Annotated in this window: 50 protein-coding genes (1 of these 50 cut by a window edge); 32 read left to right on the top strand and 18 right to left on the bottom strand. The window is 65.0% G+C overall.

The window, feature by feature from the left end; translation table 11 throughout:
• Positions 1-153: 153 nt before the first annotated feature.
• The 3 genes from A3M7_RS0100535 (at position 154) to A3M7_RS0100545 (ending at position 3,919) form a co-directional block, all read left to right on the top strand.
• Positions 154-951 (top strand): hypothetical protein, encoded by a 798-nt coding sequence (locus tag A3M7_RS0100535; RefSeq protein WP_027542150.1) that lies wholly within the window; start codon positions 154-156, stop codon positions 949-951.
• 121 nt (positions 952-1,072) lie between these two features.
• Entirely contained in the window at positions 1,073-1,786 is a 714-nt protein-coding gene (locus A3M7_RS0100540) for a GrlR family regulatory protein (protein ID WP_305728051.1), read from the top strand.
• Between the two features lie 456 nt (positions 1,787-2,242).
• A complete protein-coding gene (locus tag A3M7_RS0100545; RefSeq protein ID WP_027542152.1) occupies positions 2,243-3,919 on the top strand; it encodes a PAS domain-containing methyl-accepting chemotaxis protein in 1,677 nt (558 codons plus the stop codon).
• Between the two features lie 198 nt (positions 3,920-4,117).
• Here A3M7_RS0100545 and mutS read toward each other — a convergent pair whose 3' ends face one another.
• Positions 4,118-6,856 (bottom strand): DNA mismatch repair protein MutS, encoded by a 2,739-nt coding sequence (gene mutS, locus A3M7_RS0100550; RefSeq protein WP_027542153.1) that lies wholly within the window; start codon positions 6,854-6,856, stop codon positions 4,118-4,120.
• Positions 6,857-7,181: 325 nt separating this feature from the next.
• Here mutS and pcaF point away from each other — a divergent pair, with 325 nt between their 5' ends.
• From pcaF to A3M7_RS0100580, 6 genes are all read left to right on the top strand, one after another.
• The gene (gene pcaF, locus A3M7_RS0100555; RefSeq protein WP_027542154.1) at positions 7,182-8,390 is read left to right on the top strand and encodes a 3-oxoadipyl-CoA thiolase; all 1,209 of its coding nucleotides are present in this window, start codon (positions 7,182-7,184) and stop codon (positions 8,388-8,390) included.
• A gap of 117 nt (positions 8,391-8,507) precedes the next feature.
• Positions 8,508-9,401, top strand: a complete 894-nt coding sequence (locus tag A3M7_RS0100560; protein ID WP_027542155.1) for a dioxygenase — start codon at positions 8,508-8,510, stop codon at positions 9,399-9,401.
• A 127-nt stretch (positions 9,402-9,528) separates the two neighbouring features.
• Positions 9,529-10,230, top strand: coding sequence for a protocatechuate 3,4-dioxygenase subunit beta (pcaH, locus tag A3M7_RS0100565; RefSeq protein WP_027542156.1), 702 nt, complete (start codon positions 9,529-9,531; stop codon positions 10,228-10,230).
• Positions 10,231-10,833 (top strand): protocatechuate 3,4-dioxygenase subunit alpha, encoded by a 603-nt coding sequence (gene pcaG, locus A3M7_RS0100570; RefSeq protein ID WP_084301446.1) that lies wholly within the window; start codon positions 10,231-10,233, stop codon positions 10,831-10,833.
• A gap of 271 nt (positions 10,834-11,104) precedes the next feature.
• Positions 11,105-12,796 (top strand): methyl-accepting chemotaxis protein, encoded by a 1,692-nt coding sequence (locus A3M7_RS0100575; protein WP_027542158.1) that lies wholly within the window; start codon positions 11,105-11,107, stop codon positions 12,794-12,796.
• Between the two features lie 48 nt (positions 12,797-12,844).
• Positions 12,845-13,936: a phosphotransferase gene (locus A3M7_RS0100580; RefSeq protein ID WP_027542159.1), complete on the top strand. Its 1,092-nt coding sequence runs from the start codon at positions 12,845-12,847 to the stop codon at positions 13,934-13,936.
• Between the two features lie 227 nt (positions 13,937-14,163).
• Here A3M7_RS0100580 and A3M7_RS0100585 read toward each other — a convergent pair whose 3' ends face one another.
• From A3M7_RS0100585 to A3M7_RS0100595, 3 genes are read right to left on the bottom strand one after another with little or no spacing between them, the layout of a single operon-like run.
• Positions 14,164-15,720, bottom strand: a complete 1,557-nt coding sequence (locus A3M7_RS0100585) for an MDR family MFS transporter (RefSeq protein ID WP_027542160.1) — start codon at positions 15,718-15,720, stop codon at positions 14,164-14,166.
• Positions 15,721-15,749: 29 nt separating this feature from the next.
• Positions 15,750-16,913, bottom strand: coding sequence for an HlyD family secretion protein (locus tag A3M7_RS0100590; RefSeq protein ID WP_027542161.1), 1,164 nt, complete (start codon positions 16,911-16,913; stop codon positions 15,750-15,752).
• A complete protein-coding gene (locus A3M7_RS0100595) occupies positions 16,906-17,388 on the bottom strand; it encodes a MarR family winged helix-turn-helix transcriptional regulator (protein ID WP_027542162.1) in 483 nt (160 codons plus the stop codon). The genes A3M7_RS0100590 and A3M7_RS0100595 overlap by 8 nt, the downstream gene beginning before the upstream one ends.
• A gap of 156 nt (positions 17,389-17,544) precedes the next feature.
• Between A3M7_RS0100595 and A3M7_RS0100600 the strand changes: the two genes are divergently transcribed.
• The 6 genes from A3M7_RS0100600 to A3M7_RS0100625 all read left to right on the top strand — a co-directional run bounded on the left by A3M7_RS0100600 (position 17,545) and on the right by A3M7_RS0100625 (position 23,705).
• A complete protein-coding gene (locus A3M7_RS0100600; protein WP_027542163.1) occupies positions 17,545-18,039 on the top strand; it encodes a Fur family transcriptional regulator in 495 nt (164 codons plus the stop codon).
• A gap of 35 nt (positions 18,040-18,074) precedes the next feature.
• The gene (locus A3M7_RS0100605; RefSeq protein ID WP_027542164.1) at positions 18,075-19,028 is read left to right on the top strand and encodes a DMT family transporter; all 954 of its coding nucleotides are present in this window, start codon (positions 18,075-18,077) and stop codon (positions 19,026-19,028) included.
• A gap of 12 nt (positions 19,029-19,040) precedes the next feature.
• The gene (gene ispG, locus A3M7_RS0100610) at positions 19,041-20,324 is read left to right on the top strand and encodes a flavodoxin-dependent (E)-4-hydroxy-3-methylbut-2-enyl-diphosphate synthase (protein WP_027542165.1); all 1,284 of its coding nucleotides are present in this window, start codon (positions 19,041-19,043) and stop codon (positions 20,322-20,324) included.
• 242 nt (positions 20,325-20,566) lie between these two features.
• The gene (locus tag A3M7_RS0100615) at positions 20,567-21,463 is read left to right on the top strand and encodes a TauD/TfdA family dioxygenase (RefSeq protein WP_027542166.1); all 897 of its coding nucleotides are present in this window, start codon (positions 20,567-20,569) and stop codon (positions 21,461-21,463) included.
• Between the two features lie 73 nt (positions 21,464-21,536).
• Entirely contained in the window at positions 21,537-22,874 is a 1,338-nt protein-coding gene (locus A3M7_RS0100620; protein WP_027542167.1) for a Rieske 2Fe-2S domain-containing protein, read from the top strand.
• A gap of 3 nt (positions 22,875-22,877) precedes the next feature.
• The gene (locus A3M7_RS0100625) at positions 22,878-23,705 is read left to right on the top strand and encodes an N-acetylmuramoyl-L-alanine amidase (RefSeq protein WP_027542168.1); all 828 of its coding nucleotides are present in this window, start codon (positions 22,878-22,880) and stop codon (positions 23,703-23,705) included.
• Between the two features lie 12 nt (positions 23,706-23,717).
• Here the strand turns inward: A3M7_RS0100625 and A3M7_RS0100630 are convergent, their stop codons facing one another.
• From A3M7_RS0100630 to A3M7_RS0100640, 3 genes are all read right to left on the bottom strand, one after another.
• A complete protein-coding gene (locus A3M7_RS0100630; RefSeq protein WP_084301448.1) occupies positions 23,718-25,328 on the bottom strand; it encodes a Na+/H+ antiporter in 1,611 nt (536 codons plus the stop codon).
• Between the two features lie 45 nt (positions 25,329-25,373).
• Positions 25,374-26,231, bottom strand: a complete 858-nt coding sequence (bla, locus tag A3M7_RS0100635; RefSeq protein ID WP_027542170.1) for a class A beta-lactamase — start codon at positions 26,229-26,231, stop codon at positions 25,374-25,376.
• Between the two features lie 216 nt (positions 26,232-26,447).
• Positions 26,448-26,822, bottom strand: coding sequence for a nuclear transport factor 2 family protein (locus A3M7_RS0100640; RefSeq protein WP_027542171.1), 375 nt, complete (start codon positions 26,820-26,822; stop codon positions 26,448-26,450).
• Positions 26,823-26,915: 93 nt separating this feature from the next.
• Here A3M7_RS0100640 and A3M7_RS0100645 point away from each other — a divergent pair, with 93 nt between their 5' ends.
• Both A3M7_RS0100645 and A3M7_RS0100650 read left to right on the top strand, forming a co-directional pair.
• The gene (locus tag A3M7_RS0100645; protein WP_027542172.1) at positions 26,916-27,344 is read left to right on the top strand and encodes a GFA family protein; all 429 of its coding nucleotides are present in this window, start codon (positions 26,916-26,918) and stop codon (positions 27,342-27,344) included.
• A gap of 175 nt (positions 27,345-27,519) precedes the next feature.
• Positions 27,520-29,343: a caspase family protein gene (locus A3M7_RS0100650; protein WP_027542173.1), complete on the top strand. Its 1,824-nt coding sequence runs from the start codon at positions 27,520-27,522 to the stop codon at positions 29,341-29,343.
• A 54-nt stretch (positions 29,344-29,397) separates the two neighbouring features.
• Here A3M7_RS0100650 and A3M7_RS0100655 read toward each other — a convergent pair whose 3' ends face one another.
• Together A3M7_RS0100655 and A3M7_RS0100660 are read right to left on the bottom strand one after the other, a co-directional pair.
• The gene (locus A3M7_RS0100655) at positions 29,398-30,084 is read right to left on the bottom strand and encodes a DUF1345 domain-containing protein (RefSeq protein ID WP_027542174.1); all 687 of its coding nucleotides are present in this window, start codon (positions 30,082-30,084) and stop codon (positions 29,398-29,400) included.
• A gap of 7 nt (positions 30,085-30,091) precedes the next feature.
• A complete protein-coding gene (locus tag A3M7_RS0100660) occupies positions 30,092-31,015 on the bottom strand; it encodes a polyprenyl synthetase family protein (protein WP_027542175.1) in 924 nt (307 codons plus the stop codon).
• A gap of 161 nt (positions 31,016-31,176) precedes the next feature.
• On the opposite strand from A3M7_RS0100660, the gene mtgA reads away from it, so the two are divergent.
• The 3 genes from mtgA (at position 31,177) to A3M7_RS0100675 (ending at position 33,000) form a co-directional block, all read left to right on the top strand.
• Positions 31,177-31,851, top strand: coding sequence for a monofunctional biosynthetic peptidoglycan transglycosylase (gene mtgA / locus A3M7_RS0100665; RefSeq protein ID WP_027542176.1), 675 nt, complete (start codon positions 31,177-31,179; stop codon positions 31,849-31,851).
• Between the two features lie 168 nt (positions 31,852-32,019).
• A complete protein-coding gene (rpmF, locus tag A3M7_RS0100670; protein WP_007598106.1) occupies positions 32,020-32,202 on the top strand; it encodes a 50S ribosomal protein L32 in 183 nt (60 codons plus the stop codon).
• A gap of 144 nt (positions 32,203-32,346) precedes the next feature.
• The gene (locus A3M7_RS0100675; protein WP_027542177.1) at positions 32,347-33,000 is read left to right on the top strand and encodes a hypothetical protein; all 654 of its coding nucleotides are present in this window, start codon (positions 32,347-32,349) and stop codon (positions 32,998-33,000) included.
• A gap of 6 nt (positions 33,001-33,006) precedes the next feature.
• On the opposite strand, the gene A3M7_RS0100680 is transcribed toward A3M7_RS0100675, so the two are convergent.
• On the bottom strand, positions 33,007-33,267 hold the full coding sequence (locus A3M7_RS0100680; protein WP_027542178.1) for a hypothetical protein: 261 nt from the start codon (positions 33,265-33,267) through the stop codon (positions 33,007-33,009).
• A 221-nt stretch (positions 33,268-33,488) separates the two neighbouring features.
• Here A3M7_RS0100680 and A3M7_RS0100685 point away from each other — a divergent pair, with 221 nt between their 5' ends.
• Positions 33,489-35,180, top strand: coding sequence for a bifunctional diguanylate cyclase/phosphodiesterase (locus tag A3M7_RS0100685; protein ID WP_027542179.1), 1,692 nt, complete (start codon positions 33,489-33,491; stop codon positions 35,178-35,180).
• Between the two features lie 130 nt (positions 35,181-35,310).
• Positions 35,311-35,466, top strand: a complete 156-nt coding sequence (locus A3M7_RS43645) for a hypothetical protein (protein WP_156936799.1) — start codon at positions 35,311-35,313, stop codon at positions 35,464-35,466.
• A gap of 74 nt (positions 35,467-35,540) precedes the next feature.
• On the opposite strand, the gene A3M7_RS0100695 is transcribed toward A3M7_RS43645, so the two are convergent.
• Positions 35,541-35,909 (bottom strand): antibiotic biosynthesis monooxygenase, encoded by a 369-nt coding sequence (locus A3M7_RS0100695; protein ID WP_027542180.1) that lies wholly within the window; start codon positions 35,907-35,909, stop codon positions 35,541-35,543.
• Positions 35,910-36,006: 97 nt separating this feature from the next.
• Here A3M7_RS0100695 and A3M7_RS0100700 point away from each other — a divergent pair, with 97 nt between their 5' ends.
• The gene (locus A3M7_RS0100700; RefSeq protein WP_027542181.1) at positions 36,007-36,471 is read left to right on the top strand and encodes a MarR family winged helix-turn-helix transcriptional regulator; all 465 of its coding nucleotides are present in this window, start codon (positions 36,007-36,009) and stop codon (positions 36,469-36,471) included.
• A 13-nt stretch (positions 36,472-36,484) separates the two neighbouring features.
• Here A3M7_RS0100700 and A3M7_RS0100705 read toward each other — a convergent pair whose 3' ends face one another.
• The 4 genes from A3M7_RS0100705 to A3M7_RS0100720 form a co-directional block, all read right to left on the bottom strand.
• A complete protein-coding gene (locus A3M7_RS0100705; RefSeq protein ID WP_027542182.1) occupies positions 36,485-39,352 on the bottom strand; it encodes a PAS-domain containing protein in 2,868 nt (955 codons plus the stop codon).
• A gap of 372 nt (positions 39,353-39,724) precedes the next feature.
• Positions 39,725-40,600 carry a hypothetical protein gene (locus tag A3M7_RS0100710; protein WP_027542183.1) on the bottom strand — a complete coding sequence of 292 codons (876 nt, stop codon included), beginning with the start codon at positions 40,598-40,600 and terminating at the stop codon, positions 39,725-39,727.
• Positions 40,601-40,695: 95 nt separating this feature from the next.
• Positions 40,696-41,676 (bottom strand): amino acid--[acyl-carrier-protein] ligase, encoded by a 981-nt coding sequence (locus tag A3M7_RS0100715; protein ID WP_027542184.1) that lies wholly within the window; start codon positions 41,674-41,676, stop codon positions 40,696-40,698.
• Positions 41,677-41,739: 63 nt separating this feature from the next.
• Positions 41,740-42,957 (bottom strand): acyl-CoA dehydrogenase family protein, encoded by a 1,218-nt coding sequence (locus tag A3M7_RS0100720; RefSeq protein ID WP_027542185.1) that lies wholly within the window; start codon positions 42,955-42,957, stop codon positions 41,740-41,742.
• Between the two features lie 353 nt (positions 42,958-43,310).
• Between A3M7_RS0100720 and A3M7_RS0100725 the strand changes: the two genes are divergently transcribed.
• The 3 genes from A3M7_RS0100725 to mtnA all read left to right on the top strand — a co-directional run bounded on the left by A3M7_RS0100725 (position 43,311) and on the right by mtnA (position 45,854).
• A complete protein-coding gene (locus A3M7_RS0100725) occupies positions 43,311-43,583 on the top strand; it encodes a phosphopantetheine-binding protein (protein ID WP_027542186.1) in 273 nt (90 codons plus the stop codon).
• A 270-nt stretch (positions 43,584-43,853) separates the two neighbouring features.
• On the top strand, positions 43,854-44,729 hold the full coding sequence (locus A3M7_RS0100730; protein ID WP_027542187.1) for an S-methyl-5'-thioadenosine phosphorylase: 876 nt from the start codon (positions 43,854-43,856) through the stop codon (positions 44,727-44,729).
• Positions 44,730-44,747: 18 nt separating this feature from the next.
• On the top strand, positions 44,748-45,854 hold the full coding sequence (mtnA, locus tag A3M7_RS0100735) for an S-methyl-5-thioribose-1-phosphate isomerase (RefSeq protein ID WP_027542188.1): 1,107 nt from the start codon (positions 44,748-44,750) through the stop codon (positions 45,852-45,854).
• 104 nt (positions 45,855-45,958) lie between these two features.
• Here mtnA and A3M7_RS0100740 read toward each other — a convergent pair whose 3' ends face one another.
• Positions 45,959-46,594, bottom strand: coding sequence for an HAD-IA family hydrolase (locus A3M7_RS0100740; RefSeq protein ID WP_027542189.1), 636 nt, complete (start codon positions 46,592-46,594; stop codon positions 45,959-45,961).
• A 103-nt stretch (positions 46,595-46,697) separates the two neighbouring features.
• Between A3M7_RS0100740 and A3M7_RS0100745 the strand changes: the two genes are divergently transcribed.
• Positions 46,698-47,456, top strand: a complete 759-nt coding sequence (locus A3M7_RS0100745; protein WP_027542190.1) for a trypsin-like serine protease — start codon at positions 46,698-46,700, stop codon at positions 47,454-47,456.
• Between the two features lie 124 nt (positions 47,457-47,580).
• Complete coding sequence (locus A3M7_RS0100750) at positions 47,581-49,083, top strand: NAD(P)/FAD-dependent oxidoreductase (RefSeq protein WP_027542191.1); 1,503 nt, start codon at positions 47,581-47,583, stop codon at positions 49,081-49,083.
• A gap of 313 nt (positions 49,084-49,396) precedes the next feature.
• On the opposite strand, the gene A3M7_RS0100755 is transcribed toward A3M7_RS0100750, so the two are convergent.
• Both A3M7_RS0100755 and A3M7_RS0100760 read right to left on the bottom strand, forming a co-directional pair.
• Positions 49,397-50,323, bottom strand: a complete 927-nt coding sequence (locus A3M7_RS0100755) for a response regulator (RefSeq protein WP_371089821.1) — start codon at positions 50,321-50,323, stop codon at positions 49,397-49,399.
• Positions 50,307-53,678, bottom strand: coding sequence for an ATP-binding protein (locus A3M7_RS0100760; protein WP_027542193.1), 3,372 nt, complete (start codon positions 53,676-53,678; stop codon positions 50,307-50,309). The genes A3M7_RS0100755 and A3M7_RS0100760 overlap by 17 nt, the downstream gene beginning before the upstream one ends.
• A 166-nt stretch (positions 53,679-53,844) precedes the next feature.
• On the opposite strand from A3M7_RS0100760, the gene urtA reads away from it, so the two are divergent.
• The 4 genes from urtA to urtD form a co-directional block, all read left to right on the top strand.
• Positions 53,845-55,104 carry an urea ABC transporter substrate-binding protein gene (gene urtA, locus A3M7_RS0100765; RefSeq protein WP_027542194.1) on the top strand — a complete coding sequence of 420 codons (1,260 nt, stop codon included), beginning with the start codon at positions 53,845-53,847 and terminating at the stop codon, positions 55,102-55,104.
• A gap of 164 nt (positions 55,105-55,268) precedes the next feature.
• Entirely contained in the window at positions 55,269-56,195 is a 927-nt protein-coding gene (urtB, locus tag A3M7_RS0100770) for an urea ABC transporter permease subunit UrtB (RefSeq protein ID WP_027542195.1), read from the top strand.
• A gap of 18 nt (positions 56,196-56,213) precedes the next feature.
• Positions 56,214-57,356 (top strand): urea ABC transporter permease subunit UrtC, encoded by a 1,143-nt coding sequence (gene urtC / locus A3M7_RS0100775; protein WP_027542196.1) that lies wholly within the window; start codon positions 56,214-56,216, stop codon positions 57,354-57,356.
• 65 nt (positions 57,357-57,421) lie between these two features.
• Positions 57,422-57,508, top strand: partial view of an urea ABC transporter ATP-binding protein UrtD gene (urtD, locus tag A3M7_RS0100780; protein WP_011083791.1) — the 5' end (the start) only. 669 nt of this gene lie beyond the right edge of the window; 87 of the gene's 756 nt are visible here — the first part of the coding sequence; it begins with the start codon at positions 57,422-57,424; its stop codon lies beyond the right edge, outside the window.

Here is a 57,508-nt window from a genome sequence, read left to right on the forward strand (position 1 = left end):
ACTCCACAGATGGTGTCGTTCCCGCGTAGGCGGGAACCCATAACCCCAGGCCGTCGTGATTTCGGACGGTCGTTGCTCCAGCTCTTAAACCACTACGGCCTGTGGTTATGGATTCCGGGCTCGCGCTTCGCGCGCCCCGGAATGACAGACAGAATGTCCCCCGACCTCCACTTCATCCTCTTCCTCCTCCTGCGCATGGCGATCGCGGCGGCGTTCGTCGTGACGGCCTCGATCATCACCGAGCGATCGGGTCCCGTGATCGGCGCACTGATCGCGACCCTGCCGGTCTCGGCCGGTCCGTCCTACGTCTTTCTTGCCATCGACCATGACGCCGGCTTCATCGCGCAGGGCGCGCTGGCGAGCCTGCCGGTGAATGCGGCGACCATCTTCATGTGCCTCACCTATGTCGTGCTGTCGCAGCGGCACAATCTCACGGTGAGTTGCGGCAGCGCCGTCGCGGTGTGGATCGTGCTGGCCTCGATCATCCGCCAGTTCGACTGGTCGCTCACCGCCGGGCTTGCCGCCAATCTGATCGCATTCGGCATCTGCATTCCGCTGCTTGCAGGCTATCGCCACGCGAAGATGCCGCTGGTGACACGGCGCTGGTACGACGTCCCCATGCGTGCTGCGCTGGTCGCGATCCTCGTCGCCATCGTGGTTTCGACGTCGGGCTGGGTCGGCCCCCGCATCAGCGGTATCATCGCGCTGTATCCGGTGGTGTTCTCCAGTATCATGCTGATCCTGCATCCACGCATCGGCGGTCCACCGACCGCCGCCGTGCTCGCCAACTCCGCCTGGGGCCTGCTCGGATTCGGCATGGCGATCGCGGTGCTGAACGTCGCCGTCACGCAGTTCGGCTTGGCGGTCGGCTTGAGTTGTGCACTCGCCACCTGCATCGGCTGGAACCTGACGCTGTGGCGGATGGGGCGACGGAAAAGGGCGGTGCATTAGCCGCGCCGCGCTTCGCAAGGCGAGGTACGCTACGCCTGGGACCTCAGCCCTGGGTCAGGATAGATAGTTACGGGGGCTGGCTGACCCGCTAAGATAGGAACAGAGCAAGATCGGGCGTGTGATGGAGGGATTGTACAAGGTCGAATACGATATCAACGACGGCTCCGGCCGCAGCGTTCTGTACGCCCATGCCGGGAAAATGCTTGGCGGCAACACGGCCTTCGCCCACTTCGGCACCTACGAGATTGTAGACGGCGAAATCGTCGCCAGGCTCCGGACGAAGCGCCACAGCCGGTCGCTGCAGCACAGGTCGCTGGTCAGTTCCGACGCCGTCACAATCAGCATTCGCGGTCGACAGCAGGGCAAGCTCTGCCGCTTCGAGGGAGAAGTGGTCGAGGACGCCTCGGTGTTTCGCGCCGTGATGACGCCGCTCAGCGACGATGACGTTCCCCCGCCCGGTGCGGTCGGCGAGGGCGGCATCGTCAGCGGACTCTATTCGATCGACATCCGGATGCTGGATGGAATTGCCGGTGGCCATACCGGCGTGATGTTGCTGCGCTACGGCCGCATCCTCGGCGGCGATGCCTTCTTCTATTATCTCGGCGCCTATTCTTCGGCGAACGGGCGCTGGAAAGGCGAATTCGTCAATCAGGAACACACGCCGGCGAAGAGCGAGCATCCCTTGTTCGGTGGCTATGAGGTGGGCATCGGCTTCTCCGGCCACTGCGATGACAAGGGCGCCGAAATGGAAGCGACCGCGCTCGCCGGCAAGCGCAGCATCCGCCTCGCCGCCACCTTGAAGCTGATCGAGCCGTTTGCCGGGGCGGGCCGCTGACGGCCGCGAGCTGTGGTGGAACGGGCGACGGAAGGCGTTGCGTTGATGGGTCAGCATCCTGGACAGTAGTCTCGCGGAAATGCGGGCGCGGGACCGCATCCCGTCATGTCCCGACGTTGCTAAGTATCGATTCGATCGTTGCTAATTCGCGTTTCTCCGCTCCTTCCGCCGGCCATTCTCGGCTCCAGTACTCCGTATTTCTTCTGAGATGGGCCGCCCGATTCCGATAGGTGCATTAATCTAAATTTGGTGCATTCACCGTAAAGATACTTGTCGGCTGTCGCTTCCGCGTTTGGGCGGAAATCGGCATCGAAGTGGGTCCCCTGTACGCGTGAACGAACCCACATAGTTCACAGCTAGTCATACTCGAACGCCCGGTCTGTCCGAGAGCGTCGGCTCGCCTGTCTGAGGCGTGCTGCGCTGCGGCACCATGCGATCCATTCTGGAGATGTTTTGATGTTTGGTCGTAATCCCCAAGGCAATGCCCAGGCGCAGCTCGACGCCATCAGCCGTTCGCAGGCGGTGATCGAGTTCGCGATGGACGGCACCATTCTCACCGCGAATGAAAACTTCCTGAAAGCGCTGGGTTATGGGCTGGAGGAGATCAAGGGCAAGCACCACTCGATGTTCGTGCCGGCCGATCAGCGCGATAGCGCCGCCTACAAGGCGTTCTGGGCCGCGCTGAATAGCGGCCAGTTCCAGGCGACCGAGTTCAAGCGGATCGCAAAGGGCGGCCGCGAGATCTGGATCGAGGCGTCGTACAACCCCGTGCTCGGCGGCGACGGCAAGCCGGTCAAGGTCGTGAAGATCGCGACCGACATCACCGCCAAGAAGATTCGCGCCATGACGGAAGCCTCCAAGGTGTCCGCCATCAGCCGCGCCCAGGCCGTGATCGAGTTCAAGCTCGACGGCACCGTCGTCACGGCCAACGAGAATTTCTGCAAGGCGCTCGGCTATTCGCTGGCCGAGATCGAGGGCAAGCACCACAGCCTGTTCGTGGCTCAGTCCGAGCGTGACGGCGGCGCCTATCGCGAATTCTGGGCCAAGCTCAACCGCGGCGAATACCAGGCCGGCGAGTTCAAGCGCATCGGCAAGGGCGGGCGCGAGGTCTGGATTCTCGCCTCCTACAATCCCCTGCTCGACGAGAACGGCAAGCCGTTCGGCGTCGTCAAGTTCGCAACCGACGTCACCGCGGAGAAGCTGAAGAACGCCGATCTCGCCGGTCAGATCGCGGCGATCGACAAGGCGCAAGCGGTGATCGAGTTCAACATGGACGGCACGATCATCACCGCCAACGGCAATTTCCTCGGCGCGCTCGGCTATTCGCTGGCCGAGATCAAGGGCAAGCATCACGGCATGTTCGTCGAGCCGTCCGAGCGTGATAGCGCGGCCTATCGTGACTTCTGGGCCGCGCTCAACCGCGGCCAGTACCAGGCGGCCGAATACAAGCGCATCGGCAAGGGCGGCAAGGAAGTCTATATCCAGGCGTCCTACAATCCGATCCTCGATCTCAACGGCAAGCCGTTCAAGGTCGTGAAATATGCCACCGACACCACCAAGCAGGTGCTTGTCCGCATGGGCAATGAACGGGTTCGCGGCATGATGGAATCGGTCGCCGCGGGTTCGGAGGAGCTCAATGCCTCGGTGCGGGAAATTTCCGAAGCGATGACCAAGTCGCGCGAAACCGCGTTGAGCGCGGTGGATCAGGTCGCCGCCGCCGACGCCCAGGCTCAGCGCCTCACCGAGGCCGCGCAGGCGATGAGTGGCATCGTCGAGATGATCAACAGCATCACCGGGCAGATCAACCTGCTCGCGCTCAACGCAACGATCGAATCCGCCCGCGCCGGCGAAGCCGGCCGCGGCTTTGCCGTGGTCGCCTCCGAGGTGAAGAGCCTCGCCAACCAGGCCAAGCAGGCGACCGACAAGATCGGCCAGGAGATCGGCAGTCTCAACGGCATCTCCGGCGACGTCGTCAGCGCGCTCGGCTCGATCAAGCAGGCGATCAACAATGTCAGCGAATACGTGACATCGACCGCCGCGGCCGTCGAGGAGCAGAGCACGGTCACGAACGAGATGTCGACCAGCATGCAGCGTGCCGCGGCGGAAGCGGCGGCGATCGCGGCGCGGGCGTAGGCCAAACGTTCGGATGCGTAGGGTGGGTTAGCGCAGCGTAACCCACCAGCTTCTCGCTGCGACAAAAGTATCGTAGCCCGCATGAGCGAAGCGACATGCGGGATCAGGTGTCCCGGATATCGCTTCGCTCATCCGGGCTACGGCTGCGGTGACAGAAGCGGTGGGTTACGCCTTCGGCTAACCCACCCTACGGCACCGTCATTGCTTCGGCAGCGTGGCTTTCAACGCATACAGCGCATCGAGCGCCTCGCGCGGCGACATCTCGTCGGGATGCAACGCCTTCACCGCGTCCATCAGCAGCTCCGCCTCGCTCGGCGGCGCGGCCTCTGCGGCGGCGCGTGAGGGCACGGCGAACAACGGCAGATCGTCGGCGAGGGCCCGCGCGGTCTGGCCGCGGTCCTGCGCCTCGAGCTTCGCCAGCACCGATTTGGCGCGCGTGATCACGGCCGGCGGCAGGCCGGCGAGTTTCGCTACCTGGATGCCGTAGGAGCGGTCGGCCGAGCCCGGCAGCACCTCGTGCAGGAACACGACGTTGCCCTGCCATTCCTTCACCCGCACCGTGGCGTTGAACATTCGCGGCAGCTTGGCCGAGAGCGCGGTCAGCTCGTGATAATGCGTGGCGAACAGCGTGCGGCAGCGGTTGCTCTCGTGCAGATGCTCGATCGCGGCCCAGGCGATCGAGAGACCGTCGAAGGTCGCGGTGCCGCGGCCGATCTCGTCGAGGATGACGAGCGCCCGCTCGCCGGCCTGGTTCAGGATCGCCGCGGTCTCGACCATCTCCACCATGAAGGTGGAACGGCCGCGGGCGAGATCGTCGGCGGCGCCGACGCGCGAGAACAGGCGGTCGATGATGCCGATGCGGGCGCGCGTGGCCGGCACGAAGCTGCCGATCTGCGCGAGCAGGGCGATCAGCGCATTCTGGCGCAGGAAGGTCGACTTGCCGGCCATGTTGGGACCGGTCAGCAGCCAGAGCTGGCCGGACTTTTGCGCAGGGCTTGGCGACAGGTCGCAGGCATTGGCGATGAACGGCTCGCCGTTGCGCTTGAGCGCCTGCTCGACGACGGGATGGCGGCCGGCCTCGATGGCGAAACCGAGCGATGAATCCACCTCCGGCCGCACATAGTTCTCGTCGACGGCGAGCTTCGCCAGCGACGTTGCAACGTCGAGCAGCGCGAAACCCTGCGCCGCGGCTCGCAAGTCGTCGCTGATCTCCAGCGCCTTGGCGCAGAGCCGCTCGAAAATCTCGAGCTCGAGCCCGAGCGCGCGGTCGCCGGCATTGGCGATCTTGGCCTCGATCTCCCCGAGCTCCGACGTCGTGAAGCGCACCTGGCCCGCCAGTGTCTGGCGATGGATGAAGGTGGCGTTGAGCGGCGCCGACATCAGCTTGTCGCCGTGCTGCGCGGTCACCTCGACGAAATAGCCGAGCACGTTGTTGTGGCGGATCTTGAGGCCCTTGACGCCGGTGTCGTCGGCGTAGCGCGCCTGCATCGAGGCGACCACGAGGCGCGAGGCGTCGCGCAGGTTCCGGGCTTCGTCGAGCGCGGGCTCATAGCCCTGGCGAACGAAGCCGCCGTCGCGCTTGATCAGCGGCAGTTGCTCGTCGAGCGCCGTCGCAAACTCGGCCGCGAGCTCGCGCGATGGTCGCGTCAGCGCCGCCATCACCGCTGCGATCTCCTGTGGCGGCTGGTCGAGTTCGCCGAGCCGCGCCAGCACCTGGTCGGCGGCGATGATGCCATCGCGCAGGCCGGCGAGGTCGCGCGGTCCGCCGCGGCCGACCGAGAGACGGGCCAGCGCCCGCGACATGTCGGGCGCGCCGCGCAGGATGCTGCGGATGTCTTCGCGCGCGGCGGAATCGGCAACGAAGGCGCCGACCGCATCGAGCCGCCGCGCGATCGCCGGCGCATCCGTCAGCGGCGCCGCCAGACGCTGCGCCAGCAGGCGCGACCCCGCCGAGGTCACGGTGCAGTCGATCGCATCCAGCAGCGAGCCGCGGCGCTCGCCGGCGAGCGTCCGCGTCAGCTCGAGATTGGCGCGCGTAGCGGGATCGATCGCCATGGTCGCGCCCGAGGCTTCGCGCGCGGGCGGCGACAGCGGCGGGTGCTTGCCGACTTGGGTGCGGTCGACATAGGTGACGGCGGCAGCCGCGGCCGTGGCTTCGAGCCGGGTCAGCTGCGCGAGCCCATCCATGGTCGCGACCGCAAAATAGTCGCACAGCCGCTTCTCGGCGGTGGCGCCGTCGAAGACGTCGCGGGTCAGCGGCGTCACCGCCGGCAGTTCGCGCAGGGTCTGCCCGAGCTCGTTGTCGTTGTAGAGCGCGTCGGTGACGATCGCCTCGTTCGGATTGATCCGCGCCAGCGTCGCGGCGAGCTCGCCGCCCGAACATTCCGTCACCATGAATTCGGCGGTCGAGATGTCGATCCAGGCAAGCCCGAAGCGATCGCCTCCGGAAGACGAGCGGGCGCGCGCGATCGCCAGCAGGTAATTGTTGGCGCGCGCATCGAGCAGCGTGTCCTCGGTCAGCGTGCCCGGCGTGACCAGGCGCACCACGCCGCGGCGCACCACGCTCTTGTTGCCGCGCGCTTTCGCGGCGGCGGGATCCTCGGTCTGCTCACAGACTGCGACCCGGTGGCCGGCCGAGATCAGGCGGTGGAGATAATCCTCGGAGCGTTCGACCGGCACGCCGCACATCGGGATGTCCGCGCCCTGGTGCTTGCCGCGCTTGGTCAGCACGATGCCGAGCGTCTTCGAGGCGATCTCGGCGTCCTCGAAGAACAGCTCGTAGAAGTCGCCCATCCGGTAGAACAGCAGCAGGCCCTGATGCGCCGCCTTTATTTCAAGGTACTGTTCCATCATCGGCGTGACCCGCGCGGCGGCTTCCGCCTGCGGCGCGGGCGTGGGTTCAGGGTCTGGCGCGGGAATGGGCTGTTGCATCGTCATGGGCGGCGCAACCTACAAAATTTCGTCCCGCGCTCCTATCGCTTTGGCCGGGGAGGGGAGGTTTTCCACGTTGTCCGCACTGGGCGAGGAGCTGCCACATTCTCATCGTCATTCCGGGATGCGCCGACAGGCGCAGGCCCGGAATCCATAATCCCGATTGGTGGTTATGGATTCCGGGCTCGCCCTTCGGGCGCCCCGGAATGACGGCTGGGGTTTCACATGCATCACCCGCGAAACCGTCAATTGACCTGCCGCGGGCGCCCTCCTAAAACTCCGCCGACATTGAAGAATTTGGGCCGGATCGCGGCATTCAGGGAGAACAACGATGCGTGACGTCTTTATCTGCGATGCCGTGCGGACCCCGATCGGCCGTTTCGGCGGGTCACTCGCCAAGGTGCGCGCCGACGACCTCGCTGCGGCCCCGATCAAGGCGCTGATGGCCAAGCATCCCAATCTCGATTGGGCACAGGTGGACGAAGTCTTCTTCGGCTGCGCCAACCAGGCCGGCGAGGACAACCGCAACGTCGCGCGCATGGCGCTGCTGCTCGCAGGCCTCCCGGACTCGGTTCCCGGCCAGACCCTGAACCGGCTCTGCGCCTCCGGCCTCGATGCGGTCGGGGCGGCCGGCCGCGCCATCCGCTCCGGCGAGATCGAGCTTGCGATTGCCGGCGGTGTTGAATCCATGACCCGCGCGCCGTTCGTGATGGGCAAGGCGCAGGAAGCTTTCTCTCGCTCGGCCGAGATCTTCGACACCACCATCGGCTGGCGTTTCATCAACCCGTTGCTGAAGGCGCAGTACGGCGTCGATGCGATGCCCGAGACCGGCGAGAACGTCGCCGAGGAGTTCCAGGTCTCGCGCGCCGACCAGGACGCCTTCGCCATCCGCTCGCAGCAGCGCGCGGGCGCCGCGATCGCAGCCGGCTATTTTGCCGAAGAGATCACGCCGATCACCATTCCCGGCGGCAAGGCCGGTCCGATCACGGTCGACAAGGACGAGCATCCGCGCCCCGAGACCACGCTGGAGGGCCTCGCCAAGCTGAAGCCGATCGTGCGCAATCCCGGTACGGTGACCGCCGGCAACGCCTCCGGCGTCAATGACGGTGCCGCCGCGATGATCCTGGCCTCCGAAGCCGCCGTGAAGAAGCACGGCCTGACGCCGCGCGCCCGCATCCTCGGCCTCGCCTCGGCCGGCGTGCCGCCGCGCATCATGGGCATTGGGCCCGTGCCGGCGACCCGCAAGCTGATGGAGCGGCTCGGCAAGAAGATCAGCGATTTCGACCTGATCGAGCTCAACGAGGCCTTCGCCTCGCAGGGCATCGCCTGCATGCGCCAGCTCGGCGTTGCCGACGATGCCGATTTCGTCAATCCGCATGGCGGCGCCATCGCGCTCGGCCATCCCCTCGGCATGAGCGGCGCCCGCCTGGCGCTCACCGCCGTGCACGGCATGGAGAAGCGCGGCGGCAAGCTCGCGCTCGCCACCATGTGCGTCGGCGTCGGTCAGGGCGTTGCCGTGGCGATCGAGAAGCTGAATTGACGGTCCACGCAGTGGACCGTCATCCCGGGGCGGTGCGCTTGCACCGAACCCGGGATCTCGAGATTCCGGGTTCGATGCTTCGCATCGCCCCGGAATGACGAGGGAAGGGACTGTTCCATGATCATCGAGCGCGAGCAGGACGTCACGGCCGCGGCACTGGCGGTGATGGAGCGGACGTCCGATCCGCGGCTTCGCCAGATCATGGTCTCACTGGTCAAGCACCTGCACGCATTCGTGCGCGATATCAGCCTGACCGAGGCGGAGTTCCGCGACGCCACCGCGATCGTGGCCGAGCTCGGCAGGCTGACGACCGACACGCACAACGAAGTCGTGCTGATGGCGGGCTCGCTCGGCGTCTCGCCGCTGGTGTGCCTGCTCAACAATGGCGATCAGGGCAATACGGAAACCGACCAGTCGCTGCTCGGACCGTTCTGGCGGTTGAATTCGCCGCGGGTCGAGAATGGCGGATCGATCGTCCGCTCCGAGACCCCGGGTGCGCCGCTGTTCGTCAGCGGCCGCGTCGTGGACAAGGACGACCGTCCTGTCGCTGGCGCGGAGGTCGATGTCTGGCACGCCTCGCCGGTCGGCCTCTACGAGAACCAGGACCCCGAGCAGGCGGACATGAACCTGCGCGGCAAGTTCACGACCGACCAGGACGGACGCTTCGCCTTCCGTTCGGTGATGATGGTGGGCTATCCCATTCCGACCAATGGTGTGGTCGGCCGCCTGCTGAAGGCGCAGAGCCGGCACCCCTATCGCCCCGCGCATCTGCACGCCCTGATCTTCAAGCCCGGATTCAAGGTGCTGATCTCGCAGGTCTACGACCCCGCCGACCCGCATATCGACAGCGACGTGCAGTTCGGGGTGACGCAGGCGCTGATCGGCAAGTTCCTGCGCCACGATACGCCGCATCCGGCCGCGCCCGACGTCGCGACGCCCTGGTATTCGCTCGACCACACCTACCGGCTCGAGGCCGGTGAAGCCGTGCTGCCGCGTCCGCCGATCAAATAGGGCGCGTCTGTGCCATGCGCTGGCCCAGAGAGGCTGCCAAACTCGCTTCCCACAATTAGTTATATCCTATAATGATTGGCGGAAGCGTTGACCGGCCGGACTAAAATGGCCGGGGAGGAGTTCGCCAATGACATTCATCTATCCCGTCGACAGCAACAAGGCGCATCCGCTGCCGCTGTCGCCCGAGTATAAAAGCTCGGTCAAGCGTGCCCCGAACAAGCCCTTGATCCCGATGCGCCACACGCTGTCGGAATTGACCGGCCCGGTCTACGGCCACGAAACCGTGCGCGAGGGCGACAACGATCTCACCACCCAGCACAGCGGCGAGCCGATCGGCGAGCGCATCATCGTGCACGGCCATGTGCTCGACGAGGACGGCCGCGGCGTGCCGAACTCTCTGGTCGAGATCTGGCAGGCCAATTCCTGCGGCCGCTACGTCCATGTCCGCGACCAGCATCCGGCGCCGCTCGATCCGAACTTCACCGGCGCAGGCCGCACCCAGAGCGATGCCGCCGGCTACTACCGCTTCGTCACCATCAAGCCCGGCGCCTATCCCTGGGGCAATCACCACAACGCCTGGCGTCCCGCGCACATCCATCTCTCGGTGTTCGGTCACTCCTTCGTCACGCGGCTGGTGACGCAGATGTACTTTCCGGCCGATCCGCTGTTCCCGTTCGATCCGATCTTCAATTCGGTGCCGGACGAGAAGGCACGCGCGCGGATGGTCTCGTCGTTCGATCTCGAGAACACCCAGCCCGAATGGGCGCTGTGCTACCGCTTCAACATCGTGCTGCGCGGCAAGAACGCCACGCCAATGGAGAACCATTAAGTGCAGGACAACGTGAAGGACAACGGGATCACGCCATCGCAGACGGTCGGTCCGTTCTTCAAATACGGGCTGACGCCGACCGGTGACTATGCGTGGAACGACGCGTTCACCAACTCGACGCTGACGCCCGACGTCACGGGCGATCGTGTCCGCATCGAGGGCCGCGTGTTCGACGGCGACGGCGTCGCCGTGCCGGATTGCATGCTGGAGATCTGGCAGGCGGATGCCCAAGGCCGCTTCTCCGATCCGCAGGACAAGCGCGCGCTGCCGAATGCCAGCTTCCGCGGCTTCGCCCGCTGCGGTACCGACAAGGACGGCAATTATGCCTTCGACACCGTCAAGCCGGGCGCGGTGCCCGATCCCGACGGCAAGCCGCAGGCGCCGCATATCCTCCTTGCGGTGTTCGGCCGCGGCATGCTGCGGCATCTCTACACCCGGATCTATTTCAGCGACGAGGCCGGCAACGTCGCCGATCCCGTGCTGGCGCTGGTGCCCGTCGAGCGCCGCGCCACGCTGATCGCGACGCGCGAGGCCGGCAAGGCCGTCTATCGCCTCGACCTGCGTTTGCAGGGCGACGACGAGACGGTGTTCTTCGACGTCTGAAGCCAAAGCGTGCCGGCGATATCGACAGCCGGCACGCGTTTCTCATCCAGCGCAACCGAGCTGGCTGCTGCGCTGCATCGGGCCTGAGTCGTTTCACTTCGCTCTCTTCGCGCCGTGAGTCGGTCTCGCCGCCTCAAAACCGGCCGTTCGACGTTCAATTCCCGTAATTTTCCGGTGTCCGCGGGATACAATTTCCGCGCGAAGCAATCCCGTGTTTACCGCAATTGTTTAGGGTCCATTCGGATTTCGACCAGCGGCATTGGATTGTTCCATGAAAATTCGTCTCTCCCTTTCTTCTGCGGTCATTGCATTCGGGATCGTGCTCGCCATCGGCTTCACGGCGGTCGTTTCCACCAGCCTCTACGCCCTGCGCGAGCTCAAGGTCGGCGGGCCGCTCTATTCCGACATCAAGCTCGGCAACGACCTCATCGCGGACGTCCTGCCGCCCCCGGAATATGTCATCGAGGCCTATCTCGAGGCGACCCTCGCCATGCGCGAGCCGGACCAGCTGGCGGCCCATGGCGAGCGCCTGGTCCAGCTCCGCAAGGATTACGACGAGCGCAAGGCATTCTGGATCGCTTCCAGCCTCTCGGCCGACCTGAAGACGGCACTGGTGTCGAAGTCCGATGCCGAGGTGCAGAAGTTCTGGAAGCTCCTGTCGGACCAGCTCCTGCCGGCTCTCAAGGCCAAGGACATGGCTGCCGCCGAACGCGCCTACGCGCAGCTCAAGGACGCCTACACCGCGCATCGCGCCGTCATCGACAGCATCGTCGAGAGCGCCAACAAGCAGAATGCCGACATGGAGAAGCTGGCCGCGGAGCGCGACAGCTCGATCCTCTATATCCTCCTCGGCGTGACCGCCGCCGTCCTGGCCTTCATTGCCGCCGGGCTGCTCGGCGTTGCCCTCGGCGTGGTGCGCCCGATCGTGCGCATGACGGATACGATGCAAAAGCTCGCGACCGGCGATATCGCCGCCGACATTCCGTTTGCCCACCGCCAGGACGAGGTCGGCTCGATGGCGGGCGCGCTTCTGGTGTTCAAGCAGGCCGCGATCGAGAATACGCGGCTGCGCGAGGAGCAGTTGCAGAAGGAGCAGGAGGCCGCGCTCGCCAAGCGCGGCGCCCTGCACCAGATGGCCGAGACCGTCGAGCGCGAGACCGGGCGCTCGGTCGACACCGCGAGTGCGGCGAGCCAGGGCGTCGAGCGGGCCGTCTCCAGCCTGTCCGAGATCGCGCGATCGCTGTCCTCGGAGTCGCAGGCGGTGGCCGCCGCCTCCACCCAGGCACTCGGCAGCTCCCAGACCGTTTCGGCCGCGGCCGAAGAACTGAGCGCTTCGATCCGCGAGATCGCGGGCCAGGTCGCGCGGACCAGCACGGTCACCAGATCGGCCGTTGCCGGCCGCGAGCAGGCGCGTTCGACCATTCAGGCGTTGGCGGGATCGGTGAAGAAGATTGCCGAGGTCTCCGACCTCATCGGCGGCATCGCCGGCCAGACCAACCTGCTGGCGCTCAACGCCACGATCGAGGCGGCGCGTGCCGGCGAGGCCGGCCGCGGCTTCGCGGTGGTCGCCGCCGAAGTGAAATCCCTGTCCGACCAGACCGCCAAGTCCACCGAGGAGATCGGGCGGCTGATTGCCGAGATCCAGGCCTCGACGCAGGCCGCGGTCGATGCCGTCGAGACCATGGGGGGCCACATCGTCGAGATCGACGGCGTGGCGACCTCGGTTGCTGCCGCGATGGAGCAGCAGGACGCCGCGACGCGGGAGATCGCGCGGTCGATTTCCGAATCGGCGTCCGCCGCGAAGGAGGTCTCGGCCAAGATCGGCAATGTCAGCCGCGACGCCGCCTCCGTGAACGAGCGCGCCGGGGAGGTCAGGCAGGCGATCGCCGGCATGGCGTCCAATCTCGAACAGCTGCGGTCGGTCGTGGTCCGGACCGTGCGCGACTCGACGGCTGCGGCCTAAAGCCGGGCGCCAGGTCCCCGCTGGTGCCCGGGATTGTGATCGTGCAGGATGGCGCGGGGCAGGGGCATCGTGGCTATGACACCTCCACAACTGCCGGCGGTCGTTGAGCCCGCCCAACTGACGGCCGCGCTACGCAGGGGCGGCGTGCTGGACGCTGGCGCCGTCCGCGAGGTGAAGGTGCTGCATCAGCGTGACACCGTCGTGTCACACATCATCCGCCTTGGCCTGCGCTATGTCGGAGAATCCGCCGGTGCCCCGCAATCGCTGATCCTGAAGACTGCCAATTCCGCATTCGCGCAGACGCTGGCAAATGGCGGCCGGCACGAAGTGGCCTTCTACACCCAGCTCGCACCGAAAATGCCGCCGGGACTCGCGCCCCGCTGCTTCGACGGACATTTCGACGAGAGCAGCCTTACTTGGCATCTTCTGCTCGAGGACCTCACCGACAGCCACGAAATCGCGACGGCTTGGCCGCTGCCGCCATCGCGCGATCAGGCGGTTGCGATCGTTACGACCCTCGCACGCTGGCACGCGGCGTGGTGGGACCATCCCGGACTTGGCGACACCGCCGGCACCTGGGCGAGCACCGAGGACAGCGCGCAACACATGGAGACGTTTGCGGGCCATTATGACCGCTTCGCCGACCTGCTCGGGGATCGCCTCAGCGAGGAGCGGCGCATCCTCTATCGTCGTCTCATCGATCAGTCGGACCGCCTGTCCCAGCGCTACCATTCACGCCGGCACCTCAGCATCACCCATGGCGACGCCCATATCTGGAATTTCATGCTGCCGCGCGCCGGCGTCGCAGACACCGTGCGCATCTTCGATTTCGATCTGTGGAGTATCAACGTTCCGACCAACGACCTCGCCTATATGATGGCCATGCATTGGTATCCGGAACGCCGGCAGGCGCTCGAACGCTCGCTGCTCAATCTCTACCACGACACGCTGATTGAGAGCGGCATCACCGGCTACACGCGCGGTGCGCTCGATCGCGACTACCGCTGGTCGGTGCTCTGGCACATCACCAGGCCGGTCTGGCAGTGGAGCATCAACATCCCGCCGTTGATCTGGTGGAACAATCTGGAGCGGGTGATGATCGCGGTCGAGGATTTGGGGTGCGAGGAATTGTTGGGGTAACTCGCCCCACAGATTCGGTGTCGTCCCGGCCTAGTGCGCAATTGCGCACGGGGGCCGGGACCCATAACCACAGGGAGTGGTTTGGCGAAGACTAGTCGTTCGGTACTTCCACCTTCCGCAGCCCGAGAGATCACGCGGTATGGGTCCCGGCCTTCGCCGGGACGACGGCGGAGATTGATGCTCCGGCTCAACTCCCAACGACAGCGTAGCGCGCTCCGCAGAGCCACCTACTCCATCACCGCATGTTCCGGCCCCGCGGCCTGCTTGCGCAGCGTGGCCTTGGTCGAGCCGATCAACAAAGCGAGCGGGATGGTGCAGAGGATGAAGACCATCACCAGCATATAGTCGTGCGCGAAGGCGATGATCTGCGCCTGCACGCTGACCATCCTGTCGGCCATGGCGCGGCCGGCATCGGTGGAGAGATTGATGAGGCCGCTGACGTCGGGCATCTGGAGCGCGTGGTTGAACGGGTTGATGTGCTCGGAGAGGATCGCATAGGTCCGGCGCGTTCCCTGCGTCAGCTGGGCGATGACGACGGAAATGCCGACCGAACTCGCGACGTTGCGCATCAGGGTCAGCATCGCGGTGCCGTCGGTACGCAGCTCGTTCGACAGCGTCAGGAACGCCACCGTCGAGAGCGGCACGAAGACGAGGCCGAAGCCAAAGCCCTGGATGACGCTCACGGTCACGATCTCCGGCACCTGGGTGAGGTCGGTCCAGCCGGTCATCTGGAACAGCGAGCCCGCGGTCAGCGTCAGGCCTGAGATGATCAGGGTGCGCGCCTCGAAATATCGCATCATGCGGCCGACCAGCATCATGGCGAAGAAGGTGCCGAAGCCGCGGCTCGCCAGCAGCAGGCCGGCGGTGATGATGGGGTAGCCGATCACGTTCTGCATGTAGGGCGAGGCCAGCGCCATGGTCGAGAACAGCACCAGCCCCATCACGACCATGAACATGCAGCCGGTGACGAAATTACGATCCTTGAACAGCGCGAAGCGGATGAATGGCGTCGAGGTCGTGAAGGAGTGCGCGATGAAGAAGTAGAACGCGACGGCGGAGACGATGAACTCCGCGACGATCTCGTTGGATTCGAGCCAGCCCAGTTGCTCGCCACGGTCGAGCGCGAGTTGAAGCGAGCCGATCGCGACCGCCAGCGCGGCGAAGCCGAACCAGTCGAATTTGAGGCTGATATCCTTCCTGGTCTCGTCCATGAAGATGATCAGCCCGAGCACGGTGATGGCGCCGAACGGCAGATTGACGAAGAACACCCAGTGCCAGGAATAGGTCTCGGTGAGCCAGGCTCCCAGCGAGGGACCCATGATCGGGCCCATCATCACGCCCATGCCCCAGATCGACATCGCCTTGGCGCGTTCCTGGAGCGTGTAATAGTCGAGCATCACCGACTGCGACAGCGGCACCAGCGCCGCGCCGAACACGCCCTGCAGCAGGCGGAACAGCACCATCTGGTTGATGTCCTGTGCGAGGCCGCACAGCACGGACGCGAAGGTGAAGCCGGCCGAGCAGATGATGAAGATGCGCTTGCGGCCGAAGCGGTTGGCGATCCAGCCCACCGGCGCCGTCATGATCGCGGCGGCGACGATGTAGGAGGTCAGGACCCAGTTGATCTGGTCTTGCGAGGCCGACAGCGTGCCCTGCATGTAGGGCAGGGCGACGTTGGCGATGGTGGTGTCCAGCGCCTGCATGATGGTCGCGGTCATGGCGCAGATCGTCACCATGTTCCGGCGCAGGCCGGGGACCATCAGGCTGGCATTGGGGCCGGACATCGGATCAGTCCTTGTTCTTGGTCTTTGGCTTAGTCTTTGTCCTGGCCCGCGGTCGCCGACAGGCCGAGCAGGCCGGCGAGCGAGCGCCGATGGCCGGTGTCGATGGTGGCGTAGACGCTCATGCCGGCTTTCAGCTTCCGCACGTATTTGTCGGTCTCGTCGAAATAGATGCGGATCGGCACGCGCTGCACCACCTTGACGAAATTGCCGGTGGCGTTCTGCGGCGGCAGGATCGCGAATTGCGCGCCGGTGCCGGGCGAGAGCGAGCCGATCTTGCCCTTGAAGACGTGGTTCGGGAACGCGTCGACCTCGAGGGTAACAGGCTGTCCTTCGGTGACGTAGGTGAGGTCGCTTTCCTTCGGATTGGCGTCGACCCAGGGATGGGCGATGTCGATGATGGAGAACACCGGCGTGCCGGCGCTGACATAGCGGCCGAGCTGGATCTGCTCGACCTGCGTCGCGACGCCGCCCATCGGCGCCCGCACCACGGCGTGATCGAGATTGCGCTCGGCGTTGTCGAGCTTGGACTTGGCCTGCGCGTAGGGCGGGAATTTCTCCAGCGGCAGATCGGTATCGCCGAGCAGCTGCGTCTTGGCCGTCGAGATCTGCTGCTTGACGTACTGCGCGATCGAGCCTGATGTGACCAGCGCGTTCGCCGCGTTGTCGAGGTCGAGCTGTGAGCCGTAGCTGTTCTTGACCAGCGCCTGCTTGCGCTCGACGTCGCGCTGCTTGAGGTCGACGCCCTGCTGGGCGAGATTAAGCATGTCGCCGTAGATCTTGATGTTGGCGCGGAGATTGTCGTAGGTCGACTGCGCCTGCGCGAGCTGCGCCCTGGCCTCGTCCACCGCGAGGCGGAACGGCACGGGATCGATCTCGAACAGCTCATCGCCCTGCTTGACGAGCTGACCTTCCCTCACGACGACCTTCTCGATCTTGCCGGAGATGTCGGGCGTCACAAGCACCTTCTGCGCGCCGACATAGGCGTCGTCGGTGCCGACATAGCGGCCGCCATTCAGATAGAAGGCCAAGCCGGCAATGGCGACGACGATCGGCAGCACGACCAGGAGCAGGAAGCGGCGATAACGGCGCAGGCCGGCGATCAGGCGGCGGCGCGGGTCGGTGCCGGCCTTCTTGGTGGGCTTGCCGCTGTCGCTCTTCTGCTCGGGCGGGAACTTGATGACTTGATCAGCCATAGCGCTGCTCCTTACGCGCTTGTTCCGCTCCGGATGTCTGGATCGCGGTACGCACGTTTTCCTTGATTGCTTCGAGTTGGGTGAGGAGACGGTGAGCGTCCGCCGGATTGATGCCGTCGAGCGCGTTGGCGGTGATTTCGGACCTGAGCCCGCTCATCTTGCCGAGCAATTGCCGGCCGGCCTTCCTCAGGTAGAGGCGCTTGACGCGCCGGTCCGAGGCGTCATTGCGGCGCTCGATCCAGTCATTGTCGCAGAGCTTGTCGATCAGGCGCGTCAGCGTGATCGGCTGCACCTCGAGGAGCTCGGCGAGCTCCGACTGCTTCATGCCCTCGCTGCGCTCGACCTTGGCCAGCACCGCCCATTGCGCGCGGGTGATGCCGAAGCGCGACGCCTCCTTGTCGGCGTAGACACGCAGCAGGCGATAGAGCTCGGCGAGCGTAAACAGGAAGTTCTGGTCCACGGGCCCGCGGCTCATGAGCTTGGTCTCCTATAAGCTTGGGATACTATAAGCAAGCTTATGATTTTTTCATGGCGGGGTAACGGGACGCTGTCCCGCAGCAAGAGCATGGCTGACCGCCGTTCGCCGGTCGTGCTTTGGGTTCCCTCGCCGAAATGCTAGAAGGCAGGCCAAATGACCCTCGCAAAGCCGGCATTTCCCGCGCCCGACCACGATCACGGCCGCTGCACTGCGGACGCGCTGGCGCATGCCGAGGAGGTCTGCGAGCAGCGCGCGCAGAAATTCACGCCGATTCGCCGCCAAGTGCTCGGGGCGCTGCTCTCCAGCCACCGGCCGCTCGGCGCCTATGAGGTGATCGACGAACTCGCCAAGTCGATGCCGCGGCCGGCGCCGATCACAGTCTACCGTGCTCTCGATTTCTTGATGGCGAACGGCCTCGTGCACCGCATCGAAAGCCGCAACGCCTATCTCGCCTGCGCCGCCCACGACCACGATGCGACCTCGGCGGTGGCGTTCCTGATCTGCGAGCGCTGCGGTCTGGTCGGCGAGATCCCGTCAGCGTCCTTCGCCAAGGATATCAACGCCGCCGCGCGCAGCTCGGGCTTTGCCCCCAAATTGTCCGTGGTCGAGATCACGGGCATCTGCGCCCATTGTCAGAAAACTGCATAAAGCAACAACGGCGCGAAGCCGGTATTCGGGAAGAAATGTCCTCACCTCAAGCCATACCGTCCGCCGGTCGCCCTCTCAGTGCCGGCGCCATCGCCCTGATGCTGATGCTGTGCCTGACCTGGGGCTTCAACCAGATCGCGGTGAAGCTGGTGCTGCCGGACATCCCGCCGATGCTCCAGGCGATGATCCGCTCGATGGGCGCGCTGCCGGTGCTGTTCATCATCGGCAGCTTACGTGGCGTCAAATTCTTCGAGAAGGACGGGACCTGGAAGCCCGGCCTGATCGCCGGGCTGATGTTCGGCATCGAGTTCGTGCTGATCTTCCAGGGCCTGCGCCTCACGCCGGCGTCCCGGGCCGTGGTGTTTCTTTACACCGCGCCGTTCTTCGTCGCGCTCGGCTCTTACCAGGTGCTCGGCGAACGGCTCGGCGGCACGCAATGGCTGGGGCTCGCGGTGAGCTTTGCCGGTGTCGCGCTCGCCATCGGCGTGCCGCAGCCGGATGTCGATGCCAAGGTGCTGCTCGGCGACCTCATGATCGTCGGCGGTGCCGCGCTGTGGGCGGCAACGACCCTGGTCGCCAAGGGCACGCGGCTGCGCTTCGCCGCGCCGGAGAAGGCGCTGGGCTACCAGGTTGCAACCTCGATCCCGATCCTGGGCCTGGCGGCCTGGCTGTTCGGCGAGTCCATCACCCACACGCCGGCGCCGCTGTCCCTCGCCCTGATGGCCTTCCAGGCGATCTGGGTGGTGGGAACCACGTTCACGCTTTGGTTCGCGCTGGTGAAGGCCTATTCGGCCAGCAAATTGTCTGCTTTTACCTTCATCACCCCTTTGTTTGGCGTGGTGGGTAGCTATTTCATCATGCACGACACCTTGAGCCTGACATTCGGGGCCGCCGCGGTCCTTGTAATTGCTGGGCTTTTTCTGGTTAACCGTCCCAGCCAAACGGCTGCGGCGCCGCGCGATGCATTGCTGAACGTCACCAAAACCTGATATTTGGACCCCATGAACAAGCTCGAGAACACCATCGATTCAGACATCGCGGGCCCGGCGCCCCGGCACCGGACCACCCAAGTCAAGGTCGGAGACGTCGCCGTGGGCGGCGGGGCGCCGATCGTCGTGCAGTCGATGACCAACACCGACACCGCCGATATCGACGGCACCATCGCCCAGGTCGCAGCGCTCGCGCGCGCCGGCTCCGAAATGGTCCGCATCACCGTGGATCGCGAGGAGGCCGCAGCCGCCGTCCCGCACATCCGTGACGGCCTCGCCAAGCGCGGCATCACCACGCCCTTGATCGGCGACTTCCATTATATCGGCCACAAGCTGCTCGCAGCCTATCCGGCCTGCGCCGAGGCGCTCGCCAAGTACCGCATCAATCCCGGCAATGTCGGCTTCAAGGACAAGCGCGACACCCAGTTCGCCGACATCATCGAGATCGCGAACAAGAACAGCAAGCCGGTCCGCATCGGCGCCAATTGGGGCTCGCTCGACCAGGAGCTGCTGACCAAGCTGATGGACGAGAATGCCGCCTCCGCCAATCCGCGCGACGTGCGCGCGGTGACGCGCGAGGCCATGGTGCAGTCGGCGCTGCTCTCGGCCGCGCGCGCCGAAGAGCTCGGCATGCCGAAGGACCGCATCATCCTCTCCGCAAAGGTCTCGGCGGTGCAGGACCTCATCGCGGTCTACCAGGACCTCGCGTCGCGCTCCGACTACGCCATCCATCTCGGTCTCACCGAGGCCGGCATGGGCTCGAAGGGCATCGTCGCCTCCTCGGCCGCGCTCGGCATCCTGCTGCAGCAGGGCATCGGCGATACCATCCGCATTTCGCTGACGCCGGAGCCCGGCGGCGACCGCACACGTGAAGTGCAGGTCGGCCAGGAACTCTTGCAGACCATGGGCTTCCGCACCTTCGTGCCGCTGGTTGCGGCGTGCCCCGGCTGCGGCCGTACCACCTCGACCACGTTCCAGGAGCTGGCGCGCTCGATCCAGGATTTCATCCGCGACGAGATGCCGGCCTGGAAGACGAAATATCCGGGTGTGGAAGAGCTCAACGTCGCGGTGATGGGCTGCATCGTCAACGGCCCCGGCGAATCCAAGCACGCCAATATCGGCATCTCCTTGCCCGGCACCGGTGAAGCGCCGGCCGCGCCTGTTTTCGTCGACGGCAAGAAGTTCCGCACGCTGCGCGGCCCGACCATCTCCGCCGACTTCAAGGCACTGGTGATCGACTACATCGACCAGCGCTACGGCCAGGGCGCCAAGGTGCCGGTGACCGCGGCGGAGTGATTTCACTCCGCTAGCGCCCCACGCTCAGCTGTCGTCCCGGCGAAGGCCGGGACCCATAACCACAGGCCGTGGTTATGGCGCGAGATGGTGGTTACGAGTCTTCGTCAAATTCGATCCTGTGGTTATGGGTCCCGGGCTCGCGCTACGCGCGCCCCGGGACGACGGCTGTTTTTGCGGCGCGCATTGCACATCCCTAACCGCGCGCTACCATGCTCCCAATCAAAACGATCGGGAGACACGCCATGAGCTCACTCGCCGGCAAGCAGGGCCCGCGCTACCGTCACATGGCGGAAGACGGCGCGCCTTACGAAACCATCGCGGTCGAAAAGCTCACACCGATCATCGGCGCTGAAATATCCGGCGTCGACATCGGCAAGCTCGTCGATGGCGATGGCCGTTCCAACCGGCAGATGGATGAGGTTCACCGCGCGCTCGCGGAAAACCTCGTGATCTTCTTCCGCGACCAGCACATCACGCCACAGCAGCATCTCGCCTTCGGCCGCAAGTTCGGCGAGCTGCATTTTCATCCCGCCGCGCCGCACGAGGACGAAGACCCGGCGCTGATGAAGATCTACGCCGACAAGAACTCGCCCCGCGCCAATGGCGAGGGCTGGCACTCCGACGTGTCCTGCGATCTCGAGCCGCCGATGGGCTCGATCCTCTACATCAAGCAGTGTCCGCCGCGCGGCGGCGACACGCTGTTTGCCAACATGTACGCGGCCTATGAGGCGCTGTCGGATCGCATGAAAGCCTATCTCGACGGTCTGACCGCGCTGCATGACGGCGAGCCGATCTATCGCGGTCTCTATGCCAACTATGGCGTCGCCGATCGTCCGTCCTATCCGAACGCGGAGCATCCGGTGGTGCGCACGCACCCGGTCACGGCTAGGAAAGCGCTCTACGTCAACCGCGGCTTCACCCGCCACATCAACGGCATCCCGCGCGACGAGAGCGACGCGATGCTCGCCTATCTTTACCAGCACGCCGAGAACCCGCTGTTCCAGTGCCGCTTCCGCTGGACCGAGAACGCCATCGCCTTCTGGGACAACCGCTGCACCCAGCACCGCGCGATGTGGGACTACTGGCCGCATACGCGCTCGGGCACGCGGGTGACAGTGAAGGGGGAGCGGCCGGTGTAGGCGCCGCTTCTTGCGTTGACGTCCTCTCGCTGCCGCGCCAATCTTCCCAAAAAACAAATCGGGAGGATCCGCAATGCTCCGCGCCGAGGATAACAAATTCCTGACCGAGGCCGGCCCGGAAACGGGCATGGGCGAGCTGTTGCGCCGCTTCTGGATTCCCGTCCTGCTGTCCGAAGAACTGCCCGAGCCCGACAGCGAGCCCAAGAAGATCACCGTGCTCGGCGAGGAGCTGCTCGCCTTCCGCGACTCGCGCGGCGTCGTCGGAATCATCGATCAATACTGCCCGCATCGTGGCGCCAATCTCTGGCTTGGGCGCGTTGAGGAGTGCGGCATTCGCTGCGTCTATCACGGCTGGAAGTTCGATACCGACGGTGCCTGCGTCGACATGCCGACCTCCTATCCCGATCTCAACGCCAAGGATCTCATCCGCATCAAGTCCTATCCGGCGCGCGAATGGGGCGAGATGATCTGGGCCTATATGGGCCCGGCGAACGCCATGCCCGAGCTGCCCGATCTCGAAATGGCGCTGCTGCCGGCCTCACACCGTTACGTCAGCAAGAAATGGCAGGACTGCAACTGGGTGCAGGCGCTGGAGGGCTCGATCGACACCGCGCATTTCACCTTTGCGCATCTCTCCTTCGACAAGGAGGAGAACGAGATTCTGGACATCAAGAAGCACTTTGTGAATCCGCTTGTCCGCGTCAGCACCGATCACATGCGCTGGATCGCCGAGGATCCGCGCCCGGTGATCAAGGTCAGTCCGCATGAAGCCGGGCTGACGATCGCGGGTGGCCGGCTCACCGGCAGCGACAACATCTATTGGCGGATCGCGCAGTTCCTGATGCCGTTCCACGCCTACGCGCCGAGCGCGATGCCGGGTGAGAACATCTTCGGCCAGACCTTCGTGCCCGTCACCGACACCAATTGCTGGATCTACACCTATGCCTGGAATCCCGTGCGGCCGCTGACGCAAGCCGAACGCGACGCGTTCGATCGCGGCAACGGCGTGATCGCGGAGGTCGACGACAATTACGTGCCGTTGCGCCACAAGGGCAATGATTACCTGATCGACCGCAAGCTCCAGAAGACCAGGAGCTACACCGGCATCAAGGGCGTCTCCGAGCAGGACGCCGCCGTGCAGGACAGCCAGGGCCCGATCGCCGACCGTACCCGGGAGCATCTCGGCCCGACCGATCTCGGCATCATGCATTTCCGGAAAGTCGTGATGGAGCTGGCGCGCGCGCTTCAGCAGGGCGAGCCGCCGCCGCAGGCCGCACACCAGGATCGCTATGCGGTGCGCTCCGGCGCCTGCGTCGCCAGCAAGGCCAAGGACCTGCCGGCGGTGATGCTGGAACGTTTTGGCGACGTCGCAGGCTTCGTCGGCCGTCCCAAGGTAGCGGCAGCGGAGTAGCGCTTGGGGCAGTTGCGCAGCATCATCGCTGGATTGGTCGCGTCGACCTTGCTGTCGTCGCTGGCCCCCGTTCAGCACGGACATGCCGCTGCCGCGCGAACGATGGCGAAGCCCGGGCCCAAGTCCAGGCCGAAGCCGCCGGCGTTATCGGCCAGATGTGAAATGCCGAAATTCCGGATCGTCGTGGATGTCGGGCACACCGCGGACTCCTACGGCGCGCTGAGCGCGCGCAATGATCCGGAGTTCGGCTTCAACTTCCGGCTCGGACGATTGATCACGGCGAAACTCAGGGACCAGGGCTTTGCCGCAACCCGCCTGCTCGTCACGGACGGCAAGGCGCGGCCGAGCCTGTTCAAGCGCGTCAGTGCCGCGAATGACGGCCGGGCCGATCTCCTGCTGTCGATCCATCACGACTCGGTGCCGGACAAGCTGCTCGAGACCTGGGAATTCGACGGCTCGATGAGCTATTTCAGCGATCGGTTTTCAGGCCATTCGCTGTTCGTATCCGAACGCAATTCGCACTTCGCCACCAGCCTGTTGCTGGCCCGGATTATCGGCCGGCAGTTGAAAGAGCAGGGCCTGCACTATGCCAGCCAATACACATTGCCGGTGATGGGCCGCTATCGGCGCCAATTGCTCGACAAGGACCTCGGTGTCTACCGCTATGACGGGCTCGTCGTGCTGTCGCGAACGAACAGCGCCGCGGTGCTGCTCGAAGCCGGCTCGATCATCAACCGCGACGAGGAGATGGCGATGAACTCCCTGGAGCGGCAGGAGCTGATCGCGGGAGCCGTCGCGGCCGCGATGGGGGAGTTTTGCGGGAGGCGGTAGCTTGACGAGAAGCTACCGCGGCACGCCCCGATACTCCCGGTTCGCCAAACTCGCCTCCTCCAGATCCAGATCGCGCTCGATCCGGCGCCGCGTCTCGTCGGTGATCTGGCCGTCGCGCAGGAGGTCGTGGATGAATTTGCGTTCGGCGACGATCAGCTGGCGGGTCAGCGCGGTGCCGGCGGCGGAGACGTCGTGGTGCGCGGGATCGAGGGAATCGGGAAGCTGGTTGGCGCGGATCTCGTGGCGGGCGCGCAGAAGCCTCATCACTTCATCCGAGACCTCCTTTCCCTCGGCCAGAGCGTCGAGCGACTTCAGCGCGGCGTCGAGCGCCTGGCGCCGCGCCGTGATCTCCGCCTCATGCTCGGCGACATGCTCGTTGCGGCCGGCTTCAGCGACGCCGAGCCAGCGCACCACCGGCGGCAGCGTCAGTCCGACGCCGATCAGCGTGACGAAGATGACGCCGAAGGCGACGAACAGGATCAGGTCGCGATACGGAAAGGCCTCGCCGCCCGGCAGCGTGAACGGCAGCGCCAGCGCCGCCGCCAGCGACACCGCGCCGCGCACGCCGGTGAAGGCGAGCACGAACGGCCATTGCCATGGCGGCGACGGATCGCGCTTGCGCAATGATTTGGAGAAGATCCGCGGCAGATAGGTCGCGGGATAGAGCCAGGCGAAGCGCGCAGTCACAATGATCGTCAGCACGACGGCGGTCGCGATGAGGATATCGTCGAGCGGGAACGCCTTCGATTTCTCGTAGAGCGCGCGCATCTGGAAGCCGGTGAGCAGGAACAGCAAGCCCTCGATCAGATAGATGATGAGGTCCCAGAAGAAGATACCTTGCAGGCGCGTCGCCGAGGAGATCAGAAGCGGGCCGTTCCAGCTCACATAGAGGCCGCAGGCGACGGTGGCGATCACGCCGGAGCCGCCGACATGCTCGGGCAGCCAGTAGGAGACGTAAGGCGTGATCAGCGACAGCGTGAGCTCGACCTGCTGATCCTTCGCCCATTTGCGGAAGCGCAGCGAGAGCCAGCCGACGCCGATGCCGAAGGCGATCTCGCCGGCGACGATGAGGGCAAACTCGCCGGCCGCCAGCGGCAGCGATAAATGGCCGACCATGATGGCGGCGAGCGCGAAGCGGTAGAGGATCAGTGCGGTGGCGTCATTCGCGAGCCCTTCGCCTTCGAGTATGACCAGGAGGCGGCGCGGTATATTGAGCCGTCGCGCGATCGCGAGCGGCGCCACCACGTCGGGCGGCGCGACGATGGCCCCGAGCAGGAAGCCGATGGTCCATGGCAGGCCGATCAAATAATGCGTGGCGGCCGCCACCATCGCCGCGGTGAAGATCACCGCGCCGACCGCGAGCAGCACAATTGGGCGCAGATTGTTCCGGAACTCGCGCCAGCTCATGGCGACGCTCGCCGAGTAGATCAGCGGCGGCAGCACCATCAGCAGCACCAGCTCCGGCGGCAGTTCCACCGGCGGCATGCCCGGCACGAAGGCGAGGCCGACGCCGGACAGCATCAGCAAGATCGCAGGCGCGATGTTGAAACGGCGGGCGACGAGCGCGGTGCCCGCCAGCACGGCGAGCAGGATCAGGAAGGTCTGGAATTTCGCTGCGATCATGGCCTGTCTTCGCCCGGAAGCGGCCAAGAGGTCAATGCGGCGGCCTTACGCCAGGCGCCCTGCCACCATGCGTCCGATGCGCGCGAACGCGGCCTCGATCTGCGGGGCAGTCGGCGAGCCGCCCTGGGTGTAGGCCGCGATCAGGATCGGCGTGTCCGGCTTGGTCCAGGCGACTGCGATATCGCCCGATGCGTCCTTGCCGTTGTTGCCGGTCTTGTCGCCGATGGTCCAGCTCGCGGGCAGGCCACCGCGCAGCCGGTTTGCACTGGTCTTGCAGCCCACCATCCATTCGGTGAGCTGGGCACGTGACGCCGGCGACAGCGCTTCGCCCGTCACCAGCCGCCGCAGATTGCCGGCCATCGCTGCCGGCGTCGTGGTGTCATGGGGATCGCCGGGCGCGGAGCGATTGACCTCAGGCTCGTTGTGGTCGATCCGTGAGGTGGTGTCACCAAGCGATCGCCAGAACGCGGTGAGGGCGGCCGGCCCGCCGATCCGCGCCAGCAGCAGATTGGCGCAGGTGTTGTCGCTGAGCTCGACGATCGCCTTGCACATCTCGGCGACCGACATCTTGCCGGCCGCGAGATTTTGCTTAGCAACAGGCGCATAGCTCAGCAGGTCGGCCTGGCCGTAAGGGATCGTGGCCGCGAGTTGCTCCTGGCCGCGATCGACCCGCGCCAGCACGCAGGCCGCAAGTGAGGCCTTGAACGTCGAGCACATGACGAACCGCTCGTCGGCGCGCCAGGCGATCTTCGCGCCGGTCGCAAGGTTCTCCGCATAGAGCCCGATCCGTCCGCCGCTTTCGCGCTCATAGGCCTCGAGCTCAGGCGGCGCGGCGGCGGCAAGCGCGGGGCTGACGGCCATCGAGCAGAGTGAAGCGAGCAGAGAGCGGCGGTCGAGGAACATTGGGGGGCCTTTGACACATCATAAGCGATGGCGAGTGAGCGCTCCTTCTTCGCCTCTCCCCGCTTGCGGGGAGAGGCCGGAATGCGCGCGCAGCGCGAATTCCGGGTGAGGGGGACTCTCCGCGAATCCAACTGTCATCGTGATCGCGGAAGCAGCCCCTCACCCCAACCCTCTCCCCGTAAGAACGGGGAGAGGGGGCACGTCATTGCGCGTCCCTCACTCCCTCAGGTCATACCGGTACGATTTCGATACGATCTGCCAGCCGTCGGCGAGCTTCATCGCCACCAGGTAGTCGGTGAAGAACCGTGGCGGCAGCTGGCACCGGACCTTGATGAAGGCGGTCTTGTCGTCCGAACGGTCGATGGTGACGATGAAATCCTCGCGCGGCTTGCCTTCGGCCTTGCCGGAGGGACGCTTGCGCACGCGGTCGAGCCAATCCGGCACGGTCAGTACCTGTAATTCACCCTTCTCGACCCAGCGCAGATCGGCGGAGGGATGGAAGATGGCGCCGAGTTTGTCGGCGTCGCCCTCGTAGAGCCCGTCAAAATAGCTTTGCACGACGGCTTCGACGCTCGAACGATTCTGGCTCATGGGTCATCCCTTTGAATGATGGCTCGGGGGAATTTAGTCGTACGCATCAAAATGCGCTATGGGTGTGTCAGCCATTTGCGCGCAGGCGTTGCCATGACCGGATCAGAAAACTCGAACGCTCGTATTCTCACCGGCGAATGCTACTGCCGCGCCGTGTGCTACGAGGTAGCGGACCAATTCTCTTACGCAATGAACTGCCATTGTTCGAACTGCCGTCGCACCACCGGCTCCGCTTTCAAGCCGTTCGCCGGCATTCCGCAAGAGAAGCTCCGCATCATCCGGGGTGACGACCAGCGGATCATTTTCGGGGACGACACCACCCATGACGCCCACTGCGCCCGTTGCGGCTCGCTGCTTTATTCCCGGGTGCGTGACGGAAAATGGGTCCATGTCGCCATGGGAACCCTGGTCGATGCCCCCTCGATCCGGCCGAGCGCCCATATTTTCGTCGGCTCGAAGGCGCCCTGGCATGAGATTACGGACGATCTGCCGCAATATCGGGGGCACGTCGGGGATGGATGAGGGAACCCGGCCTGCGCCTCAGCGAACCGCGACGGCGCTGGCGCGACAAATCAAAGGAGGCATCGGGTCTGTCGTCGGCGCCGCCTTCGTGACCTCCATCCCAAGCACCAGCGCTGGAGCCTGCTAGAACGATCCCAAAGGGCTCGAATGGTCCTGAACTTTCGGAAGTCGTGTCATGCGCAATTTGCTCAGACTTTGCCCGCTTCTCCTCGCCCTCGTGCTGCTGTTCGGCGCCGAACCTGCTTTTGCCGGAAAGCGCGTGGCGCTGGTGCTGGCCAATTCGGCCTATCAGCATGCGCCGACACTCACCAACCCTGTCAATGACGGTTCGGTGATGGCGAAGACGCTGAAGGATGCCGGTTTCGACACCGTCGATTACCGGCACGATTTGTCGGCCCTGGATACGCGGCGCGTGCTGCGCGACTTCGCGGACGCGACCCGTGATGCCGACATCGCCGTGGTCTATTATGCCGGTCACGGCATCGAGGTCGAAGGCTCCAACTATCTGATCCCCGTTGACGCCAGGCTCGAGCGCGATACCGACGTCTACGACGAAGCACTCTCGCTCGACCGCGTCCTGGTCGCCGTCGAACCCGCGAAGCTGCTCCGCCTGGTGATCCTGGATGCCTGCCGCGACAACCCGTTCGGCAAGACCATGAAGCGCACGGTGGCCTCGCGCGGCATCGGCCGGGGCCTCGCCAAGGTCGAGCCGACCAGCCCCAACACGCTGATTGCCTATTCGGCCAAGGCTGGCTTCACGGCGCAGGACGGCGACGGCGCCAATAGCCCCTTTACGGTTGCGCTGTCGAAGCACCTGACGACGCCGGGCCTCGATGTCCGCCGTGCCTTCGGCTTCGTGCGCGACGACGTGCTCAAGTCGACCGGCAACAAGCAGGAGCCGTTCGTCTATGGCTCGCTCGGCGGCGACGACGTCCCGCTGGTGCCGGTCAAGGTGGCGGCTGCAGCCGCAGCGGCGCCCGTGGCGAACCCGCAGGCCGACATCCGCCGCGACTACGAGCTCGCGCTCCAGGTCGGCAACAGGGCGGCATGGGACGCCTTCCTCGCCCAGCATCCTGACGGCTTCTATTCCAGCCTCGCCAAGCTTCAGCTCGAGAAGATCGGTGCCGAGCAGGCTCATGCGGCGGCGATCGAGAAGGCCAAGCAAGCCGAGGCCGAGCGCGACCGTCTTGCCGCCCTCGGTGCGCAGAAGGATGCGCAGGCCAAGGCTGCGGCCGACGCGAAGGCCGCCGAGCAGGCGCAGCTTGCCGCCCAGAAGGCGAAGGAGCAGGCGCAGCAGCAGGCGGCCGCCGCCGAGCAGCAGCGCGTCAACCTTGCCGCCACGGCCCCGGCCGCTGCGCCGGCCAGCACGGCGAGCCCGGCCGGCACCAACGTCGCGTCACTGACGCCCGCGACTGCGCCGGCCGATCTCAGCCGCTCGGTGCAGACCGAGCTCGGCCGCGTCGGCTGCTTCTCCGGGCAGGCCGACGGCAATTGGAATAATTCCTCGCAGCGGTCGCTGTCGCAGTTCAATCGCTATGCCGGCACCAAGCTCGACGTGAAGGTGGCGAGCACCGATGCGCTCGATGCGGTCAAGTCAAAACCGTCGCGCGTCTGCCCGCTGGTCTGCGAGCACGGCTTCAAGGCCGACGGCGACAAATGCAGCAAGATCGTCTGTCGTGACGGCTATGCGATCAACAACGACAATGAGTGCGAGAAGCAGCGTGCCGTCAAGCCCGCAACGGCCAAGCCGACGACGGCCAAGCGCGACGACGGCGATGAGCGTCCCGCACGGCAGGGTCGTCAGTCCGGCGGCGCGGCTGCTGCGGCGGCGGGCGGCTATGGTGCCGCTGCGGCGGCCGGCGCGGGTCGCGCCTCGGGCGGCGGCGGTCGGATTTTCTGCAACGATCTCCTCTGCCGACCGGTCAGGCCCGGCTGCCGCCTCGTATATCGCGGTGGCGGCGGCCCCCACGTCGATGCCAATGCCGAGGTCTGCAACTGAGAAGGCTACTGCTTCCCGACATCGTCCTGGCGGAGCCGGGACGATATCGGGGGATCACGTCGCAATCGCGCTTGCCGCGATGTTCACCGTCAGCGCCAGCAGCGCGGTGTTGTAGATGAAGGACACGATGCCGTGCGCCGTCGCCGTGCGGCGGATGGTCTTGTCGGTGATGCCGACATCGGAGACCTGCGCGGTCATGCCGATTACGAACGAGAAATAGACAAAGTCCCAATAGTCGGCGTGGTCTTCCTTGTCGCCGCTGGGGAACTGCAACCCGCCCGGCGGGTGCCGGTAATAGTCGTGGGCGTAATGCAGCGCGAAGGTGGTGTGCACGGCGGCCCATGACAGCGCGATGGTGGTGATCGCGATCGTCAGCTCCGCGGCGCCGCGATGGGCGCCGAGCTCGGCGACGATCGCCGCGATGCTCGCGAACGCGCCGATCGCCGTCACCAGCAGGATCACGAAGCGGCCGTCGTCCTGCATCGCTGCGTTTCGGCGGATGTGCTGGTGGTCGTTGTTCAGCATCATCACGTAGACCAGCACCAGATAGACCGCGATCAGCGCATCCCAGCCGAGCACGAGCCGCGTCGCCAGCCGCAGGCTGCCGGGCAGCAACAGAAACACCAGGATGCCGAAGCCGAGTGAAATGAATGTCCGCGGCCGCGCGTAAATCACGCGCATCGGCCGCGACATTTTTTGGAAGCGCGCGAGGACGGGATCGTCTTTGTCGATGCCCGTCATTGCAGGGTCAGTTCTTGCGCTCGGCGACAAACCGCGCGGCGGCTTGCAGCACGGCGGCGCGATCGCCGAAGATCGAGACCGCGCTGTCGGCCCGCGCGAGCAGGTCGCGCACGCGCTGCTTGGCGCCTTCGATGCCGAGCTGGGTGACGAAGGTGGTCTTGCCCATCGCTGCGTCCTGGCCCGAGGGCTTGCCGAGCGCGGCCGCATCGCCTTCAACGTCGAGCAGATCGTCGGCGATCTGGAAGGCCTCGCCGAGCGCGCGGCCGTAGTCGTCGAGCGCCTGGTATTCCTTTTGCGTGGCCTGGCCGAGGAGCGCGCCGGCGATGCAGCCGTAGCGTAGCAGCGCGCCGGTCTTCATCTGCTGGATGCGCGCGACATCGATCGGCTCGTTGCCGCCAAAGCGGCCTTCGCCGGCGAGGTCGAGGATCTGGCCGCCGACCATGCCGCCGATGCCGGCGCAGCGCGCCAGCGCGCGCGTCAAGAGCAGCCGCACATTGGCGTCACGATGGATTTCGTCGCGGGTGATGATGTCGAAAGCGAGCGTGAGCAGGCCGTCGCCGGCGAGGATCGCGGTCGCGTCGTCGGTCTTCTTGTGCAGGGTGGGACGGCCCCGGCGCAGGTCCGAATTGTCCATCGCGGGCAGGTCGTCATGGATCAGTGAATAGCAGTGGATGCATTCGAGCGCCGCACCGGCGAGCAGGGCCGCCTCGCGCGGCACGCCGAACACGGCCGCGCTTTCGACCACCAGGAACGGCCGCAGGCGCTTGCCGCCGTTCAGGCTCGAATAGCGCATTGCGTCCATCAGTCGCTTGGGACGGGCGATTTCATCGGGCAGGATGTCGTCCGCCAGGAGGCGCCCGAGCAGGGCCTCGGTGTCATCAGCGGTCTTGTCCAGACGTTTGGCGAAATCGGACGGGGACGTGCCGGTCATCAAGAAGGGCTCCAGAACTAAAATTCGGCGGGACAATCCTTTATGAGCCCGCCTCAGTCAATCGTTTGGAAGGCCTAAAAAGTGCTGGAAAAGACCCGAATTATCACAGACTTAATGGCTGGGCCCGTGGCCGCGTTTCATTTTGCGCCGGAAAGGTCGATTTGCGCATCGTTAAAATCCTGCAGCTAGCGCTCGCGGTCGTAGTTCTCGCGCCCTATGTGATCGCGCCGTTCTACCGCACCGGCCATCCCGTTTCGACGCTGATGGCCTGGCGAAGCTTGCGGGGCGCGCCGATGCAGCGGGAATGGATCGATCTCGCGGCGATGTCGCCTTACCTGCCGCGCTCGGTGGTGGCGGCCGAAGACGCTCATTTCTGCAAGCATCACGGCATCGACTGGGGCGCGCTGCGTGAGGCGATCGACGACGCGAAGGAGGACGGTACGCCGTTCCGGGGCGCCTCCACCATCACCCAGCAGGTGGCGAAGAACCTGTTCCTCTGGCAGGGGCGGGACTTCATCCGCAAGGCGCTGGAATTCCCGCTGGCGTTGTGGATCGATTTCGTCCTGCCCAAGCCGCGGATCCTGGAAATTTACCTCAACATCGCCGAGCTCGGTCCGCAGGGTCAGTTTGGGGTGGAGACGGCCAGCGCCTATGCCTTCGGCAAATCGGCCGCCAGCCTCTCCCCCCGGGAGGCGGCACTTCTGGCCTCGATCCTGCCGAATCCGGTCAAACGCAGCGCCAGGAACCCTGGGCCGGGCGTCCGGCGGCTGGCCGGGACCTATGTGGCAAGGGCGCAGGCCTCGACGCTTGCGACCTGCTGGCGGGAAAATCGCTGATTTCGGGCCCTTTTCGGGCGCATTTTCCGGCCCAAGAGCCTAGCTTTGCGGCCAGCCTTCCTCTATAAGCGCGGCCTTGATCGGCATTCAGCTCGCCTCGTATTGCGGGTGCTGAGCCGTCCCTCGCGGACGATGCCCTGATAACACCAATCCCTAGAGGATATTGAAATGGCCGTTCCGAGAAGAAAAACCTCGCCGTCGCGCCGTGGCATGCGCCGCTCGGCAGACGCCATCAAGAAGCCGACCTACGTGGAAGACAAGGACTCCGGCGAGCTCCGTCGTCCGCACCATCTCGACCTCAAGACCGGCATGTACAAGGGCCGGCAGGTCCTGAAGAAGAAAGAGTCCTGAGGTCAGGACTTTTTCTTCAGGCGGGACGATTTGACCTGCCTGATTTCGGCCACCCCATGAGATATGACGGTGACGGCGGCGGAGCGAATGCTTCGCCGCTGCGTTGTTCTGTCCGGATATCTTGATCGAGAAGGCATTTTGCCGATGGTCGGTTTCCCGCTGCTTCTGATTCCGCTCGCGGTCTACAACATCATCGCCTTCCTGATGCCCAGCGTGTCCTTCTCGGACGTGCTGTTCAAGGTGCCGATGATCACGGGCGAGACCTGGCCGGTCACGCTCTCCGATCTCCTGCTCGCGCTTGGCGTGGTGCTGCTGCTGCTCGAAGTGGTCAAGGGCGCGCGGCCCGGCGCGAAATTCCTGATGGATCACTTGCTGTCGCTGATCCTGTTCGGCGCCGCCGCGGCCGAATTCGTGATGTGGCCCAAATTCGGCAACTCCACCTATTTCCTGCTGGTGCTGCTAGCGATGGCCGATTTCCTCGGCGGCATCGCCCAGCGCACGCGCCGCCGCGTCACCTATGTCGCCGAGACGACGGTGCCGGCGCCGCGCAAGGCCAAGCGCCAGGCCGAGGCGCCGCCGGAGGACGTTGCGTCCGAGCCCAAGTTCGAGCCGGTGTCGGTACCGCAAGCAGCGCCGGTGCCGCCCGCGCCTTCCGCGCAATCGGTGGCTGAATCCGTGCTGATGGACCATCCGGCGCCGAAGCCGGTGCAAGGCGCGTCCTCGCCGGAAATCCCCTCGCCGCATTTGCAGCCGGGCAACGGCAACGGCACGCCGTCTTCGCCTGAAGCGCCGCGCTGATCGATCTCAAGCCACCTGCCGCGTGCGCGCGCTGACGCTTCCGAGCGGGCGCTTGCTACCATAGGCCATCCGCGCATCTTCGGAGGAGGCACGGCGGAGCCGGCTGGCCTGGGGCAAATGCTCGGCATTGGCGATGAGCTGGGTGACGAAGCTCGGATCGGGGCGAGGCATCGGCGCCTTGTTAACCCACTGTAACGTCGGCAGCAGCGGCACCAGGGCCGAGCCTGTGCCGTAGTCCGCCAAGTCCGATCGATCGGTACTCAACATCGCAATCACCGTTGATCCGGCGAAGATTGTCGCGTTTCGGGACGCGGGCGCCGGTGCGAGTCATGTACTCGCAAGGCCTATGCCGGCCGGGCCGGTTTGGTTCCGCACCGCCCCGAAACATGGTTTCCAAATTGTTTATCAACTTTGCCTAGGGTTGGGGGCGAATCTGGCTCTATCCTGTGCCGGCACAGGACTCCCCGCTGTCCCGAAACGAGGCGATATTGACCCCCGCATTGCCGCAAGCCTCCGACATCCTGGCCGCGCTCGGCCAGGCCGTGTTCGCCTGGGACATCGCCAGCGACGTCATCGTCTGGGGTGAGCAGCTCAGTGCCGTCTTCCCCGGCATCCCCGCCAAGCGGCTCGCGACCGGCGCCGAATTCGCCAAGCTGATCGAGCCCGCGCCGTCGCTGCGGACCGCCGCGCTGGCGCAGACCTCCGCCGTGCACGGCGCCGACGGCACGCCCTACCGGCTCGAATACGGCGTGCGCATGAGCGCCTCCGATCCCGTGGTCTGGGTCGAGGAGACCGGCCGCTGGTTCGCCGGCCCCGACGGCCGCCCGGTCCGCGCGATCGGCTCCGTCCGCATCAACAATGAGCGCCACGCCCGCGACGAGGAATTGACCAGGCTGGCCCGGCTCGATCCGCTGACCGGCGAGCTCAACCGCTCCCACCTGATCGCGGCGCTGGCCGAGGCGATCGAGGAGACGACCCGCTTCCGCTCGACCGCGGCCTTCATGCTGGTCGGCATCGATCATCTCGCCCGCGTCAACGACGCCTTCGGCTTCGACGTTGCGGACGCCGTGATCCTCGACGTCGGCAAACGCATTCGCGCGCGGCTGCGCGGCGGCGACGTGCTCGGGCGCTTCTCCGGCAACAAGTTCGGCCTGATCCTGAAGAACTGCACCATCGACGACATGAACGTCGCGGCCGAGCGTTTCCTCGCCGGTATCCGCGACGAGGTGGTGCCGACGAAATCCGGTCCGGTCTCGGTCACCGCCTCGATCGGCGCGGTCAGCGTGCCGCGCTATGCCCGCAATACGGACGAGGCGGTCAACCGCGCCCATGAGACGCTCGACGCGGCAAAGCGCCGGCGTTCCGGCTCGTTCGCGGCGTGGCGTCCGGATGCCACGCGCGACGCGCAGCGCCGCGTCAACATCCGCGTCACCGACGAGATCGTCACCGCACTGAACGAGCGCCGCATCAAGCTCGCCTATGAGCCGGTGGTCTCGGCCGTCTCGCGCGAGCGTGCGTTCCATGAATGCCTGGTGCGGATGGACCAGGGCGACGGCCAGGTGCTGCTCGCGCCCGACATCGTGCCGGTCGCCGAGCGGCTCGGCCTCATCCGCCTCGTCGATCACCGCGTGCTCGAGCTCGTGGTCGCCGAGCTCGCGGCCGCGCCCGATGTCAGTCTCAGCCTCAACATCTCGCCCGACACCACCATGGATCCGGACTGGTGGGCGGGAATCGAGTCGCTGATGCTGGCCCATCCCGGCGTCGCCGAGCGGTTGATCGTCGAGATCACCGAGACGGTCGCGATCCAGGACATCGACGATGTCCGCGGCTTCGTCACCCGGCTGAAGAATTTCGGCAGCCGCATCGCCATCGACGATTTCGGCGCCGGCTACACCTCGTTCCGCAATTTGCGCAAGCTCGGCGTCGACATCGTCAAGATCGACGGCGCCTTCGTGCAGAACATCACCCGCTCCGCCGACGATCGCGCCTTCGTGCAGACCCTGATCGACCTCGCCCGCCGCCTCGACATCAAGACGGTCGCCGAATGGGTGCAGGACGACGAGGCGGCAAACATGCTGCGCGACTGGGGCTGCGACTACATCCAGGGCCGTCTCATCGGGCTGGCGTCAGCAGAGCGTCCGTGGAGTGCGCCGGACAGCGTGCTGCCTGCGGCGGGCTGAGAAGCCGTAGGGTGGGTAAAGCGAAGCGTGCCCACCGGTTTCAAGAGGCGCTGTACGAAGTAGGAGAGTACGTCGGGTGACAATTCCTCCGATAAGCGTCGTAGATCGTGAGAGCGGCGATGAGGCTCTCGTGCTGGTGCGCGTTATGGACAATCTTGCCGGATTGGCGTTGTCGTTGAGGCACGGTAGCGATTTGGAGGTCGTGCTGGGTCTGGAGGACTTGGATAAAGTGATCGAAGCGCTTCAGACGGCGCGCTTCGCAGTTCGAGCCAGCAACACGCGTTAAATTGGTGGGCACGGCGCAAGTGCGCCTTTGCCCACCCTACGATCTTCGCTGCATTCGCAATGACGATGTGGCCGCTACGCCACGCAAATGCCTGCTACCGCGACCTTCTGAAACAGATGCGGGCTCGCGACGGCGGATGCGGGGTAGACCGCAATCTTGGCGCGGAATTCCGGGTGCGTGAACGCGGCGCGGAAATGTGCGTTGGATTCCCAAATTGCGTAATTCAGATAGGTCGGGCTGTCGCCGATTGCGCGGTGAAGCTGGGTGGAGATGAAACCGGGCTGGCGCTTCATGAAGGCGGCGTCGTCCTGCCACGTCTTGAGGAAGCTCTGCTCATCCTGGGCGTCGAGCGTGAACACGTTCACGAGCACCACGGGACCGGTTTCGAGCGCGATCTGACGGTCGATCGGGAAGGCAGGGTCGAGGGGACGCATTTGAGGCATGACATTGCTCCGGTCAATTTGGTATCATCATGTCAATTCGACAGTCTGGGACATAGCCAATTGACATTATGATGTCAATACGGAATAGTAGTGCCAAATGAGCAAGACCAAGCGGACCCCGGCGGGCGAAGCCCTGACCGGCCTCATCCTCGACCTGTTCCGTGCCAACAGCCTGCTTCTGACCGCCGGCGATCGGCTGGTGACGTCGCTCGGCCTCACCAGTGCGCGCTGGCAGATCCTGGGGGCGATCGCCGACGCCGAGCGCCCGGAGCCGGTCGCCTGGCTCGCCCGCAATCTCGGCGCCAATCGCCAGAACGTGCAGCGCATCGTCAACGACCTCGAGCGCGACGGTCTCGTTGTGTTCGAGGTCAACCCGCATCATCGCCGGGCGCAGCTTGTGGTGCTCACTGAAAAGGGCAGGCAGATCTATGATGCGGCCGGCCGCTTGCAGGTCCCGTGGGTCAACGACCTGTCGGATGGGCTGTCAGTGAAGGAGGTCGAGATCGCCCACCGAGTGCTCAACGCTCTGCGTGATCGACTCGAAGGAACCGGCGAGGATTGATCACGCAGCAGCCTCACGCGACGCGGCGAACCGCGTTCAGCGTCTCGATGGTGCGCCCGACCTCGGTCGCCGGGCACGGTCTGCCGAAGTAATAGCCCTGCACCGCGGTGCAGCCGCATTCGCGCACGAAGTCGAGCTGCTCCTCGGTCTCCACACCCTCAGCCGTGGTCTCGACGCCGAGCACGGAGCCGAGGCTCGCGATGGTGCGGACGATGGCGACGCTCTCCGGGCTTTCGCCGAGCGTGCCGACGAAGGAGCGGTCGATCTTGATGCGGTCGAACGGAAACTTGCGCAGATAGCTCAGCGAGGAATAGCCGACGCCGAAATCATCGAGGCTGACGCGCACGCCGAGTGCGCGAAGCTGGTGCAAGATCTCGATCGTCGCCTCGCTGTCGTCGAGCAGTGCGGTCTCGGTGACCTCGAGCTCGAGCCGCTGCGGCGGCAGGCCGGCTTCCGCGAGCGCGCTCGTGACCATCGCCGCCAGCCCGCGCGAGCGGAACTGCACCGGCGACAGGTTCACCGCGACCGTGACATCGGGCCAGGACGCCGCGGTCGCGCAGGCCGTGCGCAGCACCCATTCGCCGATCGGCACGATCAGCCCGTTCTCTTCGGCGATCGGAATGAACTCGGCCGGCGAGACGAAGCCGCGCGAGGGATGCTTCCAGCGCAGCAGCGCCTCGAAGCCGGTGAGCTCGGAGGAGTCGAGCCGCACCTGCGGCTGGAACACCAGGTGGAATTCACGCGCCTCCAGTGCGCCGCGCAGATCGTGCTCCAGCGCGTGCCGGCTGCGGGCCTCTTCCTCCATCTCGGGTTCGAACAGCTGATAGGCGCCGCGCCCCCTGGCCTTGGCCTGGTACAGCGCGAGGTCGGCGCATTTCATCAGCTCGTCGGCATCGAGCCCGTGATCGGGCGCGATCGCGATACCGACGGAGGCGCCGACATGGATCGACTGGCTTTCCAGCGGCGGCGGGTGGCCGAGGATCTCGACCAGGCGGCGGGCGAGCTTTTCGGCCGACTGCGGCTGCGGGCCGCGCTGGAGAACGGCGAACTCGTCGCCGCCGAGGCGCGCGACGGTGTCGTGCTCGCCGACATTCTCCTTCAGGCGCGCGGCGACCCAGCGCAGCAGGCGATCGCCGGCGGCATGGCCGAGCCTGTCGTTGACGGTCTTGAAATTGTCGAGGTCGAAGCACAGTACCGCCATGGCGCCGCCGGCGATCGCGACCTGGTTCAGTCCCTCGCCCATCTTCTCGCGGAACAGCGTGCGGTTGGGCAGGTCGGTGAGCGAATCGTGCCGGGCCATGTGCGCGACGCGGGCCTGGGCCTTGTGACGCTCGGTGACGTCCTCATAGGTGACGACCCAGCCGCCAAGCTCCATCCGCTTGTGATTGAGCTTGATGATACGGCCGTCGCTCAAATGGCGGTGCAGCGTGTGCTCGCCCTCGCGCAGCCTTTCGACATAGTCGGCGTAGAGCCTGGCGCTGGTCGTGTTCGGATGGATGCCGAGCTCGCAGCTGTGATCCATGATCTCGCGCATCGAAATGCCCGGCTTCACAACGTCGGGCGATAGCCCGTACATCTCGATGTAGCGGCGATTGCAGACGATCACGCGCAGGCTCGAATCGAGCATGCACAGGCCCTGGCTCATGTTGTTCAGCGCCGCGTCGAAGCGGCGATACTGCTCGCTCAGCTCCTCGATCGCGCGTTCGCGCTCGGTGATGTCCTCATAGGTGGCGACGAAGCCGCCCTCGGCCAGTGCGCAATAGCGCACCGAGATCACGGTGTCGTTCGTCATGCGCCGGCGCATCGGCGAGGAATCGCGATTCGCGATCCGCGCGCTGGCGGCTTCCAGGAGCTGTTGCGGGCTGTATTCCGAAGCGAACGCGCCGTTCGCCATCGATCGTTCGATCAGCTCGCCGAGATGCGTGCCGGGCCTGGTTTCCTCCGGCGACAGCCAGTAGATCTTGCGGTAGGTGGTGTTGCAGACGCGCAGGCGCATGTCGCTGTCGTAGAAGGCGAGCCCGTGCGCCATGTTCTCCATCGCCGCGTCGAGGATGAAGTTCTGCTGCCTCAGCGTCTCCTCGTATTGCAGCCGTTCGGTGACGTCTTCGTGCACCGTCACCCAGCCGCCGTCGGGCAGGAAGCGGGAGACCGCCTGCACCATCCGCCCGTCGTAGCGCATCACCAGCAGCGCCTTCGCCTTCTGGCCGCGCACGTCCTCGAGCCTGGTGTCGCGGAATTCGTCGGCCGACATGCCCGGCGTATTGCCGCGCGAGAGCCAGTGTTCGATGGCCGCGCTGTGCGTGACGCCCGGCTTCACGATTTCGGGGTCGAGGTTGTAGAGGTTCAGGAAGCGTTCGTTGCAGACGACGAGGCGGCTGTCGGCGCCGTACATGATGAGGCCGTGGGACATGTTGGCGAGCGCATGCTGGCTGCGTTCGGTCTGCACGCGCAATTCCGCCTCGAGCCGGGCGAGGCGGCTGACGTCGTCGCAGATCGTCATCCAGCCGCCGCCGGGAAGCGGCTTCAGCTCGAGTGCCATGACGAGGCCGGTCGACAGCCGTTGCTCGGTACGGAACGGCTTGCCGCCTGCGATTTGCGCGATCCGCGTCGAATACAGCGTGTCGAGCTCGCTTTCCGGAAAATTCCCACGCGTCGCGCTGTGCGCGAGCACCTCGCGATAGCTCGTACCCACCCGCACGACATCGGCCGACATGTCGAACAGGCTGAGGTAACGCTGGTTGACCAGCACGATCCTGTTGTCGGCATCGTAGACGCAGACGCCCTGCTCCATGTGGTCGAGCGCAAGCTGGCTCAGCGCGACCAGGGCCTCCGGGCCCTGCTCGCGGCGTGCACCAAGCTCGTTATCGCAGGTCGACGTCATGGGGTCGGCGTGATCTCGGCGGGCAATCGACTTAACGCAGCGTAATTCGAGCACCGAGGGTAACGAAGACCCCGGAAAATTCCCTTAAGCGCAGTAGTTTACGGAGGGTGACTGGCGGTGGGGAGAGTGCGTGAGGCGCATGCGCGAGTGCGAAGGTGGTTGCAAGCCAGAGTTGGGCGGGCGCGCGCGACATCTCGGTGTCGTCCCGGCCTAGTGCGCAATTGCGCACGGGGGGCCGGGACCCATAACCACAGGGAGAAGTTTGGCGAAGACTGGTTGTGGAAGGATCTTGCGGCGGTACAAGCACCGAGCTAACGCGGTATGGGTCCCGGCCTTCGCCGGGACGACAATAAGTATGAGGCTAGACCAGCCTCATGGCCCGTAGAGCACGAGTTCCGTGTCGGTGAGATCGGCGAGTTGCGGCTGGTGCGGGCCCTTGAAATATTTGCGGCCACGCCGCTCAGTATAAATACCGACGAGGCCGGGAACGGGGCCGTTGGCATCGAGAGCCACCGCGATCTTGCCGAGCCGCAGCAGCAGCCGGCCGATGCGGCCTGCGCAGGCGGCGTACTCGGCGGCGCTGCGGCAGTAGATCAGCTTCATCGCGGGCGGCGCGATGAAGCCGCGGCGGATGCGCACCGGTTGCAGGATGAAGGGGAAGGTTCCCTGCGGCGTGCGGCAGACGAGGCTGAGGCAATTGTAGCGCGCATGCCGCGTCAGCAGTTCGGTCCCGGCCTCGGAAAGTCCCTCGATCGTCTTGGCGTGCTGCGAGACGACTTCGATCTTGCTCCAGCGCGGGGGCCGCGCCAGCGCAGGCACCGAAAAGAAAATGCCGCGGCAATAGGCGCGAAAACCCTGCGTCTCGATGATCGGCCAGGTCCAAGGCGCCGGGCTGATGTTGAGATAGGTCACGTCCTTGTGCCGCTGCGCGATCTTGGTCAGCAGCGGAGCGTAGTTGCGATAGGCCGGATCGACATACCAGCTGGACAAATTGCACTGGATCGCGGTCTCTTCGCAGTCCTTCCGTGCCGTGTAGATCAGCAGCAGCACGCCGACCGGCGTGCCGTCATTGTCGAGCATGTAGCCGAAGCGCGGATAGCCCTCCGGCACGGGCCGGAAGGCCTGTCGGCGCAGGCCCTGCATCCAGTAATTGCGCGAGCGGCCGACGAAGCCGCGCGTCAGCAGGTCCGCGACCGCATCGACGTCGGCCTCGGTGATCTCGCGGCATCTGACCTTGGTGTGGATCACGCGCGTCTTACCCGTGGAAATGGCAGGCCTCGTTCGGTCTATCGTTTCAGCATGATCTTTTCGGAAAACCGCTTCGCACTTTTCCGGATCATGCTCTAGCGCCAGCCCTCGCCATGGGCATCGGCCGCGACATGCGGCTGCAGGCCGAGGATGTCCCGCACCTTGGCGGGCCAGGCCGAAAGGTCCGTGCCGTGCGTGTGGAACATGGCGACCGCGAGCCGGTCCATGCCGAAGGCGACGCAGCCGGTGTGGGCCGGCTCGCCATTGGCGTCCTGGATGCCCCAGGTCGTGCCGAAATGCTCGCGGTGATAGTTGAAGCTCATGCACGCGGTCGGCTGCTCTTCCGAGCGCAGCGGGATCAGGAGCTCGAACTTGAGCTGCTGCTGCTTCTGGCTCACCGCCTTCATCTGGCCGACGCGGCCGAAGAAGGGGTCGCTGGCATAGTCGACGCGGAAGGTCAGGCCGAGATCGCTGGCAATCGCCTGCGCACGCACCATCCAGCGCTCCCGGAAATCGGAAACGTCGTCGGGCGTGCCGATGCAGACATATTCGCGCATCCGGAACGATTGCAGCCGGTCGAGATGTTTCGACGGCTCGCGGCGGAAGCAGTCCGCGGCGACGTCGAAGCGGAGGCCGCCCTTCGGCAAAGGACCGCGGCTCGCCGCGATCGGATAGACGGGGTAGCAGGCGGCCGGCGACAGCACGAGGTCGGCCGGCGAGAGCGACGTGGTCCAGTCGCCGCCGGCGTCGAAACGGCTGACCGCGGCGTTGATCTCGCGTTCGGTGCCGTGCAGGCCGCAGACGCAGCCGAGCAGGTTCGGAAAGCTCTTGAGATAGCCGGACTTCTCGAGCTGGGCGCGGCTCATCACCGGTGGAAAGCGCAGCGCTTCGGTGCCGGCTTCGCGATGGCTGGTAATCAACGCGGCGAGCCGCTCGACGATGCCCTCATAGAGCGCGGTGCGGGCATAGACGCCGTCCGAGCCCATGCTGTGGAACAGCTTGTCGGCGAGATGATCGAGCGGATCCGAGATTTGCGGCGCGGTGTCAGGCGAGTTGGGGAGAACAGCAATGTTCATATTCGACTTCCTGCTATCTGAAATTGTTCTTATTGGGCGAAGGCACGTCAGTCTCGAAAAGTGTCAGTCCCGAAGGCTCGCCGGAATGCCGCTCATCAGCGTCGAGGTCGCGGCGTTGGCCAGAATACGGTCGTTGTTGATCATGATCGGCGACGACAGCACGTCGCGCAGGTGACGGCCCATGGTGAATTCGCCGTCGTTGCGATAGCCGGAAAGACCCGCGGTGCGCATCGCATGCATCACGGTCTCGACTGCGAGCTCGGAGGCCTGCACCTTCAGAAGCGTGATCGACGACTGGAAGTCGAGCGAGCCGAGCGCGCGCTCGTCGTGTTCTGCACGGGCGAAGGCGTCGATATTGGCAGCGATCAACGCGCGGAGCTTTGCCAGCGACATCTTCGCGGCCGTGAAATGCGCAGCCGCCGGCGGCATCTGGCCGCCGGAGCTGCGGGCCGCCTTGCGGATGAAGGCCTGCGCGCGCGTCACGGCCGCGGCGGCAATGCCGGCCCAGGCCGAGGACCAGCACAGATGCGCGAACGGCGTCATCGTCTGGGCATGGATCTTGTCGTAGGCTTCCGGGAAGACACGGTCGGACGGGCAGTCGACCCTCAGCTCGAAACCGGTGGAGCAGGTGCCGCGCATGCCGAGCGTTTCCCAGCCCAGCGTCCGCTTCAGCGAGTAATCGTCCTTGGCGAGCGCCAGCAGCACCTGGTCGGAGGCGGCGGCGTCGGTGGCGCGGCGGGCGATGGTGACGAGGCCGTCGGCCTCGGCGCCGTAGGAGATCACGGTGGCGTCGCGCAGCAGCGAGACGGTGTCGCCGGCGACGTCGACGGCGGCCGCGCTGGCGCGGATGTTGCCGCCGTTCTGGCCTTCGGTGGTGGAGGAGGCGAGCAGCCACTGGTCGCGGGCGACCCGGCGCATCATGGTTTCCATCCAGGGAATGCCGTGGCCGTGCCTGACGACGCAGGCGACCTTGGTCTGGTGCATTGCGTAGATCATCGCGGTCGAGGCACAGGCCCGCCCGAGCGTGTAGCAGATATCGGTGACGTCGTAGATCGAGGCGCCGAAGCCCCCGAACTCGACCGGGATCATGACGCCGAGCAATTTCTGCTCACGTGCGATGTCGAAAGCCTTGTGCGGGAAGCGGGCGTCGCGATCGACCCCGTCTGCGTCGGCCGCTGCCGCTGCAGCGGTTCGGGTGGCGCGCTCGATCAGGGAGGGACCCTGCTCGAGGAGGCTCGTCTGCGTTTCGTCGACAGTGAGGACTGCTTCACGCACGTTCATACTCGTCCGCCTCCGGTTTGCCGTTCGAGATCGCCGGCATCATTCGCGATGCCGTGTAAGCGATCCTCCGACCATCTTTGCTTGTGAGACGAGGCTACGGATTTAATTCAAATTCGTCGATGAAATACAGGGTAAACAAAGCCAAATTCCGAACGAACAGTTAAGGGCCGGTTGTTGGCATGGTCGGAATTTCCGTGATCACGTTAGGGATCTGGAAGAAGCCAGGATTCCAGACAATCTGAGTCATCGTTTACTAAGAAACGCGAAGTAATGGTGCCGGGCATTGCGGGATCGGACGTCCCTGCCCATCGTAGGCGGCAGTCCGGTCCGATTAGACAAACGGGAATTTGCCGATGCAGGCCTTCAATACCGACGTGCGCAATCGCATCATCAAGCTGGTGAAGGGCATCCTCGAACAGAACGCGCTCGCCGCGGACGTCACGCCGTCGGCAAAGCTCGTCGACGTCGGCCTGACCTCGATGGACATGGTCAACCTGATGCTCGGCGTCGAAGCCGAGTTCGACTTCACCATTCCGCAGTCGGAGATCACGCCGGAGAATTTCCAGTCCGTCGAGACGCTGGAGCGGATGGTGATGACCCAGTTGCAGCCGGCGACCGCGGCTTGATCATTCTCCGGGGTCGTCCTGGCGAAAGCCAGGACCCATTACCCCAGGGAGGAGTTTGACGAAGAATAGTCGTCGGGCGGTACTGATGCCGCCTTATCACCGATAGATTCCGCGGTATGGGTCCTGGCCTTCGCCAGGACGACACCGAATGTGCGGCGAGCGCCTCACGCTCCTCGCAGCACCGCCACCGGCCCCCACCCCCGTTCCAAAACCGCCGTAAAACTGGCATAGCTTAACCATGTCGCATGGAGCAGACAGGGTGGAACAGGCATGACGCGGGCGGTATTGGGCATCATCGGCGGCTCCGGCATCTATGACCTGCCGGGCCTCGAGGGTGCGCGCGAAGAGGTGATCAAGAGCCCGTGGGGCGAGCCGTCGGCGCCCCTGCGGCGCGGGACCATCGCAGGCCTGCCGATCGTGTTCCTGCCGCGGCACGACAAGGGCCACAGGCTGTCGCCCTCCGACATCAACTATCGCGCCAATATCGACGTCCTGAAGCGGGCCGGTGTCACCGACCTGATCTCGCTGTCGGCCTGCGGCTCGTTCAAGGAAGAGATGCCGCCCGGCACCTTCGTGCTGGTCGATCAATTCGTCGATCGCACCCACAAGCGCGAGAGCTCGTTCTTCGGCCGCGGCTGCGTCGCGCATGTGTCGATGGCCCATCCGGTCTCGCCGCGGCTGCGCATCCACCTCGCCGCGGCAGCCGAGGCCGAGGGTATCGCAATCGCGCGCGGCGGCACCTATGTCTGCATGGAAGGGCCGCAGTTCTCGACCCTTGCGGAGAGCATGACCTACAAGACCCTTGGCTATTCCGTGATCGGCATGACCAACATGCCCGAGGCGAAGCTCGCGCGCGAAGCAGAGCTCTGCTACGCCACGGTGGCGATGGTGACGGATTTCGACTGCTGGCATCCCGACCATGACGCCGTCACCGTGCAGGACATCATTCGCGTGCTGACCTCGAATGCCGACAAGGCGAAGGCGCTGGTGGCGCGGCTGGCGCAAGACTTTCCGCGTGAGCATGAGCCGTGCCCGATCGGTTCGGATCGCGCGCTCGACACCGCGCTGATCACCGCGCCCGAGGCGCGTGATCCCGAGCTTCTGAAGAAGCTCGATGCGGTGGCAGGGCGCGTGCTGCGTGGGTGAGACGAAAGGCAGAAAGCCATGAAGGTCGACGGCAAGCATTTCCGCAGCATCTGGCGCGAGCGCGACGCCTGGTCGGTCGGCGCGATCGACCAGCGCCGGCTGCCGCATGAGTTCATCGTTGCGCGTCTGACCTCGTGCGACGACGCGGCAGTGGCCATCCGCGATATGCTTGTGCGCGGCGCGCCGCTGATCGGTGCCACCGCGGCCTATGGCATGGCGCTCGCGATGCGCGAGGACAGTTCCGATGCCGGCCTGAAGCGTGCCTACGAGACGCTCGTCGTGGCACGCCCGACCGCAATCAATCTGAAATGGGCCCTGGACGAGATGCGCGTTGCCCTCGCGCCGATCGATCCCGTTGAACGGGCGGAGGCGGCCTATGCGCGCGCCGACGAGATCGTCGAACAGGACGTCGAGATCAACCGCGGCATCGCCGCCAACGGTCTGATGCTGATCGAGGCGATCACGGCGAAGAAGCCGGGCGAGGTCGTCAACGTGCTGACCCATTGCAATGCCGGCTGGCTTGCGACCGTCGACTGGGGCACGGCGACGGCGCCGATCTATCTGGCGCATGAGCGCGGCATCAAGATCCATGTCTGGGTCGACGAGACGCGGCCGCGCAACCAGGGGGCCTCGCTCACGGCCTGGGAGCTCGGCCATCACGGCGTGCCGCACACGGTGATCCCCGACAACACCGGCGGCCATCTGATGCAGCACGGCATGGTCGATCTCGCCATCGTCGGCACCGATCGCGTCGCCGCCAATGGCGACGTCTGCAACAAGATCGGCACGTATCTCAAGGCGCTCGCCGCGCACGACAACGGCGTGCCGTTCTACGTCGCACTGCCGTCGCCGACGATCGATTTCGCCGTCCATGACGGCATCCGCGACATCCCGATCGAGCAGCGCAGCGGCGTGGAGGTCACCGATATGACCGGCCGCACCGCCGACGGGAGGCTGGAGACGGTGCGCATCGTGCCGGAGGGCTCGCCGGTCGCGAACTACGCGTTTGACGTGACGCCGGCGCGTCTTGTCACCGGCCTCATCACCGAACGAGGTGTGCTGAAGCCCGACCGCGCCTCGCTCGCGGCCGCGTTTCCCGAGCGGATCGCCGCCGCGGCGGAGTAGGCTCTCGTAGGGTGGGCAAAGGCGCGAAAGCGCCGTGCCCACCATCTGCTTGTCCCTATGGATTGGTGGGCACGCTTCGCTTTGCCCACCCGACAGCCTTCGAACTATGTCAGCTTCAGCCCCGTCGCCTTCTCGAGCTCGGCGATCGCCTGGGCGCCGCTGGTGACCTTGATGGTGGTCATGCCCATCTCACGCGCGGGTTTCAGATTGACGCCGAGATCGTCGAGATAGACGCAATTCCTTGGATCGACCTTCAGTGTCTCGACCATCATCTTGTAAATGCGTGGGTCGGGTTTGCGCAGGCCGATCTTGGCGGACTCGATGACGTGGTCGAACAGCACCATCACCTCGGCGATGTAGAGCGAGCGCCCGGTCATGCTGCCGATAGCGTTGGCGGGCAGATTATTGGTGATGCAGCCGGTCTTGAGCCCGGCCTTGATGCGCTTCAAAGCTTCGACCATCTCGGGACGCAGATCGCCCTGGAGCAGCGGCAGCACGTCGCGGCCGCGCACCTCCGCGCCGAGCGCGCGCGACTCCTCCGCGAACAGCGTGTCGAAGGTGTCGATGTCGACCTCGGCGCGCTCGAACCTTGCCCAGGCGTTTTCCAGATGGTTGGCGGCGTTGGTGCGCCGGATGATGTCGATGGGCAATCCACGCTCGGTCTCGAACCGCGCGAACGCCCCGAACGGCGAGCTCGTCAGCACGCCGCCAAAATCAAAGATCACAGCCTCGATCGCCAATGTCCTGCCCTCGTCAATTCCTTTCCAAGACGGCTAGCATGCGCTATCGGCAAGGGCCAGTCCGAAGCAACCCCACCGAAGGCCGCCGCAAAGGCGTGTTCCCATGAAGAAGCTTGCAATTCTCATCGTCGCTGCGCTGCTGCTCGCCACGCCCGCCGATGCTATCGTCGGTGGCGGCACGCCGCAGGCCGATGGCGTTGCGCGTGCCGTCGTCACCATCGTCGGCTCACGCGGCAATTTCTGCACCGGCAGCCTGATCGCGCCAAGACTCGTGCTCACGGTCGCCCACTGCGTGCAGCCCGGCGCGGACTACAAGATCGTCGATCGCGGCGCTGACGGCCAGCCGCAATTGCTGAACGTCCGCACCGTCGCGATCCATCCAAGCTTCAACATGCAGGCGATGCAGGCACATCGCGCCACCGCCGACGTGGCGCTGCTGCAACTGGAAATTCCACTCAAGGGAAAATCGACGGTGCCGGTCGGCATGCCGAATATTCCAATCCAGGTCGGCAACCGCTTCGTCATCGCCGGCATTGGCGTCACCGTGCGCGGTGACGGCAAGAGCGGCGGCGCGTCGCGCGTCGCGGGCCTCGTCGTCACCGGCCAGCCCGGAACGCTTCAGATTCGGCTGGTCGATCCCGTAACCAACGGTGTTCGCGACGGAATTGGCGCCTGCACCGGTGATTCCGGCGGTCCCGTGTTCGAGGACAAGCCGAATGGCGCCGTGCTCGTCGGCCTCATCAGCTGGTCCACAGGGCCGAACGGCGCCGCCGGTTGCGGCGGGCTGACCGGCGTCACGCCGCTCACGCTCTACCGCGACTGGATCTTGCAGACCGCGCGGAGCTGGGGTGCGGCGCTGTGATTTGACCGCAACTTGATCTGTGCCATGTTGAAGCGGAAGCGCGGCGGGTGATCATGCCTGTCGCGGAGGAAACGCGTCGCTCATCAAGGGCGGCCAAAAAGACAAGCAAGGCATAGAAGCAACAATGAATGTCGCTGTTCGCAGTCACGCCACGGCCAAACAGGCCTCTGAACATTTCGACGTGCTGATCGTCGGTGCCGGCATCTCCGGCATCGGCAGCGCCTATCATGTCACCAAGCAGCTTCCGGGCACAAGCTACGTGATCCTGGAGACGCAGGAGACGTTCGGCGGCACCTGGACCACGCATCGCTATCCCGGAATTCGCTCGGACAGCGACCTCCACACTTTCGGCTACAGCTTCAAGCCGTGGGTCGGGCCGCCGATCGCAACCGCCGAAGAAATCCTCGCCTACATGAACGAGGTGATCGAGGACAACGATATCGCCCGCCACATCCGCTACAAGCACAAGATCAACTCCGCGAGCTGGTCGAGCGAGCAGAATCTCTGGACCATCGAGGCGGTGACGACCGACACCGGCGAGCCCAAGACCTTCACCGCAAACTTCCTCTGGATGTGCCAGGGCTATTATCGCCATTCCGAGGGTTACACGCCCGAGTGGAAGGGCACGGACCGCTTCAAGGGCCGCATCGTCCACCCGCAGACCTGGCCTGACGATATCGACCTCACGAACAAGAAGGTGGTCGTGATCGGCTCGGGCGCGACGGCGGCGACGCTGGTGCCGAACATCGCCGACACATGCGCGCATGTGACCATGCTCCAGCGTTCGCCGACCTATTTCAGGCTCGGCCGCAACGCCATCGAGATCGCGGAGGAATTGCGCCGGCTCCAGGTCGACGAGGAATGGATCCACGAGATCGTCCGCCGCAAGATCCTGTTCGAGCAGGATGCGTTCACAAAGCTCTGCGTGTCGAAGCCCGAGCAGGTGAAGAAGGAACTGATCGGCCAGATCAGCGCGGTTCTTGGTCCGGATTACGACGTCGAGACGCACTTCACGCCGAGCTACCGGCCGTGGCGGCAGCGCATCGCCTTCGTGCCGGATGCCGACCTGTTCAAGGGCATCGCCAGCGGCAGGGCCTCCGTCGTCACCGACGAGATCGAATGCTTCGTCGAGAACGGCATCCAGCTCAAGTCGGGCAAGCTGCTCGAAGCCGATGTCATCGTGACCGCGACCGGCTTCAACCTTGCGGCGCTGGGCGACATTGCCTTCGAGATCGACGGCAAGCCGCTCGCCTTCGGCGACACCGTCACCTATCGCGGCATGATGTTCACGGGTGTGCCGAACATGGTCTGGGTGTTCGGCTATTTCCGCGCCAGCTGGACTTTGCGCGTCGACCTCGTCGCCGATTTCGTCTGCCGCCTGATGGGGCACATGAAGGCGAAGGGCAAAAAGAAGGTCGGGGTGCGCTTGCGACCCGAAGACCACAACATGCCGATCCTGCCCTGGATCGATCCGGAAAACTTCAATCCCGGCTACATGATGCGCAACATGAATCTGTTGCCCAAGCGCGGCGACAAGCCGGAATGGCAGCACAGCCAGGATTACTGGACCGAGAAGGACGAGATCCCGAAGACGGATCTGGACGACAAGGCGTTCGTTTACGGGTGAGGTGGGGCGTCCGTGCAAGGGGCGGCTAGCGATCGCCCAATATTCCGCTGTCGTCCCGGCGAAGGCCGGGACCCATACCGCGAGGTCTATCGATTGCGGATGGCGCTAATCCCGCACGACCAATCTTCGCCAAATCTCTCCCTGTGATTATGGGTCCCGGCCTTCGCCGGGACGACACCGTCTGTTGGGCATGCGGCGCCTCAACTCATTCACGCCGCAGCAACGAATTCCACTGTCGTCCCGGGGCGCGAAGCGAGTCCGGGACGACCACCGTTGGTTGGGTGAACGGCGTCTCAACTCATTCGCAGTACCGCTACGAATTCCGCCTTGTCGCGCTCGTCGCAATTGCGGCGGCCGCCGTCCGGTTCTCGACCCCCAGCTTCGAATAGATCTGCTCGAGATGCTTGTCGACCGTGCGCGGGCTCAATCCCAGGATCTGCGCGATGTCGCGGTTGGTCTTGCCCTTGCTGAGCCATGCCAGCACCTCGCCTTCGCGGGTGGTGAGTCCGAGCTCGCTGGTGAATTCGGGGGGCAGCGCCGAGCCGGACTCCTTGGACAGCCGCAGCAGGAACTCGTTGGGCGCGGTTTCGCCCATGTAATAGAACCGGAGCTGCGGATTGTCGGGCAAGGAAGCACCTTGCGACTTCGAGCTGCCCTTGCCCTTGGCCTGCTCCAGCCATTGCAGCAGTGATGGCGGCAGGGCGAAGTCGTCGGCCTGTGCGCCGTGGTGATCGGACAGCAGCTTCTGCGCCTGCGGGGTCGCCCAGAGGATGTTGCCCTGGCGGTTGACCGCGAACAGGAAGCGGCCGGAGACGTCGAGCGCGGCGCGCGCACTCTGCGTCAGGCGGGCGTTGCCGAGATGGACACGGATGCGCGCCAGCATCTCCTCGATCACGATCGGCTTGGTCACGTAGTCGACGCCGCCGGCGTCCAGCCCGCGCACGATATGCTCGGTCTCGGCAAGGCCGGTCATGAAGATCACGGGGATGTTGGCAAGGCCCGCATCGCGCTTGAGGCGGCGGCAGGTCTCGAAGCCGTCCATGCCGGGCATTACCGCATCGAGCAGCACGATGTCGGGCGTGATCTGGTCGACGATGCGCATCGCCGCTGCGCCGTCGAGTGCCACCATCACCGTCATGCCAGCGCCGTCGAGCGCGTCGGTGAGCAGCCGCAGCGTTTCGGGAGAGTCATCCACAACGAGCGCGACGTCGCGCTTCTTCGACTCAATGCTCATGCGCATGCAACGTCTTCAATGTGGCCATGTACTGGTCGAGATCGAAGCGGTCGACCAGCGATCGCATCTGGGCGACGAAGTCGGCATGCTCCGGATGCTCGCTGCCGATCTCGTCGAGCTTCAGCTGGATGCCCCTGACGTAGCCGATCTGGCCGAGTCCGATCAGCTCCTCGATGTGTCGCGCCGGCGGACGTGAGCCGCTCTCGGGCTGCCAGAACGGCACCGTGATCTCGTCCGGGCCGTACTGCCATTCGATCTTGAGCAACTGGCGGATCGTCTCCAGCAGCCGCGGAATGTCGATCGGCTTCATCAGATAGCCGTCGTGGAACGGCTGTGCCAGCGGCGTGCCGTGAGCCTCCAGCGCGCTCGCCGAGACCATCAGGATCCGGGCCTGGTGATGGCCGCTCGCGCGCAGCGTCTCCGCGACCGTCCAGCCGTCCATGCCGGGCATCGAGATGTCGAGCAGGAACAGATCGGGCCGGCAATGCTGCGCCAGCGCGAGGCAGCCCGGGCCGTCGGTGGCGCTGAGCAGGATGAAGCCGAGCGGCGTCAGCACCTCGCGCAGGAGGTCGCGATGAACGGGGTCGTCGTCGGTGATCAGGATCGTCTTGCGCGCGCCGTGATAGCCGGAGACCGGCGCTTCCACCGGCGCGATACGCTGGGGATTGGTGACCTCCGACAGCAGGATCTTGACCTTGAACGTGCTGCCGGTGCCGACCGTGCTCACGACCTTGATGTCGCCGCCCATGACGCCGGCGAGCAGCCGACTGATGGTCAGCCCGAGACCCGTTCCGGTCTGCGGCTGCGAGACGCCGAGGGCGCCGCGTTCGAACGGCGCGAAGATGCGTTCGAGATCGTCGCCCTGGATGCCGGGACCGGTGTCGATCACCTCGAACTCGGCAACGGGGCTGCGATAATGCACGACGAACTGCACGCTGCCGGCCTGGGTGAATTTGATCGCGTTGGAAAGCAGGTTGATCAGCACCTGGCGCAGCCGCTTCTCGTCGGCATAGACCACGATCGGCAAGTGGGCGGGACGCCTGAACACGAAGTCGATGCCCTTGGCGGCGGCCTGAAGCCGGAACATGCCGACGAGTTGGTCGAGGAATTCGCTGAGGCGCACCTCGTCGCGCGAGAGATACAGCCGTCCCGCCTCGATCTTGGAGATGTCCAGAATGCCGTCGATCAGGCCGGAGAGATGATCGGCGCTGCGGCGGACGACGCGGACCTGGTCGCGTGGCTTGGTGCTCAGCGTCGCATCCTGCTCGAGGAGCTGCGCATAGCCGCTGATCGCATTCAGCGGCGAGCGCAGCTCGTGGCTGAGGCCGACGACGTAGCGGCTCTTGGCGAGGTTGGCGGATTCGGCGACTTCCTTGGCGCGCTGGAGCTCGGCGTCGGTGCGCTTGTGCGCGTCGATCTCCTGGATCAGCAGCGTGGTCTGCCGCCGCGTCTCGGCCTCCGCGGCGCGGCGGCTCTGCTGCGCCAGCACGAACAGCCAGGCCACCACGCCGATGATGATGCTGAGCGAGAAGAACACCTTCCACAGCACGTCGGAGACGAGCATGTTCTCGCCGTGCACGCTCGCGGAGGTCTGGAGATAGATCAGCCCCAGCACGAGCGCGACGAGGCCCGCCGAGACCACGAACACACCGATGTAATGGCCGAGCTGCGAATTGATCCGCTGGTAGATCGGCTGCGGCAGGATCTTGCCGAGCGTCTCGGAGAACTGCGTCTGTGCGCGCGCATGCGGCTTGCAGAGGTCGTGGCAGCGGGCGTCGAGCGAACAGCACAGGGAGCAGATCGGCCCGGCGTAAGCGGGGCAGGAAGCCATGTCCTCCGGTTCGAACGAGTGCTCGCAGATGCAGCACTGGATCGCCTCGATGTTCTGCCAGCTCCGCTTCGGCTTGCGCGCGATGTAGTATTTGCCGCCGGTCGCCCATGCGATCAGCGGGGCGGCGATGAAGGCAGCCGCCAGCGCGATGAAGGCCGACAGCGCCTTCGCGGTCGGCCCGAACAGGCCGTAGAAGGCGCTGATGGAGAGAATGGTCGCGATCGTCATCGCGCCGACGCCGACCGGATTGATGTCGTAGAGATGCGCGCGCTTGAACTCGATCTGCTGCGGCCGCAAGCCAAGCGGCTTGTTGATGACGAGGTCGGCGACCAGGGCGCCGACCCAGGCGATCGCGACGTTGGAATAGAGCGCCAGCGTCTGCTCCAGCGCCTTGTAGACGCCGATCTCCATCAACAGCAGCGCCACGATCACGTTGAAGACCAGCCAGACCACGCGGCCGGGATGGCTGTGGGTCAGGCGCGAGAAGAAGTTCGACCAGGCGATCGACCCGGCATAGGCGTTGGTGACGTTGATCTTGACCTGCGACAGGATCACGAAGGTGCCGGTCAGCGCCAGCGCGAGGTCGGGCTGCGACAGCACGTATCGGAAGGCCTCGAGATACATATGCGCCGGCTCGGCGGCCTCTTCGGGTGGCACGCCGTGGCCGAGCGCGAAGAAGGCGAGGAACGAGCCCGCCAGAAGCTTCAGCGCGCCGAGCACGATCCAGCCGGGCCCCGCGCTCATCAGTGCGATCCACCAGGAGGTCCTGGAGGCGCGACGGTCGCGCGGCAGGAATCGCAGGAAGTCGACCTGCTCGCCGATCTGCGCCACGAGCGAGAACACGACCGAGGCCGCAACACCGAACAGCAGTAGATCGAAATGTCCGTTGAGGTCGCCGTGCTCGCCCGAGAACTTGCGCCACTCCGTAAAGGAGTGTGGGTTGTGCCAGGCGATCGCTGCAAACGGCATGATGTGGAGCACGATCCAGAGTGGCTGGGTCCAAAGCTGGAAGCGGCTGATCAGCGTGATGCCGTAGGCCACCAGCGGGATGATGACGACGGCGCTGATGAGATAGCCTATGGGGCGCGGAATCCCGAAGCACATCTCGAGCGCGGACGCCAGGATCACCGCTTCGATCGCAAAGAAGATGAAGGTGAAGGACGCGTAGATCAGCGAGGTGATGGTCGAGCCGATGTAGCCGAAACCAGCGCCGCGCGTCAGCAGGTCAATGTCGATGCCGCATTTGGCGGCATAATAGGCAATCGGCACGCCGCAGCAGAAAATGATGGTCGAAACCACGAGGATCGCGGCGGTGGCGTTGGTGACGCCGTAGTTCAGGGTGATGGTGCCGCCGATCGCCTCCATCGCCAGGAACGAGATCGCGCCCAGCGCGGTGTTGGCGACGCGGGCGGTGGACCAGCGGCGCGCGCTCTTGGCCGTGAAGCGCAGCGCGTAGTCTTCCAGCGTCTGGTTGGCGACCCATTGGTTGTACTGGCGCCTGACGCGGTCTATTCGCTGCCGCCCTGCCACTTAACCCCACTCCGATACGACCCGGATCCCTCGCAAAACCCGTACCAAAAGCCTACGTCGGCATTTTGCGGTGCAGTATACGCGATCTTGCGTATGCTTGCGCTGCACAAATTCGAGCCATCCTCACGGCACCAATCGCGTGTCCTCGAACAAAAGTGGGGTGCTCATGTCAGACGAAGCAAACAAGGGCCTGTTGTCGCCGCTCCGGCGCAAATTATTGATGGGAATGGCGGCCGTGCCGGCCATCACGATGCTGCCGCGGGCGTCTTTTGCGCAGGCCCCGGCGACCTCGGCGGTCAATACCACGGGTCTCGCAGTCACCGACACCGAGGTGACGGTCGGCATCCTGCATTCGGCGACCGGCACCATGGCCATCTCCGAGACCGGCTCGATCGAAGCTGAAAAGCTCGCCATCGAGCAGATCAACGCCATGGGCGGCGTGCTCGGCCGCAAGATCAAGTTCATCCAGGAAGACGGCGCCAGCGACTGGCCGACCTTCGCCGAAAAGGCCAAGAAGCTGCTCGTCAACGACAAGGTCGCGGCGATCATGGGCTGCTGGACCTCGGCCTCGCGCAAGGCCGTGCTCCCGGTCATGGAGCAGTACAACGGCATGCTCTACTACCCGACCTTCTACGAAGGCCTCGAGCAGTCCAAGAACGTCATCTACACCGGCCAGGAAGCGACCCAGCAGATCCTCGCGGGCCTGAACTGGATCGCGAAGGAGAAGGGCGCGAAGTCGTTCTTCTTCATCGGCTCCGACTACATCTGGCCGCGCACCTCGAACAAGATCGCGCGCAAGCACGTCGAGAACGTGCTGAAGGGCAAGGTCGTCGGCGAGGAGTATTATCCGCTCGGCAACACCCAGTTCAATTCGGTCATCAACAAGATCAAGCTCACCAAGCCCGACGTGATCTTCACCGACGTCGTCGGCGGTTCCAACGTCGCGTTCTACAAGCAGCTCAAGGCTGCCGGAATCGACCTCGCCAAGCAGCCGCTTTTGACGATCTCGGTGACCGAAGACGAAATCGACGGCATCGGCGGTGAGAACATCGCGGGCGCCTATGCCTGCATGAAGTACTTCCAGTCGCTCGACAACCCGAACAACAAGACCTTCGTGCCCGCGTTCAAGAAGCTGTGGGGCGAGAAGACCGTGATCGGAGACGTCACCCAGGCTGCCTATCTCGGCCCGTGGCTGTGGAAGTTGACGGTCGAGAAGGCCGGCTCCTTCGACGTCGACAAGATCGCGGCGGCTTCGCCGGGCGTGGAATTCAAGGGTGCTCCGGAAGGTTACGTGCGCATCCACGAAAATCATCACCTGTGGTCGAAGACCCGGGTGGGGCGCGCCAAGCTCGATGGCCAGTTCGAGCTGATCTACGAGACCGCCGATCTCGTCGAGCCGGATCCGTTCCCCAAGGGCTACCAGTAGGAAGGGCTACCGGTAGGAAGCGCTACCAGTAAGAGGCGCAGCCTCTGCCGCGGTCTCCCTCAAGGCAAAACCGCTCCCTGGCGTGGATCGCAAGTCCATGCCCAAGACCCCCGCGTCGCGAAGCTGCTCGCGACGCGGGACCCTTTCCCTGACGGAGGACATCGATGTTCGGCGACTACTCGATTGGCGACCTTGGCTCCATCTTCGTCATGCAGGGTTTTGCGGGACTGATCCTGTTCTCGGTCTACGTGCTGATGGCGCTCGGTCTTGCGATCATCTTCGGCCAGATGGGCGTCATCAACATGGCCCATGGCGAGTTCATGATCCTCGGGGCCTACGTCACCTGGATGACCTCCAATCTATTCCAGACCTACCTGCCGAACCTGTTCAGCGGCTACTTCTTCCTCGCGATGATCCTGGCCTTCGTCGCGTCCGGCGCGCTGGGCATGCTGGTGGAATGGGTGCTGATACGGCACCTCTACAAGCGCCCGCTCGATACGCTGCTCGCCACCTGGGGCCTCAGCCTGATGCTGCAGCAGGCCTATCGTTCCGTGTTCGGCGCGCGCGAGGTCGGCGTCGAGCTGCCGCAATGGATGCTCGGCTCGCTGCACGTGACCGACAGCATCGAGGTGCCGATCAACGGCGTCTTCGTGATGTGCCTCACCGTGCTGATCACCATCGGCGTCGCCTATGTCATGTACAAGTCGCGCTGGGGCCGCCAAGTCCGCGCCGTCGTGCAGAACCGCATCATGGCCGGCGCGGTGGGCATCAACACCGAAAAGGTCGATCGCTACACCTTCGGCCTCGGTTGCGGCATCGCCGGTGTCGCCGGCAGCGCCTTCACGATGATCGGCTCCACCGGGCCAACCTCTGGGCAGCTCTACATCGTCGATACGTTCCTGGTGGTCGTGTTCGGCGGTGCCGCCAGTTTGATCGGCACCATCGCCTCGGCCTTCTCGATCTCGCAGACGCAATCCACCCTCGAATTCTTCATGTCGGGCTCGATGGCGAAAGTGCTGACGTTGCTCGCGGTTGTCGGAATCCTGATGCTGCGGCCGCAAGGGCTGTTCGCCCTCAAGGTCCGCAAGTGAGAAACTGGGGCTGATGCAATGACCGACAATCGCTTCTTCAACCGATCGGAGTTCATCGGAATTCTGGTCCTCGCGGTCTTCCTGGTGGTGATCCTGCCGCTCACACTTGATGTCTTCAGGCTCAATCTGGTCGCGAAATACCTGACCTATGCCTTCGTCGCGCTGGGGCTGGTGATCTGCTGGGGCTATGGCGGCATTCTCAGCCTCGGTCAGGGCGTGTTCTTCGGGCTCGGCGGCTACTGCATGGCGATGTTTCTCAAGCTCGAGGCGTCGAGCGTGGAGAACACCAAGATCCAGTCGACGCCCGGCATTCCCGATTTCATGGACTGGAATCAGATCACCACGCTGCCGCTGTTCTGGAAGCCATTCAGCAGCCTCACCTTCACGATCGCCGCCATCGTTCTCGTGCCTGGCATCTTCGCTCTCATCATCGGCACCGCGATGTTCAAGCGCCGGGTCGGCGGCACCTACTTCGCCATCATCACCCAGGCGGTCGCGGCCATCCTCACCATCCTGATCGTGGGACAGCAGGGCTACACCGGCGGCATCAACGGCATGACCGACCTGCGGACGTTGAAGGGCTGGGACATCCGGCCTGATCACGCCAAGATCGTGCTGTACTTCTTCGAGGTCGGACTGCTGTTCGCCTGCATCATGATCGCGCAGTTCGTCCGTCACTCAAAGCTCGGGCGCATCCTGGTCGCGATGCGGGAGAAGGAGGACCGGGTCCGCTTCTCCGGCTACAGCGTCGCGAACTTCAAGATCTTCGCCTTTTGCATCGCCGCCGTGTTCGCTGCGATCGGCGGCGCCATGTTCGCGCTCAATGTCGGCTTCATGTCGCCGTCCTTCGTCGGCATCGTGCCGTCGATCGAGATGGTGATCTACACCGCGGTCGGCGGCCGGCTCTCGATCCTCGGCGCGGTCTACGGCACGCTGCTGGTCAACTTCGCCAAGACCAGCCTGTCGGAAACCTTTCCCGAATTGTGGCTGTTCGGTCTTGGCGGATTGTTCATCGCCGTGGTCCTGGCCTTCCCGAACGGTCTCGCTGGGATCTGGGGCGACTACGTGCAGCCGCGCATCGATCGCCTGATCTCGTCGCGCAAACCGAAACGTGACGGCTGGACCGACAGTTCGGTCGCCGACGGCGCCCCGGCAGAGTGAGGAGATCATTCATGCTCGTAGGTCACCACGATGCCGATGCCATGCTGGCAGTGAGGAGATAGGTCATGCTCGTCGGTCATCAGCCCAAGGAATTCCTGCTCGCCGTCGAAGCGCTGACCGTCTCGTTCGACGGCTTCAAGGCGGTCAACGAT

This window comes from Bradyrhizobium sp. WSM2254 (genome assembly GCF_000472645.1).
Classification (GTDB): Bacteria; Pseudomonadota; Alphaproteobacteria; order Rhizobiales; family Xanthobacteraceae; genus Bradyrhizobium; species Bradyrhizobium niftali.

Coding starts and splice junctions, on each gene's coding strand:
- A3M7_RS0100640 (WP_027542171.1), bottom strand. CDS start 26,822: ATGAGCCAGAATCGTTCGAGCGTCGAAGCCGTCGTGCAAAGCTATTTT.
- A3M7_RS0100730 (WP_027542187.1), top strand. CDS start 43,854: ATGACGCGGGCGGTATTGGGCATCATCGGCGGCTCCGGCATCTATGAC.
- A3M7_RS0100560 (WP_027542155.1), top strand. CDS start 8,508: ATGATCATCGAGCGCGAGCAGGACGTCACGGCCGCGGCACTGGCGGTG.
- A3M7_RS0100745 (WP_027542190.1), top strand. CDS start 46,698: ATGAAGAAGCTTGCAATTCTCATCGTCGCTGCGCTGCTGCTCGCCACG.
- urtB (WP_027542195.1), top strand. CDS start 55,269: ATGTTCGGCGACTACTCGATTGGCGACCTTGGCTCCATCTTCGTCATG.
- mutS (WP_027542153.1), bottom strand. CDS start 6,856: ATGACGATGCAACAGCCCATTCCCGCGCCAGACCCTGAACCCACGCCC.
- mtnA (WP_027542188.1), top strand. CDS start 44,748: ATGAAGGTCGACGGCAAGCATTTCCGCAGCATCTGGCGCGAGCGCGAC.
- urtC (WP_027542196.1), top strand. CDS start 56,214: ATGACCGACAATCGCTTCTTCAACCGATCGGAGTTCATCGGAATTCTG.
- pcaF (WP_027542154.1), top strand. CDS start 7,182: ATGCGTGACGTCTTTATCTGCGATGCCGTGCGGACCCCGATCGGCCGT.
- A3M7_RS0100585 (WP_027542160.1), bottom strand. CDS start 15,720: ATGTCCGGCCCCAATGCCAGCCTGATGGTCCCCGGCCTGCGCCGGAAC.
- A3M7_RS0100700 (WP_027542181.1), top strand. CDS start 36,007: ATGAGCAAGACCAAGCGGACCCCGGCGGGCGAAGCCCTGACCGGCCTC.
- A3M7_RS0100575 (WP_027542158.1), top strand. CDS start 11,105: ATGAAAATTCGTCTCTCCCTTTCTTCTGCGGTCATTGCATTCGGGATC.
- A3M7_RS0100715 (WP_027542184.1), bottom strand. CDS start 41,676: ATGAACATTGCTGTTCTCCCCAACTCGCCTGACACCGCGCCGCAAATC.
- A3M7_RS0100680 (WP_027542178.1), bottom strand. CDS start 33,267: ATGTTGAGTACCGATCGATCGGACTTGGCGGACTACGGCACAGGCTCG.
- A3M7_RS0100590 (WP_027542161.1), bottom strand. CDS start 16,913: ATGGCTGATCAAGTCATCAAGTTCCCGCCCGAGCAGAAGAGCGACAGC.
- A3M7_RS0100750 (WP_027542191.1), top strand. CDS start 47,581: ATGAATGTCGCTGTTCGCAGTCACGCCACGGCCAAACAGGCCTCTGAA.
- A3M7_RS0100755 (WP_371089821.1), bottom strand. CDS start 50,323: ATGCGCATGAGCATTGAGTCGAAGAAGCGCGACGTCGCGCTCGTTGTG.
- A3M7_RS0100675 (WP_027542177.1), top strand. CDS start 32,347: ATGGTCGGTTTCCCGCTGCTTCTGATTCCGCTCGCGGTCTACAACATC.
- A3M7_RS0100595 (WP_027542162.1), bottom strand. CDS start 17,388: ATGAGCCGCGGGCCCGTGGACCAGAACTTCCTGTTTACGCTCGCCGAG.
- rpmF (WP_007598106.1), top strand. CDS start 32,020: ATGGCCGTTCCGAGAAGAAAAACCTCGCCGTCGCGCCGTGGCATGCGC.
- A3M7_RS0100545 (WP_027542152.1), top strand. CDS start 2,243: ATGTTTGGTCGTAATCCCCAAGGCAATGCCCAGGCGCAGCTCGACGCC.
- A3M7_RS0100720 (WP_027542185.1), bottom strand. CDS start 42,957: ATGAACGTGCGTGAAGCAGTCCTCACTGTCGACGAAACGCAGACGAGC.
- A3M7_RS0100580 (WP_027542159.1), top strand. CDS start 12,845: ATGGCGCGGGGCAGGGGCATCGTGGCTATGACACCTCCACAACTGCCG.
- A3M7_RS0100655 (WP_027542174.1), bottom strand. CDS start 30,084: ATGACGGGCATCGACAAAGACGATCCCGTCCTCGCGCGCTTCCAAAAA.
- A3M7_RS0100620 (WP_027542167.1), top strand. CDS start 21,537: ATGCTCCGCGCCGAGGATAACAAATTCCTGACCGAGGCCGGCCCGGAA.
- A3M7_RS0100615 (WP_027542166.1), top strand. CDS start 20,567: ATGAGCTCACTCGCCGGCAAGCAGGGCCCGCGCTACCGTCACATGGCG.
- A3M7_RS0100605 (WP_027542164.1), top strand. CDS start 18,075: ATGTCCTCACCTCAAGCCATACCGTCCGCCGGTCGCCCTCTCAGTGCC.
- A3M7_RS0100540 (WP_305728051.1), top strand. CDS start 1,073: ATGGAGGGATTGTACAAGGTCGAATACGATATCAACGACGGCTCCGGC.
- A3M7_RS0100660 (WP_027542175.1), bottom strand. CDS start 31,015: ATGACCGGCACGTCCCCGTCCGATTTCGCCAAACGTCTGGACAAGACC.
- urtA (WP_027542194.1), top strand. CDS start 53,845: ATGTCAGACGAAGCAAACAAGGGCCTGTTGTCGCCGCTCCGGCGCAAA.
- A3M7_RS0100535 (WP_027542150.1), top strand. CDS start 154: ATGTCCCCCGACCTCCACTTCATCCTCTTCCTCCTCCTGCGCATGGCG.
- A3M7_RS0100645 (WP_027542172.1), top strand. CDS start 26,916: ATGACCGGATCAGAAAACTCGAACGCTCGTATTCTCACCGGCGAATGC.
- pcaH (WP_027542156.1), top strand. CDS start 9,529: ATGACATTCATCTATCCCGTCGACAGCAACAAGGCGCATCCGCTGCCG.
- A3M7_RS0100600 (WP_027542163.1), top strand. CDS start 17,545: ATGACCCTCGCAAAGCCGGCATTTCCCGCGCCCGACCACGATCACGGC.
- ispG (WP_027542165.1), top strand. CDS start 19,041: ATGAACAAGCTCGAGAACACCATCGATTCAGACATCGCGGGCCCGGCG.
- A3M7_RS0100630 (WP_084301448.1), bottom strand. CDS start 25,328: ATGATCGCAGCGAAATTCCAGACCTTCCTGATCCTGCTCGCCGTGCTG.
- A3M7_RS0100695 (WP_027542180.1), bottom strand. CDS start 35,909: ATGCCTCAAATGCGTCCCCTCGACCCTGCCTTCCCGATCGACCGTCAG.
- A3M7_RS0100725 (WP_027542186.1), top strand. CDS start 43,311: ATGCAGGCCTTCAATACCGACGTGCGCAATCGCATCATCAAGCTGGTG.
- A3M7_RS0100650 (WP_027542173.1), top strand. CDS start 27,520: ATGCGCAATTTGCTCAGACTTTGCCCGCTTCTCCTCGCCCTCGTGCTG.
- bla (WP_027542170.1), bottom strand. CDS start 26,231: ATGTTCCTCGACCGCCGCTCTCTGCTCGCTTCACTCTGCTCGATGGCC.
- A3M7_RS0100705 (WP_027542182.1), bottom strand. CDS start 39,352: ATGACGTCGACCTGCGATAACGAGCTTGGTGCACGCCGCGAGCAGGGC.